The following is a 56,046-nucleotide window of genomic DNA, read 5'->3' on the forward strand; positions in this document are numbered from 1 at the left end:
CACCGGCGGCGGAACGCCCTTCAGACCATGGGGCTGAAAAGGGCACGGGGCGGCGGGCGGTGGACCAGCGTCACGGCGCAGGGCTGAGGACCGCCACCAGGAAGTCGGCGCCCGGGGTGGCGGGCCGCAGGTCCCACGTGTCCAGCAGCAACGACGGGGTGAGGCCGGCCGCGGCCGCGTCGGTGAGGAAGTCTGCGAACTCGTAGCCGCGGCCCGCCCCGAAACCGATCACCGCCCGGCCGCCCTCGGCCAGGTGAGCCCGGAACCGCCGCAGGATCTCGCCGCGGGTCGACGGCCCGGCGAACGCCATCACGTTGCCGGCGCAGACGATCACGTCGAACCGGCCGGGCAGGTCGAGCTCACTCAGATCACCCACCTGCCACGCCGCCCCCGGGTGCTGGGACCGGGCCTCGGTGATCAGCTCGGGATCGAGGTCGACACCGGTGACCTGATGCCCGGCCGCGGCGAGGTGCCCGCCGACCCGCCCGGTGCCGCAGCCGGCGTCGAGGATCCGGGCGCCACGCGGCGCCATGGCGTCGATCAGCCGGGCCTCGCCGGCCAGGTCGTCGCCGCGGGCGGCCATCTGGCGGAACCGATCGATATACCACCGGGAGTGCCCCGGGTCGGCGGCGATCTTCTGCAGCCAGAGGTTGTCGGTGGTGCTCATGGTGCGGTTGTCACCTTTCCGCCGGTCAGGCGCTGAAGTCGACCTTGTCGGTTTCGACAGTCCCGGCGGTGCGCCCGGGAGCGCTGTGGAACTGCCAGTAGAGGTTGGTGTGGGCGATGACCTGCTCGGGGGCCGGCGCCCCGTAGGCCGAGAGGTCCTCGGTGGTGTGCGCGTCGGAGACCAGCGTGACGTCATAACCCCGGACGAACCCGCCGTGCAGGGTCGAGCGGATGCACGCGTCGCTCTGGGCGCCGGTGACGACCAGGCGGCCGACACCACGGTCGGCGAGCACCGACTCCAGGTCGGTGGCCTCGAACGAGTCGCCGTAGTGCTTGTGCACCACCGGCTCGCCGTCGCGCTGGGTGAGCTCGGGAACCCACTGCCAGGGGTCGCTGTCACGGGGCAGGTCGTCGGCGGAGTGCTGCACCCAGATGACCGGCACCTCCTCGGAACGGGCCTTGTCGACGAGCGTGTTGATGTTGGCGATCACGTCGTCACGGCGGGGCGTGCCGCCGACCACACCGACCTGGACGTCGATGACGAGCAGGGCGGTGTGGGGTCGATCGGTCAAAGTCGTCATGGTCCCCACCCTAGGACGAGGGTGTGACAACTTTCCGGACAGCCGCCGGAGCCGGCTGCGGCACGGGGGCGGGCGTGCGGCGGCCGCGGTAGACGACGTAGGGGCGCGACAGGTAGGCGAGCGGGGCGGACCAGACGTGCACGAGCCTGGTGAACGGCCACAGGGCCAGGAACAGGAACCCGCCGATCGCGTGCAGCTGGAACACCAGCGGGGCGTCGCTCATCAGGGCCGGGTCGGGCTGGAACCAGAAGATGCCACGGAACCAGACGGCGATCGTCTCCCGGTAGTCGTACCCGTCGCCGAGCAGGTTGATCAGCACGGTGCCGCTCATGCCGAGCACGACCATGGCGGCCAGCGCGGCGTACAGAATCCTGTCCGTGGTCGTGGTGACCCGCCGGATCCGGCCGTTGACGAGACGGCGGGCGATCAGCAGCGCCAGACCGGTGACCAGCATGATCCCGGTGATGGTGCCGCCGGTGACCGACACCAGGTGGTACGTGTGCTCGGAGATGCCGACGGCCGCCGTCCAGGAGGCGGGGACGAGCAGGCCCATCGCGTGCCCGCCGATCACCCCGAAGGCGCCGAGGTGGAACAGCGGCGAGCCGAGCCGCAGCAGCCGGTTCTCCAGGAGCTGACTGGTGTGGGTGGTCCAGCCGAACTGGTCGTGCCGCCACCGCCACACGTGCCCGGCCACGAAGACGGCCAGGCAGGCGTAGGGCAGCACGATCCAGACCAGGGTGCTCATCGGTACACCTCCAAACGGGGCCCGAGGCCCACCTCGTCGAGACCGGCGGTCTCGACCGGCGGCCCGTCGAAGGCCAGGGACGTCAGCGCGGCGAGATCTTCGCCGGTCAGTTGCGGCAGCTGGGCGCAGACGACATCCAGGATCAGCGCGTACGGCGTACGAGCCTCGTGCAAGGCCGAACGCAGCAGCTCGATCCCCTGCCGGTGCTGGCGCAACGGGGCCTCGCCGTCGCCGGGCCCGGCCGTGGCGGCGAACTCCAGCACGATCGGCAGCAGGTCGGGCAGTTCCCCGTCGGCCAGGCGCAGCCCGTGCGCCCGGTACCGCTGTTTGAGCATGAGCAGCGCCATCCCGCGCTTGCGGGTGTCGCCGTGCAGGTAGTAGGTGAGGTACAGCCCGGACCGGCGGCGCAGGTCGAACGTCTCGACGTAGTGCCGCTGCACCTCGGTAGGGGTGCCGGTGAGCAGCCACTCGACGAACCGCTCGAACTCGCCGACACCGGCCGCGGCGGCGCGCAGTTCGTCGCCGGCCGCCAGCAGCTCCTCGTCGGGATAGGTGAGCAGCAGCGACGCCAGCTGGAACAGGTCCGAGCGGTCCATCAGCGGTTCCTCCTGCTCGCGATGGTGACCGGGACGCGGCCGCTGCCACCCATCCCCGGGCCGCCCGCACCGTCGAGGGAGCAGCCGCCGAGTTCCTCGAGGGCGGCGGCCTGCCCGCGGTGCGCGGCCGGGATGACGTAACGCTCGTCGTACTTCGCGATGGCGAGCAGCCGGTACATGGCCTCGACCTGCTCGCCGGTCATGCCGATGCCGTCGAGCAGCTCCTGCGCGACGGTGCCGTCGAGGGTGCGGGCCCGCATGTAGGCGCGCATCGCGGCCAGTTTCATCAGCACCCCACCGGCGACCGCGGTGTCGCCCGCGGTGAACAGCGACGCCAGGTATTCGACGGGAATCCGCAGGTCGTCGATGGTGTGGAAGATGTCGTCGGCGTTCGTGTCGTCGCGGCCCGCGGCGCCCGCGGCGTCCAGGACCGGCGACAGCGGCGGCACGTACCAGACCATCGGCAGGGTCCGGTACTCCGGGTGCAGCGGCAGCGCGATCCGGTACTCGCTGATGAGCCGCCACACCGGCGACGCCTGCGCGGCCTCGATCCACTCGTCGGGGTGGCCGGCTTCGCGGGCGGCCCGCTGCACCTCCGGGTCGTGCGGGTCGAGGAAGACGGCACGCTGGGCGTCCAGGAGCTCCGCCTCGGGCACCGATGCCGCGGCGAGCACCGCGTCCTCGTCGTACCAGAGAATGCCCAGATAGCGGAGGCGGCCGACGCAGGTCTCGGAGCAGATGGTCGGCTGACCGGCCTCGATCCGGGGGAAGCAGAGGGTGCACTTCTCGGCCTTGCCGGTGGCGTGGTTGACGTAGACCTTCTTGTACGGGCACGCCGAAACGCACATCCGCCAGCCACGGCAGCGGTCCTGGTCGACCAGGACGATGCCGTCCTCTTCGCGCTTGTACATGGCGCCGGACGGGCAGGCCGAGACGCACGCCGGGTTGAGGCAGTGCTCGCAGATCCGCGGCAGGTGGAACATGAAGGTCTTCTCGAACTCGAACTTGACCTTCTCGACCATGTTCTTGAGGTTCGGGTCCTGGTCGAAAGTGTCGCCGCCGAGCGAGTCCTCCCAGTTGGCGCCCCAGGTGATCGACATGGGCTCGCCGGTCAGCTTCGAGTACGGCTGCTTGACCGGGGTGTCCTTGAGCCCGGCCGGGGCGTTGACCAGGATGTCCTTGTCGAAGGTGGCCGGCTCGTAGTAGTCGTCGATGGTCGGCAGGTCAGGGTTCGCGAAGATCCGGGAGAGCCGCTTCAGTCTTCCGCCGGATCGGAGCACGAGGCGGCCGGACCCGTCGAGTCTCCAGCCGCCCTTCCAGCGTTCCTGGTCCTCGTAGTGCTTCGGGTAGCCGATGCCGGGCTTCGTCTCGACGTTGTTGAACCAGACGTACTCGGTGCCCTCACGGTTGGTCCAGGTCTGCTTGCAGGTGACCGAGCAGGTGTGGCAGCCGATGCACTTGTCCAGGTTCATCACCATGGCGACCTGCGCTCGAATGCGCATCAGTACTCCACCTCCTGCGTACGGCGGCGGATCACGGTGATCTCGTCGCGCTGGCTGCCGATCGGGCCGTAGTAGTTGAAGGCGTAGGTGAGCTGGGCGTGCCCGCCGGCCAGGTGGGTCGGCTTGATCAGCAGCCGGGTCATCGAGTTGTGGTAGCCGCCCCGCTTACCGGACTTCTCGGCCTCGGGGACGTTCACCGTGCGTTCCGGCGAGTGGTACTGGAAGACGGTGCCCTCGGGCATCCGGTGGCTCACCACGGCACGGGCCACGACGACGCCGTTGCGGTTGTGGGCCTCGATCCACTCGTTGTCGCGGACCCCGATCTTCTGGGCGTCCTGGACGCTCATCCAGATCACCGGCCCGCCCCGGGACAGGGCCAGCATCAGCTCGTTGTCGTGGTACATCGAATGGATCGACCACTTGGCGTGCGGGGTCAGGAACCGTACCGTCACTCCGCCGTCGACCGCGTCGCCCGGCTTGCCGAAGTGGCGGGCCATGTTGAGCGGCGGCCGGAAGGCCGGCAGCTGCTCGCCGAGCTCGGCCACCCAGTCGTGTTCGACGAAGAAGTGCTGACGGCCGGTGATGGTGTGCCACGGCTTGAGGCGCTCGACGTTGATCGTGAACGGGGAGTAGCGGCGGCCGCCCTTCTCCGAGCCGGACCACTCCGGGCTGGTGAAGACCGGCACCGGCTTCTCCTGCGTCTCGGCGTAGGAGATCCGGTCGTTCTGGTGGCCCTCGATGTAGTCGGTGAACTTCTGGCCGGTGCGCTGCTCCAGCTGGACGAATCCGGCGTGCGCCAGCCGCCCGTTCGTGGTTCCGGAGAAGGCGAGGATGGCTTCGCACATCCGGTCGGCGGTGGCCAGGGACGGACGCCCGTCGATGACGCCGTTCTGGTGCTTCAGGTAGGCGATCTCGTCGCTGACGTCGACGGTGATGGCCTTGGTGGTCGTGCCGAGCTCGTCCATCAGCGGGCCGACCGTGCGCATCTTCCGGCCGATCAGGGTGTAGTCGCGTTCGATCTCGATCAGCTTCGGCATGGTCCGGCCGGGCACCGGGTCGCATTCGCCGAACTTCCAGTCGCGGACCCGGCCGCTGGGCATGGCCAGTTCGTCCGGGGTGTCGTGCTGGAGCGGCGCGGCCAGCACGTCGGTGCGGGTGCCGAGGTGGGTTGCGGCGAGCTCGCTGACCTTGTCGGCCAGGGCCAGGAACGTGTCGTAGTCGGTGTGCGCGTCGCCGGGCGGCGGGACCGCGGGGCTGAACGCGTGCACGAACGGGTGCATGTCGGTGGTCGAGATGTCGTGCTTCTCGTACCAGGTGGCGGCCGGCAGGACCAGGTCGGAGTGCAGCCCGGTGTTGGTCATCCGGAAGTCCATCGTGGTCAGCAGGTCGAGCTTGCCGGCCGGGGCGTCGTCGCGCCACGTGATGTCGCGGGGGCGCTGGCCCGGCTCGCATTCGCCGGCCGTCTTTGACGAGTCGACGCCCAGCAGATGATGCATGAAGTACTCGTTGCCTTTTCCGGACGAGCCGAGCAGGTTGGCGCGCCACAGAGTCAGGCAACGCGGAAAGTTCGCCGGGTCGTCCGGGTCCTCGGCGACCGGTTTCAGGTTTCCGGCCCGGAGTTCGCGGATGATGTATTCCTGGGTTCCGATCCCCTCCGCCTTCGCGGAGTCCGAAATGTCCAGGGGGCTGCGGTTGAAGAAGGGGTGGCCCGGGCTCCAGCCCATCCGCTGCGCGGCCGCGACCGTGTCGGCGAACGCCATCCCGGCGAACCGGCCCTTACCCAGCGGGGACGCCAGTTCATCGGCCGGGACCCGCTCGTAACGCCACTGGTCGGTGTGCAGGTACCAGAACGGCGTCGACGCCTGGTGCCGCATCGGCCGCTGCCAGTCGAAGGCGAAGCTCATGTGCTGCTGGCCGGTGATCGGGCGGGCCTTCTCCTGGCCGACGTAGTGCGCCCAGCCGCCGCCGTTGACGCCCTGGCAGCCGGTCAGCGTGACCAGGGAGATGAACGCGCGATAGGTCATGTCGGAGTGGAACCACTGGTTCGCGCCGGCGCCGAGCACGATCATCGAGCGGCCGTTGCTGCGCTCGGCGTTGCGGGCGAACTCACGGCCGATCCGGGCCGCCAGTTTCGCGTCGACGCCGGTGATGCGCTCCTGCCAGGCCGGGGTGTTCGGCGAGTCGGCGTCGTCGTAGCCGGCCGGCCACTCGCCGGGGAGGTCGCCGCGCTTCACCCCGTACGTCGCCATGATCAGGTCGAAGACCGTGGTGACCAGGTGTTCGCCGACCCGGCGGACGGGGACTCCGCGGCGGATCACGGCGCCGCCCTCGGTGTCGCCGATGTCGAAGCGGGCCAGCTCGATCTCGACGCCCTCGCCTCCTTCGATTCCGAGCGCCGGGACGATGTCACCCAGGTCGAGGTTCCACTTGCCGGGCTCGCCGTACCGGTGACCCAGCGAACCGTTCGGAACTCTCACATTGCCGGCCTGATCGATCAGGACCGTCTTGTGCTCGCCGTCCGCTTCGCCGAGATCCGCGGCGGTGAGGAAACGGTCGGCTTTGCCGTCCACGATCGTCACCAGGAACGGCAGGTCGGTATATTTACGGACATAATCAAGGAAGTACGGGACCTCGCGATCGCGGAAGAACTCGGTCAGGATCACGTGGCCCATCGCCATCGCGAGCGCGCCGTCCGTCCCCGGATGCGGGGCCAGCCAGTCGTCGGCGAACTTCACGTTGTCCGCGTAGTCCGGGCTCACCGCGACGACCTTGGTGCCCCGGTACCGCGCCTCGGCCAGGAAGTGCGCGTCAGGCGTACGCGTGACCGGGATGTTCGAACCCCACATCATCAGGTAGGTCGAGTTCCACCAGTCGCCCGCCTCGGGCACGTCGGTCTGGTCGCCCCAGATCTGCGGGGACGCGATCGGCAGGTCCGCATACCAGTCGTAGAAGCTCAGCAGGGTGCCGCCGAGCAGCGCGTGATAGCGGGTGCCCGCCGCGAACGACGCCATCGACATCGCCGGGATCGGCGAGAAACCGACAACCCGATCCGGGCCGTACGTCTTCACCGTGTAGACGTGCGCGGCCGCCATCAGCTCGATCGCCTCGTCCCAGGACGCCCGCACGAACCCGCCCCGTCCGCGCTGCGCCTTGTAGGCCTGCGCTTTCAGCGGCGTCTCGACGATCTCCGCCCACGCGGCCACCGGGTCGCCGAGACGCTGCCGCGCCTCACGGAACATCTCGGCAAGAACACCACGCAGGTACGGGTGACGCACACGCGAGGGCGAATACTCGTACCAGGAGAAGCTCGCTCCACGCGGGCAGCCCCGGGGCTCGTAGTCGGGTGAGTCGGGCCCGGTCGTCGGATAGTCGGTGGCCTGGTGTTCCCAGGTGATCAGCCCGTCCTTGACGAACACGTTCCACGAGCAGGAGCCGGTGCAGTTGACGCCGTGGGTGGACCGGACGACCTTGTCGTAGCGCCAGCGGTCCCGGTAGAACGCCTCCCATTGGCTGTCGTCGAGCCGGTGCAGCGTACGTCCATGGTCGCCGACGGTCGCACGGGTGAGGAAGCGGCGTGCGGCCAGCAGAGGGGCGGTTCCGGGGTCCAGTGACACGGTGGTTTCCTTAGCCGGCTCGACCGTCGGCCGAGCGGCTGCCCGGCACACTTCAAGGCTGGCCGATCCGCTGCCGACCCGCCTGAGCCCGCAGTCCCCCGCTACCCGGGACCAAAGTCCCGCCCTCTGGCCGCCGCCCACCGGGTCCTGCATATTTGCGGGATGAGCAGCAGTCCGGCACTCGCCGAGGTGGCCCGGCTCGCCGGGGTGTCCGTCGCGACCGCGTCCCGTGTGCTCTCCGGGCGAGGGCCGTCCTCCACCGCCAGCCGGGAGGCCGTCCGCCGGGCCGCCGACACCCTCGGCTACGTGCCGCATCCGGTGGCCAGGCGACTGGCCCGCGGCGCCGGAACCCGCCTGCTGTTCGCGGTCCGCGACCGCAGCCCCGGCATCCTGTCCGACCCGTTCGTCACCAGGGCGACCGCCGCGATGGCCGCCGCCACCGAACCGGCCGGTCTCGGCGTCGCCCTGCGCCACCTGCCCCTGAAGGCGGCCGCCGAACTGGACCGGATCGCCGCCGACCGCAGCGTCGCCGCCGTGGTGATGGCCGGCCACGACTCACTCGACGCCGTGCCGGCCCGGTTGCACGGCCGGTTCGCCGCGATCGGCGCCGACGGTCTGGACGTGGACAGCACCGCCGGCATCGGCGCTCTGCTCCACCACCTGCACGCCACCGGCCGCAGGAGGATCGCCCTGATCGGCGGCCCGCCGTGGCTCGCCGCCGCCCGCGCGCCGCTGCACGCCTACCGCACCCTGATGGACGACGCCGGCCTGCCGATCCGGGTCGTCCCCGGCGATTTCACGGCCGCCCGGGGCCGTACCGCCACCCGGACCGTCCTGCGCCGCTGGCCGGACACCGACGCCATCGCGACGGTCAGCGACGCCACCGCCCTCGGCGTTCTCCAGACCCTCACCGGAGCCGGAATCCGCGTCCCGCACGACATCGCCGTCACCGGTTTCGACGACATCCCGGTCGCCGCCTGGACCCACCCCGCCCTCTCCACGGCCACCCACCCGGTAGAGCTGATCGCCGCGGCGGCCGCGGCCGCCGCCCTGGGCGCCGCCCCCGAATCCCAGAGGTTCCCGAGCCACCCGGTCCTGCGAGCCACCACCTGACCGGCCCGCCCAGACCGCCAGCCGTCGCTCACCGCGCTTTCCCGACCCCCAAACCGCCGTCAGCGACGGCCGGCGACCTCAGCCGTCGCCCAGCATGGCTGCCCGGCCACCGAAACAGCCGTCAGCGACGGCTGAGGGCCTCAGCCGTCGCTCAGCGCGCTTTCCCGGCCACCGAAACAGCCGTCAGCGACGGCTGGCGGTCGTTACGGCTGGTACAGGTGGAACAGTTCGGCTCCGATGCGGGACAGTTCGGCGCGTACCTCGGGCGGGTCCAGCACCTCGACGGCCGCGCCCCAGCCGGCGAGCGTGCGGGCGATGTCGCGGGGCTCCGGAGCGCCCACCCGGACCCGGGCCCGCCCGTCGGGAAGCGTCTCCACCACCTCGCAGTGCCGCCCGAAGTGATCCCGGAGCACCCACACGAACCGTTCCGCGATCAGCAGCGTCGCCCAGGTGCGGGCCCGCATCCCCTCGACCTCGCCGACGGTCTGTCCCCAGGCCTCGTCCAGGTCGAAGCCGGCCGGCCGGTCGAACGTCTCCCCGGTCGCCGTGACCGCGGACATCCGGTCGACCCGGAAGGTCCGCCGCCCCTTCACCGTCCCCGCGACCAGGTAGTACGTCCCACTCTTCTCGACCACACCCCACGGATCGGCGATCCTTTCGCTGCCCTTGCGGTCCGGACCCCGGTAGGCGAAACGGATCCGCTGGCGGCGCACCACCGCATCCTTGAGCAGCGCCACCGCCCGGGGTTGCTGCTTCGGGCGCTCGCCCCAGGCGGCCGGGTCGATCCTGGTCGCACCGGCGGCGGCCGCGGCCTCGATACGGAACGGCGCGGGCAGCGCCCCGAGCAGTTTGCGCAGCGCCGCCTTCGCCTCGCCGGACACCGCAGTCGGTCCGGCGATCAGGAACAACGCCCGCGCTTCGGCGGCCGAAAGGCCACTGAGGTCGGTACGGGCACCGCCGACCAGCGACCAGCCGCCGTGCCGCCCGGGCTGCGGATACACCGGAACTCCCGCTGCGGACAGGGCTTCCAGGTCACGGCGGGCGGTGGCCACCGACACCTCGAGTTCGGCGGCGACCTCGGCAGCGGTCACCCGCCCACGGGTCTGCATGAACAGAAGAGTGGCGACGAGCCGGTCCGCGCGCATGCCGAAAGGTTCGCAGAGAAAGTGCTCAGAAGGTGAGCACTTATCCCGGAAACATGGTGCTCGACAGCGACCCGAGAGGACACCGACATGCTCCGCGGACTCACCACCATCACGTTCTTCGCCGACGACATGGCCTCGGCCCGGGCCTGGTACACCGAGGTCTTCGGCTCCGAGCCCTACTTCGTGCGGGACGCCGGCCCGGAAGCCGCCTACCTCGAATGGCGCATCGGCGACTACCAGCACGAGTTTGGGCTGCTCAACGCGAGGTTCGCCGCGCACCGGCCGGCTGGGCGCCCGTCCGGCGCGATCGTCTACTGGGCGGTCGACGACGTCGAGGCCAGCTACCGGCGGCTGCTGGACCTCGGCGCGGCCGAACACGACAAGCCCACCGAACGCGGCCCCGGGTTCATCACGGCCTCGGTGACCGACCCGTTCGGCAACATCCTGGGCGTCATGTACAACCAGCACTACCTCGACGTCCTCACCGCATGAGCCCGGCGGCGCCGGGTCGGCGGTGACCGGGCAGCCCCGTCGCCGAGGGAGCTACGGGACGAATGGTTGCGGTTGGTGGCGGCCTGGCCGTACCGAATAAGGGTTTTCAAGATCCGGGGTTGCGGTGGAAGCGCTTCCACCGCATACCGTGCGGGCGTGCCCGACATTCGCCTGTACCGGCCCGCCGACCGCGCCGCCATCTACGACATCTGCGTCCGCACCGCGGACGCCGGCGACGACGCGCGCGGGCACTATTCCAGCGACGACCTGATGGGCGACCTGTTCGCCGGGCCTTACGCCCATCTGGACCCGCATCTGGCATTCGTGGTCGACGACGGCGGCGAGGCCGTCGGCTACGTCGTGGGCACGGCCGACACCCCCGATTTCGTACGCCGATACCGCGCCGAGTGGATCCCGCTGGTCGGTGACCGCTACCCGGTGCCGCCGGAGCCGCCGCGCACCGCTGAGCAGGACATGGTCGCGCTGCACTTCAACCCCGAGCGCATGCTGGTCGACGGTCTGGACGGCTATCCCGCCCACCTGCACATCGACCTGCTGCCCGCCTACCAGGGCCGCGGTTTCGGCCGTCGCCTGATCGACCGTTTCCTGAGCACGGTCGACGCGCCCGGCGTCCACCTGGGCATGCTCACCGCGAACGTGAAGGCCAGAGGCTTCTACGACCGGCTCGGTTTCACCGTCCTCCCGGTCCCGGATCCCGGCCCGCTCACCTACCTGGGCACGAAGACGTCGCTTCAGCCCTGATCAGTCGCTGGCCAGGTACCCGGCGTATGTGCTCGCGAGCGCCTTCTGGAACGCGTCCACGTCTCCGCTCTCGACGAGTTTCGCCAGCGCGGTGTCGAACTCGGCACCGCGCGCACTGCCGACAGTCGTGCCGTGGGTCGCCGAACCGACCACCACCGTGTCCGGGTTGCGCCATGCCTCGAGCGCGATGGCCGGATAGCCGCTGAACTTGGTCTCTTCGGCGTCGATGCGGGCGGGCAGTGAGTGTTTCTCGACGCTGAACTCCTCCTGCCCGTCCTTGGAGGCGCAGACCTTCAACCACGCGTCGGCGGCGGCCCGGTGGGGGGCGCCCTTGGGCACGGTGAAGCCGTCGCCGAGGAAGTTGAAGACGCCGTCGGTTCCGGGCGAGGTCGTCGCGTCGTATTCGGTCTTGAAGGTCAGGCCCCTCGTCCGGCTCAGGTAGGCGTCCGCCCAGTCGCCCATGACGTTGTATGCGGCCTGGCCGTCGATCACCTTGTCGAGCGCCGACTGCCAGTCCCCGCCGAACGTCTTGATGTCCGACATCGCCAGCACGTCGGTGAACATCGTGACCGCGGCATGGACGTCCGGCCCGAGCCAGCTGGTCTTCCCCTTCCACAGGCCCGAGTACTTCTCCGCGCCCAGCTCACCCAGGAGAACGTTCTCCAGCAGGTGCTTCTGGGTCCAGCCGGGCCCGATCGACAGCGGGACGACGTTCTTCGACTTCAACGTCGCGGCGACCTTCAGGAACTCCGACCACGTCGCCGGTGGCTTGGTGATGCCGGCTGCCTGCACCGTCTTGGCGTTGAACCAGAGGACGTTGGAGCGATGGATGCCGACCGGGACCGAATAGATCTTCCCGCCGAAGGTCACGGCGTCCAGAACCGGCTTGGAGAACTTGTCACGCCAGCCGTTCTGATCGAACAGTGCGGTCAGGTCCTCGACCTTGCCGGCTTTGACGTCGTCCTCCTGCTCCAGCCCGAGGTGCACCTGGAAGGCGTCCGGCGGGTCGTTGGCCGCCAGACGACTGGCGAGCACCGTACGGGCATTGCTTCCGGCACCGCCGGCAACGGCGGCATTGACGAACTCGATGTCCGGATTGTCTTTCTTGAAACGATTGATGAGCGCCGCGTAGCCCTCGGCCTCCCCTGGACCTTCCCACCAGGAGAAGACCTCGACCTTGGCCGCATCCTCGGCAGGCTCGCCGGCGTCGCCGCCGTCGCCGTCGGATGAGCAGGCCGTGAGAGCGGCGCAGAGAACCCCCGCCACGATGATCGGAAAGCTGCGACGGCGCACGGTGCACCACCCTCCATGCCAATGGCCGAACCAGCGATGGGACGCCGAATATCACACAGCGTAGTCAAGAGGACACGAAGAAAGCTGAGTTTCTCTCATCCGGCCGCCACTGCTCCCGATGGGAAGAGAGTCCGCGACCGGTGATCCGTTCATGGAGGAGTTGCGTGCCCGAGCAGCCACCTGCAGGTACCAGGCGACGCATGAACGACATACTCCAGCCCTTTGATGCGATTCGGCGAATCCGGCGCCCCAAGGTCGCCAGCCGGATCAGCATCAAGATCATGAGTGTGTCCTTGGTGGTTGCGTCGATCTTCGCCGCGGTCGGTGTCATCGGTCTGATCCGGATCAAGGATCTGGCCGCTCAACAGGATTACCAGTACCGCACGAACGTGCTCGCGCTGTCGCACATGACCGATGCACGTTCCGCGGTCGGCTCACAGCTCGAGGCCGTCGTCTCGCACATCCTGTCTGAGCCCGGGTTCTACCGGAACCAGTACGAAGAAATGATCAAGGAGACCGATCAACGGCTCGACACCGATCTCATCCGGCTGCACCAGCTGAACCTGGCACGCTCGGAGGCCCGCTCCCTCGAGGCGTTCGGGTCCCTGCTGACGCTGTGGCGGAACGCCCGCGACACCGCACTCGAGGCGAACCGCAAGGGCGACAGGCAGAAAGCGACCACTCTTCTGCTGGTGCAGTCGGAGGCGGTCGCCCGTTCGGTGAAAACCCGGGCCGATGCGGTGCTCACCCAGATCGTCGAGTCCGTGGCCGACGGAAGCCGCGATGCGCTGACCCGCAGCCGCGACACCGAGCGGCTGATGCTGATGTCGCTGGTCGGTGGTGGAATCGTCGCGATCCTCCTGTCGGTCCTGGCCGCCCGGACGCTGTCCAAGCCGCTACGGGAGGCCGTCGGCGTGCTCAGCGCAGTCGGCCGCGGCGATTTCAGCCGACGGCTCAACGTCCAGAGCAACGACGAGGTCGGGCAGATGGCCCTCGCCTTGAACACCACCCTGGTGGCTCTGCGTGACGCGTTCGCCAGCCTCAAACACCAGGCCTATCACGACAATCTCACCGGACTGGCGAACCGGGCGTTACTACGCGACCGGTTGACCGAAGCCTTCACCCGGACCGGCCCGGACAATCAACTGGCCCTCCTGCTGGTCGACCTGGACGGCTTCAAGCAGGTCAACGACGTGCACGGGCACGGCGTCGGCGACTCGCTGCTGGTGTCCGTGGGCGACCGGCTGCGCGACGGCCTGCAAGGCCCGGACGATGTGGCGGCCCGCCTGGGAGGTGACGAGTTCGCCGTACTGCTCGAGGGATTCGACAGGCCCGCTGAGGCGTACGCGGTAGCGGAACGATTGCTGGCGAATCTCGGCGAACCGATCGCACTTCCCGGCCTGGAACTGAGCCCGCGTGGCAGCATCGGCATCGTGTTGTGGAACGGCCACACCGACATCGACGCCTTCTTCAGGGACGCCGACATGGCGATGTACGCGGCGAAAGGACAGGGCAAGAACAACGTCGTACGGTTCGAGCAGCTACCGGTGCCCTCATGAGGATCCTGGCCGCCGCGGCCGCCGCCTTGACCGCCCTGACCCTCGGCGCCGGATGCTCCGGCACCCAGCAGGCTGCCGATCCGGGATGTGAGAAGTACGCCGAGTACGCCGGCAACGTCGGCAGCACGGTGTCCGTCTTCTCGACGATCCGGGGCCTGCAGTCCGAGCAGACCCAGCAGTCGTGGACGCAGTTCGAGGACTGTACCGGGATCGACATCCAGTACACCGGGTCCGCGTACTTCGAAAGCGAGCTCCGGCGGCGGGTCCAGAACGGCGCCGCCCCGGACCTGGCGCTGTTCCCACAGCCCGGGCTCCTCGCCGACCTGGTCCGCTCCGGAAAGATGCGGCCCGCTCCGGCCACCGTGCAGGCGAATGTCACGAAGTGGTTCTCCCCCGACTGGAGCAGGTACGGCACCGTCGATGGTGTGCTGTATGCGGCGCCGTTCACCGCGAGCGTGAAATCGTACGTCTGGTACTCGCCGAAGATGTTCGGCGTCCGCGGCTTGCAGGTGCCGACCACCTGGGCCGAGATGATCACGGTCAGCGACGCATTCGCCGCCGAAGGCGTCAAACCGTGGTGCCTCGGAATCGAGTCGGGCTCGGCCACCGGCTGGCCGGTCACCGACTGGGTCGAAGACGTGATGCTGCGCGAATTCGGCGCTGACGTCTACGACCAATGGGTCGGGCACCAGATCCCGTTCAACGATCCACGGGTGGTCACGGCGCTGGACAAGGTCGGGCAGATAGTACGCAACCCCGAGTACGTCTACGGCGACCCCGCGGCTGTCGTCGCCACCTCGTTCAAGGAGGCCGGCTTGCCGATCATGGAAGGCAAGTGCGCGATGCTCCGCCATGGGTCGTCCTACGCCGACATGTGGCCGAAGAACGCCAAGGTCGCGCCGGACGGTGACGTCTTCGCCTTCCAGGTGCCCCCGATCGATCCCGCCAAAGGCCGCCAGCTCCTGGTCGCCGGCGAGTTCGTCGGAGCGTTCAACGACCGCCCGGAGGTGCAGGCCGTCGCCGCGTACCTGTCCACCGCCGACTGGGCCAACAGCCGCGGCCACGTCGGCGGCGCGGTCAGCGCCAACAGCGGCTTCGACCTGGCGAACGCTGGGACTGCCATCGAGAAGCTCTCCGCCGAACTCCTGACCGACCGTTCGATCACTGCGCGGTTCGACGGCTCCGACATGATGCCGGCCAAGGTGGGAACCGGAACGTTCTGGACCGGCATGACCGACTGGATCAACGGCGCGAGCACGACCGACACGCTGAACCGTATCGAGAGCACCTGGCCTCGCTGAGCATCTCCGGGGCCACGGCCCTGCCCGGCCCTGCCCGGCCCTGCCCGGCCCTGCCCGGCCCCGCCCGGCCCAGGCGGCGGGGCACCAAGGCCCGGTCCGGGTGGCGGGCGCCGATTGCCCGGCGTCTCCAGGGTCGCCGTCAGCGGCCCGGTCCGCGCGGTAGGGCGCCGATTGCTCGCAGGAAGGTGGCCGTGATCGTCTCGATGGTCGGGAGTGCCCGGGCGGTTCCGGGGATCCGGGCGACGGTGGTGGTGTCGCGGATCGCGCTGAGGGCGACCAGCAGCGCCTCCCGGAATCCCGGCCGCTTCGCATAGCCCGGAAGCGCCTGCTCGGCCACCGCGACGACCCGGTCGGTGACGGCGACCAGCGTGACGGCGGTCTTCTCCGCCGTGTCCGGGTGGGTGCGGCCGAGCACGAGCAGTTCCGCGACGACCGCGAGCACCGGCGAACTGAAACTCTCCCAGACCCGGTGCAACAGCAGTTCGGCCCGGCGGCGTTCAGTGGCTCCTTCGACAGGGCGGGACGCCTCGTCGAGCAGCCGCCCGGCGAGCCGGTTGATGGCCGCGTCGATGAGTGCGGCCTTGGTCGGGAAGTAGTGCTGCTGCAAGCCCTGGCTGACCCCGGCGCGCTGGGCCACCGCCCGTGTCGTGGTCGCCACGAACCCGCTGGTGGCAAGGCTTTCCAGAGTCGCGTCGAGCAGTGATTCGACCGCCTGCTCACGCCGTGCTGCTCGAACCCCGCCGCTTGTCACCTCCGAATCCTAACTTTGCAGGTAAGTCACCTTCTCAAGTCACCTGACTTGGTTTAGCGTGGCAGCCGGGCGACACGGCAGCCGGCCGGTCGGCCGGCGATGCCGCACACAGGAGGAGCCGATGTCCGGAGCCGGGCTTGCCCGCCTGAGCACGATCTACCGCCAGGGTGTTCTGGGCCGACGGCCCGTCGTCCCGGCCGATTTCGCCGAGCTGGAACGCCGTGCGCGCCGGGCCAGCAGCTCACGGGCCTGGGCCTACGTGGCAGGGGGCGCCGGTGAGGGGCGGACCATGCGCCGCAACCGGGAAGCCTTCGACCGCTGGGCGATCGTGCCCCGGATGGCCTCGGGCGCCGTGGACCGGGATCTCTCGGTGAACCTGCTGGGCGCCCGCCACTCGACTCCGGTGCTGCTCGCGCCGGTCGGGGCGGGCGCGCTGATGGCCGACGACAGCGACCTGAAGATCGCCCGCGCCGCCGCGGCGACCGGCACCGCCTATGTCTTCTCCAATCAGGGCTGCAATCCGATGGAGGACTGCGCGGCGGCGATGGGCGACGCGGCGCGATGGTTCCAGCTCTACTGGAGCAAGGACGAGCAGCTGGTCGACAGCCTGATCGCCCGGGCCGAAGCGATCGGGGCGGGCGCGCTGGTCGTCACCCTGGACACGACGGTCCTCGGGTGGCGGCCGCAGGACCTCAACCTGGGTTCGTTGCCGTTCAGCCGGGGCCAGGGCATCGCGCAGTACACCTCGGATCCCCGGTTCCGCGAGATCGCCACCGAACGGGCCGGACAGCCCTCGCCGAAACCTGAGGTCACGCTCGGGGCGATCCGCACGCTGCTGGCGATGACCCGCAACCATCCGGGCCGGTTCTGGGCGAACCTGCGCTCGCCGTTGCCGAAGGCGTCGGTGGAGACGTTCCTCGACATCTACTCGAACCCTGGTCTGAGCTGGGATCATCTCGCCACGCTCCGGGACCGGACCCGGCTGCCGATCGTCCTCAAAGGCATCCTGCACCCGGACGACGCCCGCCGCGCGTTCGACCTCGGCGCCGACGCGATCGTGGTGTCGAACCACGGTGGCCGCCAGATAGACAACGCCACCGCCTCCCTCGACGCTCTCGTGGCCATCCGTTCCGAACTCGGCCCGGAACCGGCAGTGCTGCTGGACAGCGGCATCCGCACCGGCGCCGATGTCTTCACCGCGCTCGCGCTGGGCGCGAACGCCGTGCTCCTGGGCCGCCCGTACATGTACGGTCTGGCCATCGCCGGCCAGACCGGCGTCGAGGACGTGATCCGCAACGTGATCGCCGAGCTGGACCTGACGATGGCCCTGGCCGGTACCCCCGACATCGCCTCGATCACCCGCAGCTTCCTGACACCCGCCTGACCCACCCCGATCAGCCACCCGCAGCCGGCCGGCATCGGTCAGGCAGCATCGGCTGGTCCCTCGCCGCTGAGAGCCTCGGGCCGACCACGGCCAGGCGGCGCCGGCTGGCCGCTCCCCGGTTGAGAGCCTCGGGCCGACCTCTGGCCGGCCGCTCGCCGCCGAGAGCCTCGGGCCTACGCGGTCAGGCGGCGCCGGCTGGTCGCTCGCCACTCAGGGCGTCGGGCCGTCGCGCTACCCGGATACTGCCGGCGCTCAGCGTGACGAAAAACGCCAGCGCCACCGGGATCCACAGCGCCGTGGGCAGCCCGACGGCTGTGGCGGCCGCGCCGATCGCAATCGGGCCGAGCAGGAAACCGACGTAGCCGATGCTCACGACCGTCGACAGGGCCTGCCCGGCACGGCTCGGGTCCACGCCCGCCGCGGCGGAGAAGAACTGCGGCGCGACGCACGACACCCCGAGGCCCAGCAGGCCGAACCCGGCCACTCCGGCCAGCGGATGACCGATCAGCAGACCCAAACCGAGCCCCGCCGCGGCGATCAGGCCGCTGGCCCGGATCAGGGTCACCGAACCGAACCGGCCGGCGACCCGGTCACCCACGAGACGCCCGGCCGTCATCATGATCGCGAAGGCCGCGTAGCCATATGCCGCGAAGCCCTCCGACGTGCCCAGGTCGTCACGGAGGTAGACCGCGCTCCAGTCGGCGGCGGCGCCCTCGCCGACCAGGGTGCAGAGGACGACGACCCCGAAGAGGACCAGCAACGACCGGCGGCCGGCCGCGCCCCGATCGTCGGAATCGGTCAGGTGCACGGCGGCTGGGGACGACGGCAGCACCCACCGTGACGCCAGAGCGGCCAGCGCCACCGCGACAAGCCCCACGCTGATCAGGGTCGTCGCGACGCTGAGCCCGGCGTGCGCGAACAGGCTGCCGGTGATCGCGCCGAGGAACCCGCCGATGCTGTAGAGCGCGTGGAACGACGCCATGATCGGCCGGCCGTGTGCCCTCTCGACCTCGGCGGCGTTGGCGTTCATCGCGATGTTCAACGTGCCGTGCACGGCCCCGAAGACGAACAGCGCCACGCCGAGCGTCACCAGCCCGCCGGCGAGCGCTGGTGGGATCAGCAGCGCACCCTCCAGCAGGGCGGCCGGGACGAGCACTCGTGAGCTGCCGAAACGGTCGGTCAGGCGGCCGATCAGGGCCATCCCGGTGATGCAGCCGGCGGCGAAGGCCAGCAGCGCGATGCTGAGCCGCCCATCGCTCAGGCCGAGCGTCGCCTTGACCGCTGGGATCCGGGCCGTCCACACCCCGAGAGCAGCCCCGAACATCAGGAAGATCAGGGAGGTGGCGATCCGGCCACGGTGCGCGGGGTCCATGCCGGGCACATTAGACGGACCCTCTGACAAAATCAGGGCATGGCGATCGTACGAACGATGATTGCCCTGATCTTGATGGCCGGAACCGCCGGCTGCGGTGACGATCCCGGCAACCTGGATCCGCCGCCTTCGGTGCCGCCGACAGGCGTTTCGACGGCCGGGCCGGTCGTCGGATGCGCGGACGCGGTCGACCGGGAGGACGATCCCGGCGACTCGTATCGGGAGGTCGCCGGCGTGGTGGCGGTTCCGGCGAGTGATCGGGTGCTGGAACCGGTCCCCCAGCACCCGGGTGACGGCCCGACGCGGCTGTTCGCCAAGTGGGGGCTGCTGGTCCGGACCGGCGCGGCCGTCGATCTGAGCCTGCTGCCCGGATGGGCCGATCGGGCCCGGCTGAGGTGGGGCGACACCGATGTCGAACCGGCCACCGCGGTACGGGTTCGCCTGCCCGGACGGCGCGGCGTGGTCGGTCTTCGCCGGCGGCATCTGGGTCGCCGAGGCCGATTGCGTCCCCATCCGGATCACCGCGCCCACCGGCGAGGACGCCCTGGTGGAACTGTCCATAGGCGCGCCGTGCGGCCGCCCCGGCGGCTGAGACCCGAGCAAACAACACCGCGCAGTCGCCCCGGCGGCCGAGGTCCGGTGGGCGAGGCGCGCGGCCGTCCCGGCGGCTGAGGTCCGGTGGGCGAGGCGTGCGGCCGTCCCGGCGGCTGGGGACGTCCGGCCCTGCCTGATGGGGAGTTCACCGCAGGAGACTCGGCGGCATGACGCAGACCATTCTCGGGCTGGTCGGCCTGGCCCTGCTCGCCGCCGCCCCGATCATGATCTTCCAGGGACTCGCCGGGCGCCGCGGTGTCACCCACGAACTCGAACAGCAACGGATCTCGTTCCCGCCGTCGGGCCTGCCGGCGACACTCGGCGCGTATGCCGGCCGGCCGGTCCGCACCGGCGCCGAGGCCCGCGCCTACTCCGACCTGATCGCCGAGCACGTGGCCGCGGCCACCGGCGGGCGCACGTATGCGGAGATAGCCGCCGAGTGCCAGAACTCCAAGAACGATGAAAAGCTGGGCAAGCTCCGCGAGACCGCGTTCATGGGCGAGACGCTGCGGGGCGCGCTGCTCGGCGCCTACCAGGCATGGCAGGTGACCCTGCTGGTCATCGGCCTGGGCCTGCTCTGCGGCGCGATCGGAGTGGGCTTCATCGCGCTGGCCGTGACCTGACGCCTTCTTGTACGATCGTACTTGTACATCCGTACAAGTTAAGATCGAAGGCCCACCGTGCACTACCTGTTCCTGTTCATCGCGATCGCCGCCGAACTCGTCGCCACCGCCCTCATGAAAAGCACCGACGGCTTCACCCGCCTCTGGCCCACCCTCGCCGTCCTCGCCGGATACGTAGCGTCGTTCGTCCTCCTCGCACAGGCCGTCAAGAGCATCGAAGTGGGTGTCGCCTACGCGATCTGGTCGGGAGTCGGCACCGCCGCGATCGTCGCGATCGGCGCGGTCTTCCTCGGCGAACCACTCACGACAGTTAAGGTGGCGGGCATTGCCCTCATCATCGGCGGAGTCGTGATGCTCAATCTCAACACCAGCGGCGCCCATTGACCGCTCGCCGCCCCCAGCGCGCCCGTGACCCGGAGGCCCGCAAGGCAGCCCTGGCCGCAGCCGCCATGGAGGTCGTAGCCGAGAACGGCGTGGGCCGCACCACCCATCGCGCGGTGGCGGCCCGCGCCGGCCTGCCCCTGGGTGCGACGACCTACTACTACCCCACACTCGACGACCTCATCGCGGCTGGCCTGCGGCACGCGCTGGACACGCTGAAGACCGAGCTGCAAGCCTGGGACGAGCGCCTGCGCGAAGCCCCCGACATGCCCGAAGCCCTGACCCAACTGGTGCAGGAGTACCTGGCCGACCGCCGCCAGGTCCGTATCGAGTACGAGCTGTTCGTGACGGCGGCCCGCAGCGAAGCCCTGCGCCCGCTGGCCGAGGCGTGGCTGAACGACATCCCGGAGACCCTGATCGCCACCGTCGGGATCTCCACCGCCCGGGACATCTGCGCCCTGCTGGACGGATTCATCCTTCAGGCCCTGGTGAGCGACACGGAACTGGACGCCGAACGATTGACTGCCGCGATCCGCAAACTGAGTTCATGAGCGGGTCACGGCTCGATCAGGCCGGCACGGATCGCATACCGGGTCAATTCGAGACGGTCGCGGAGGCCCAGTTTCTGTAGCAGGTTGGACCGGTGGCGCTCGACCGTCTTGACGCTGATCACCAGCAGGTCGGCGATCTCTTTGGACGAGTGGCCCTCGGCGACCAGTTTCAGCACCTCCTCCTCCCGGTCGGTGATGGTGCGGCCGGAGGCCGGGTCCTCGCCGTCAGCCACCCGCTCCAGATAGTTACGGATCAGGGCGTTGACAGCCCCCGGATACAGGAACGGCTCGCCCCGGACAGCGGCCCGGCAGGCCTCGACCAGGTCCCGGTCAGCGACCGACTTGAGCACGTAGCCGGACGCTCCGGCCTTGAGCGCCTCGAAGAAGTACTGCTCGTTGTCGTACATGGTCAGGATCAGGATGCGCATGTCGGGCAGGAGCCGGGACAGCTCACGGGCCGCCTGGAGGCCGGTGAGCCGCGGCATGGCAATGTCGAGGATCGCCAGGTCAGGCCGTTCCGCGCGGGCCTGAACAACCGCCTCGGCACCGTCGGAGGCCTCGGCCACCACGGTCAGGTCCGGTTCGCTGTCGAGGATCAGCCGCACCCCGCGCCGCACCAGAGCATGATCATCGGCGAGCAGGATGCGGGCGGGCCCGCGGTCAGTCATAGTGTTCCTCTCCGCCGAGCGGCACTCGCAGCACGACTTCGGTACCCCGGCCCGGGGCTGGGCCGACGGTGAGATCAGCGCCGATCAGCAGCGCGCGCTCGCGCATGCCCCGCAGCCCGGCGCCCTCCGGCGCCCCGGCCACGCCTCGGCCGTCGTCCCGGATACGCAACTCGACCATCCCGAGCGACGATCCCGGTGCCGGTCCCGGTCCAGCCGGGCCGGGCGCCACTGGGGACGGGCGGCCGGTGAAGGACGAGCCCGGCAGGTAGGAGAGGCTCAGCAACACCTGCCGCGCCCCGGAGTGGCGGGCCGTGTTGGTCAGTGACTCCTGCGCGACCCGGTAGAGCACCAGCTCCGTCTCCTTCCCCAGGCCCGGCAGATCGCCGTCGATGGTGCGGCGGACGGTGACCCCCGGTGTCGAGAACTCGCCGGCCAGCGATTTGAGCGCGCTGGCCAGGCCCAGCTCCTCGAGAACACCTGGTCGTAGCCGGCGGGCGATGCGGCGGATCTCGTCGAGCCCGTTACGGACCGTCTCCTGCACCTGCCGGACCTCGCCGGACACCGGCTCGGGCGCGTGGTCGGCGACCCGTTTCAGCTCCAGCAGCACCGCGGTGAGGGTCTGCCCCACCTCGTCGTGCAACTCCTGGGCGAGCCGCTGGCGCTCGGCCTCCTGCGCCGACAGGGCACGGGCCGCACTGGCCGCGCGCTCCGCCTCCAGCCGGTCGAGCATGGTGTTGAAGCTGCGGATCAGGTCGGCGATGCCGCTGCGGCCGGTGACGGCGAGCCGATGGCCGGGGCGCAGCAGGTCGACCGTGCTCATGGTGCGGGCGAGCCGCTCCAGCGGCGCCAGCCCGAACCGCAGCAGGCCCGCGTTGGCGACCAGCATCACCACCAGGACTGCGCTGAGGATCATCGCCTCGGTCAGCAACACCGGCGTGGAGACGGTGAACGGGCCGACCATGAGCAGCGCGAACGCCGCCGCAACAACCGCCGCGTTGAGCAGGAAGATCCGCCAGAACAGGGACAACCGCTGTGTCCTCCTCGCCGGTGTTTCCTCCACCTTCGCACCCATCCGCCGGTCACCCGGCCAAGTCACGTGTCCGATCCACCCGCCCCGCGCCGAGAAGCCGAACGGGATGACCGGCCCAGCGTGCCCAATCCGCGTGCCGACCGTCCATACGGGCGGCCACCCATTCAGTGTTCGGGTAACCGAACGCGAAATGGGTGGCAGCCCGCACCCCGAATGGAGAGCTGGCCGGATGGTCGCCGGCGGCTTCGCTGGCTTGGATGGAGGTCGTGCAGGAACGAGCAGGAGGTGCCGCGATGACGCTGGAACGGATCGGTCTGCCCGGAGTCGGCGTGTCCCATCTGCTGACCACCCGGGACGGGGATCGGCTGGCCATCGTGGTGCGCCCGGACGGGTGCCGTGACCTGGCGATCTACGACCCGGCCGAGCCGGATCGGGTGGCCGGCGCGGTGCTGTTGTGCGCCGCGGAGGCGCATCTGGTGGCCGATGTCCTGCACACCACCGTCGTCCTCGATCATGTCGGCGGGCCGGCGTTGCCCTACGACATGGCCCCCACCGGCGGGGCGCTGGCGGTCCGGATCCGGGTGCCGGCCGGTTCGGCATATACGGACCGGCCACTCGCCACGCCACACGGCGCCGACGTCGTCGCCGTGATCCGCGGGGCCCGGGTGCTCCCCCACCCGGACCCCGCGCTGAAACTGCAGGCCGACGACGTGCTGCTCGCCGTCGGCAGCTCGCCGGCGTTGGCCCGCCTGCACGACCTGCTGGCCGAGCCGTGCTGATCCTGCTGGCCGCGCACCTGGTCGCCGCTCTGCTCGCACCGGCGCTGGTCCGTTTCCTGGGGCCGCGCGCGTTCTACCTGCTGGCGACGGCGCCTCTGGCCGTCTTCGGCTGGGCGGTGGTGAATCGTGCCGGTGAGTGGATCCACCCATGGGTGCCCGGCCTCGGGCTGAGCCTGGCGTTCCGGGTCGACACCCTGTCCTGGCTGCTGGTGCTGCTGGTCGGCGGGGTCGGTGCTCTCGTGCTGGTCTACTGCGCTCGCTATTTCACGGCGGGCACGCCGGGGCTCGGCCGGTTCGCGGCGGTGTTCACCGGATTCGCCGGGGCGATGCTGGGCCTGGTGGTCAGCGACGACCTGCTGCTCATGTATGTGTTCTGGGAGCTGACGACCGTCTTCTCGTATCTGTTGATCGGGCACACCGGGACGGCCCGGCCCAACCGGCGGGCCGCGCTCCAGGCCCTGATCGTCACGACCGCGGGTGGCTTGGCGATGCTGGTCGGCATCGTGATCCTGGGCCAGCACGCCGGTGGCTACCGCTGGTCGCAGATCGCGTCCGCGCTGCCGAGCGGCCCGCTGCTGGTGGTCGCGGTGGTGCTGATCCTGTGCGGCGCGCTGTCCAAGTCGGCGATCTTCCCGGTCAGCTTCTGGCTGCCCGCGGCGATGGCCGCGCCGACACCGGTCAGCGCCTATCTGCACGCGGCGGCGATGGTGAAGGCCGGGGTGTTCCTGGTCGCCGGGTTCGCGCCGATGATCGCCACCGCAGGCGGGCCGGCGGCGTCCGTCTGGCAGTTCATCGCCGTGGGTCTGGGCCTGGTCACGATGCTCGTGGGTGGCTGGGCGGCCCTCTTCCAAGACGATCTCAAACTTCTTCTGGCGTACGGCACGGTCAGCCAGCTGGGTCTGCTGACGGCGGTCCTCGGTTTCGGCACGGCGGGCGCAGCGCTGGCCGGGGTGGTGATGCTGCTGGCGCACGCCCTGTTCAAGTCGTCGCTGTTCCTGGTCGTCGGGGTCATCGACAAGACGACGGGCACCCGTGACCTGCGCCGCCTTCAGGGCCTGGGCCGTCGGGCGCCGGTGCTGGCAGGCGTCGCGGTGACGGCCGTCGCGTCGATGGCGGGCCTGCCTCCGGCGATCGGATTCGTCGGGAAGGAGGCCGTGTTCGCCGCGCTGCTCGACGGCGGGACAGCCGGTCTGCTGACCCTGGGCGGCGTGGTGGCCGGCTCCGTCCTGACAGTGGCCTACACGACCCGGTTCCTGTGGGGCGCCTTCGCCACGAAACACGGACCCGGCACGACCGAGACCACGGAGCGGGCAGGCGACAGGACGAGCCGGCAGGAGGAGCGGGCGGATGGCGGGACAAGCCGGCCTACGGACCGGGCGGATGCCAGGACAATCCGACATGAGGAGCCGGCGGGTGACGCACCGGCGCCGACCGTGTCCGCGCCCGCCGGGTTGTTGCTGCTCGCACCCACCGTGCTCGCCTTCGCCGGGCTGCTGGCGGGGTGTCTGGCCGGTGTGGTCGAGGGGGCGCTCTCGCCGTACCACCGAGGGTTTGAAGAAGCCGGGAGTGTCGCCCACCTCGCGCTGTGGCACGGGCCCGGTGTGCCGCTCGCCCTGTCCGTTCTCGTCGTCGCCGGCGGGCTGGCGCTGTTCCGGCTGATGCCGGCCGGACGGGCCGGGCCACGAGCCGGCGGCGGGGTCTATGAGCGGGTGATGACCGGAATGGATCGGCTCGCCGTCGAGGTCACCGGGGCGACGCAACGTGGTTCGCTGCCGTTCTACCTGGCCGTGATCCTGATCGTGCTGATCGCGACCGCCGGGCCGGCGATGGTGGTCGGCTGGCCCGAGCAGACCGCGTTCCGGGTGTGGGACACGCCGCTGCATCTGGTGCCGGTGGCGGTGTCGGTCGTCGCCGCGGTGTTCGCGGTGCCGGCCCGGCGACGGCTGACCGCGGTGATCCTCGTCGGTGTGACCGGATACGCCAACGCGGGAGTCTTCCTGTTGCACGGCGCGCCCGACCTGGCGCTCACCCAGTTCCTGGTGGAGACGGTCACGCTGGTCATGGTGGTGCTGGTGCTGCGCCGGTTGCCGAGTCACTTCTCGCAGCGGCCGGGGTCGTGGCGGCGCCGGATCCGGGTCGGCATCGGTGTCGCGGTGGGCACGGTGATGGCCGGCGCCGGTTATCTCGCCGTGTCGGCACGGCAGGCGGCGCCGGTGTCGGAGGCCTATCCGGAACTGGTCGTGCCCTACGGCGGCGGCCACAACATCGTCAACGTGATCCTGGTCGACATCCGGGCGTGGGACACGATGGGCGAGGTCGCGGTGCTGGTCGCGGTGGCGACCGGAGTGGCCAGCCTGATCTTCCGGCGCGCGCAGCGGCTGAACCGGCGCGGGCCGGTGGAGACACCGTCCGAGCCACCGCGAGACGAGCCGGTGTGGCTGATGGCCGGGCACACCGTGGAGGCCGGGCGGCGGTCGACGATGCTCGAAGTGGTCACCCGGCTGTTGTTCCACATCATCGTGCTCCTGTCGGTGTATCTGCTGTTCACCGGGCACGACACGCCTGGCGGCGGATTCACCGGAGGACTCGTCGCGGGCCTGGCGCTGATCGTGCGGTATCTGGCCGGCGGGCGTTACGAGCTGGCCGCCGCCGCACCTGTCGACGCCGGGGCGGTCCTCGGCGCCGGGCTGCTGGTCGCGGTCGGCAGCGGCGCCGCGGCGCTGGTCGCCGGTGGCCAGGTGCTACAGAGCGCGGTCCTCGACCTGCACCTGCCACTGCTCGGCGACCTGCACCTGGTCACGTCGACGGTGTTCGACATCGGTGTCTATCTGATCGTCGTCGGGCTGGTGCTGGACGTGCTGCGGAGCCTCGGCGCGGAGGTGGACCGGCACGCGATGGCCACCCGGGAGGACACCGGACCACGGACCGAACACGAGAGACGGCCTCAGGAGGAGCTGGTATGAGACCGAGCATCGTGCTGCTGATCGCGGTGGGTGTGCTGTTCGCCGCCGGGACGATCCTGCTGCTGGAACGCACCCTGACCCGGGTGCTGCTGGGCGTCATGCTGCTCGGCAACGGCGCCAACCTGCTCGTGCTCGCGGCCGCGCAGCCCGGTTCGCCGCCGATCGTCGGGACCGCAGACCCGGCGGAGATGACCGATCCGCTGCCCCAGGCGATGATCCTCACCGCCATCGTGATCACGCTCGGGATGACCGCGTTCCTGCTGGCCCTGGCCTACCGCAGCTGGCGGTTGAGCGGGCACGACGAGGTGCAGGACGACGCCGAGGACCGCCGGGTTCGCGAGCTCGCCGAACGCGACGAGGGATCGGACGCCGAAGACCTCGACGCCGACGAGACCGAGACCGTGGAGGTGCGTGCGTGACCTGGCTCGTGCCCCTTCCCGTGATCATGCCGCTGCTCGGGGCGGCGACGACGCTGCTGATGTTCCGGCGGCCCCGGGTGCAGCGGGCGATCAGCGTAAGCGTGCTGACCGCCACCCTGGTGGTGTCGGCCGTCCTGCTGGTGCTCTCCGCCGACGGGCCTCTGGTCGTGGCGGTCGGCGGCTGGCCCGTGCCGCTGGGCATCGTGCTCGTCGCCGACCAGCTCGCCACCCTGATGCTCGTCGTGTCCGCCGCGGTGACGCTGTGCGTGCTGCTCTACTCCATCGGGCAGGGCGGCGCCGACGGCGACGAGGAACATCCGCTGTCGGTCTACCACCCGACCTATCTGATCCTCACCGCCGGCGTCACCAACGCGTTCCTCTCCGGCGACCTGTTCAACCTGTATGTCGGGTTCGAGATCCTGCTGGCCGCCAGCTATGTGCTGATCACGCTGGGCGGCACGGAGAACCGGATCCGGGCCGGGACGACATACGTCGTGGTGAGCCTGCTGTCGTCGGTCATCTTCCTGGCCGGGATCGGGCTGATCTACGCGGCCACCGGCACGCTCAACATGGCGCAGCTCGTCGGCCGGCTCGACGCCCTGCCCGACGGCGTGCGCATGGTGCTCCAGGGCATGCTGCTGCTCGCCTTCGGCATCAAGGCAGCGATCTTCCCGCTGTCGGCGTGGCTGCCGGACAGCTACCCGACCGCTCCGGCACCGGTCACGGCGGTGTTCGCGGGGCTGCTCACCAAGGTCGGGGTGTACGCGATCATCCGTACCGAGACGTTGCTCTTCCCCGGCGGGCGGGTCGCCGACCTGCTGATGGTGGCGGCGCTGTCCACCATGGTCGTCGGCATCCTCGGCGCGGTCGCCCAGTCCGATCTGAAACGGCTGCTGTCGTTCACGCTGGTCAGCCACATCGGCTATCTGCTGTTCGGGGTGGGTCTGGCGTCGCGGGCCGGGATCGCCGCGGCCGTCTTCTACACCCTCCACCACATCATCGTGCAGACGACGTTGTTCCTGGTGGCGGGGCTGATCGAGCGGCGCGGCGGCAGCACCGCGCTGGACCGGCTGGGCGGGCTGGCACGAACCGCGCCGGTGCTGGCGATCCTGTTCTTCCTGCCCGCGCTCAACCTGGCCGGGATACCACCGTTCTCCGGGTTCCTCGGCAAACTCGGGCTCATCCAGGCCGGTGTGGACGACGGGGCCGTGCTGTCCTGGCTGCTCGTCGGCGGGTCCGCGCTGACCAGCCTGCTCACTCTGTACGCCCTGGCCCGGGTGTGGAACCTGGCGTTCTGGCGTTCCCCGGTCTCCCCGGACGCGACGCCGCTGCGGTCGCCGCGCCTGATGGTCACGCCGACCGCGGCGCTGGTCGCTGCCGGGGTGCTGCTCACCCTGGCTGCCGGGCCGTTGTATGCGCTCACCGACACGGTCGCCGGGGATCTGCTCGAGCGGACCCCGTATGTCGAGGCGGTGCTGCCGTGATGGGCCGCGCCCGGGACCGGGTCCTCGCGGTCGCCGCCCTCACCGTGGTGTGGATGCTGTTGTGGGGCGTGCTGTCCTGGCTCACGCTCCTCGGCGGGCTGCTGGTGTCGGTGCTGGTGCTGGCCGTGTTCCCGCTGCCACCGGTGACCTTCGCCGGCCGGCTTCGGGCGGGCGGGCTGGCCCGGTTCGCGATGCGGTTCCTGATCGATCTGGTGGTGGCCAGTTCCCAGCTCGCGTGGACGGCGCTCGCCGGGCGGCGGGTGCCGCGCAGCGCGGTCCTCGCGGTCCGGCTGGCCGTGCGGTCGGATCTGCATCTGACCCTGTGTGCGGAGGCGGTGTCCCTGGTTCCGGGGAGCCTGATCGTCGACCTGGACCGGGCCGCGGGAATCCTCTACATCCACGTGTTCGACGTGTCCGGGCCGGAGGACATCGCCCGATTCCGGCGGGACGTGCGCGAACTCGAGGAACGCATCGTCCGGGCGGTCGGCTCGGACGCCGAGATCAGGCTGCTCACCGCCGATTCCGAAGCTGTCGGATCGAACGAAGCCGGATCGAACAAAGCCGGATCGAACAGAGCCGGATCGAACGAAGCCGGATCGAACGAAGCCGGATCGAAGGAAGCCGGATCGAACGAGGGAGGAGAGTGATGACAGTCGTCGCCGCCATCGCCGCCGTGTTCCTGGCCGCCGCGGCCGGGATGGCCCTGGTGCGGATCATTCGGGGGCCGTCGACTCTCGACCGGATCGTGGGCACCGACGTGCTGCTCGCCATCACCGTGTGCGCGATCGCCACCGAGGCCGCCTACAGCCGCGACGCCACCGGCCTGCCGATCCTGCTCGGGCTGTCGCTGCTCGGCGCGGCCGGGTCGGTCGCGGTGGCCCGGTTCGCCGATCCGGTCGCACGGGCGGAAGTCGCCCGGTCCCCCGCGGCGCCGGGTGCTCCCGATCGGCCGGGCATCCCGCGTTCGGCCGGGGATCAGGAGCCGGCACCGGAGGTTCGCGGATGACTGTCACGGCTGTGCTCGATGCGGTTGCCGGGGCGTGCCTGCTCGGTGGGGCGTTGCTGAGCCTGGCCGCGGGTGTCGGGCTGCTGCGTTTTCCCGATCTGCTGTCCCGGATGCATGCGGCGACCAAGCCACAGGTCCTCGGGCTGCTGTTGATCCTGGCCGGCACGGCCATCCGGCTGGGCACGGCCGTCGACATCACGACGCTGGTTCTGGTCGGCGTGTTCCAGCTGGTCACCGCACCCGTGGCGGCGCACATGGTGGGCCGGGCGGCCTACCGGGCCCGGCTGTTCCGGCGCGACCTGCTGCTCGCCGACGAACTCACGATGGAGGTGGTGCGGGATGAGGGCCGGAGATAGCCGCTGGTATCGGGGTGTTCGGTTGGGCGTACCCCATGGGTTGTGTCATGCGGGCGCCGCACTCCGCCGGTGGCAGCGGCTTCGCCATGAAGTAGCCCTGGCCGTACCGGTAACCCATGTCCCGCAGGCGCGACAGCTGCGCCTCGCTCTCGATGCCCTCAGCCACCGCCTTGAGCTGCAAATACTCCACGAGTTGAGCGACCGCGGCGGCGACCGCGAGACGTCCCCGGTCAGCCCCGTCGGCGATGCCGTCGACGAACGATTTGTCCAGCTTCAGCACGTCGACCGGGAAAGCGCGGAGGAGACTGAGGGAGGATTGCCCGGTTCCGAAGTCGTCGAGGGCCAGCCGTACCCCCATCTCGTGCAGGGCTTCCAGCGCCTCGGTGACCTGCGGCCCGTCGGCAACCGACGACTCGGTCACCTCGATGATCAGGTTGCGTGGTTGGAGCCCGGTGTCGCTGAGGACGGCGGCGACCTCGTCGACGAAGCCGCTCTCCCGGAGCTGACGGACCGCCACGTTGACGTTGACCGCCTCGACCGCGTCCGGGCCGAGGGTCGCACGCCATTCGGCGAGCTGCCCGCATGCCTCCCGGAGCACCCAGGCGCCGAGGGGAACGATGAGGCCGGAGCGTTCGGCGACCGGGATGAAGTCGGCGGGCGAGACGAATCCGCGGTCCGGATGCTGCCATCGGACCAGCGCCTCGCAGCCGTGCATCCGACCGGTGACCAGGTCGTAAACGGGCTGGTAGAGCAGCCGCAACTGGCCGCCGAGGATGGCGTCGTGGAGTTCACCGGCGAGCCGGGCGTGGGCGGTCATGTCGTGGCGCATGCGCGGTTCGAACCGCACCCAGGAAGCCTTGCCGGACTCCTTGGCCGCGTAGAGCGCGATGTCCGCGTTGCGCAGCACCTCGTCGGCGGTCTCACCGCTCTCGGCGACCGCGATGCCGACGCTGGCATGCAGGAGGAACTGCTGTTCACCCGCGTGCACCGGCCGCCCGATGGTGGCTTGCAGCCGGGTGGCTGCGGCCTCGGCGGCGGCGGGCCGGCCGGTGGGCAGCAGGACGGCGAACTCGTCGCCGCCGAGCCGGGCCAGGCACTCGTCTGGGCCGGCGCTGTCGTGCAGGCGCTCGGCGACCTGGCGCAGCAACTGGTCGGCGGCGGCCGGGCCGAGCGTGTCGTTGACCATCTTGAAGTCGTCGATGTCGATGAAGATGGCGGTGGAGGGCTGGCCGGCTTCCAGGCGTTCGGTGAGTTCGACGAGGAAACCGGTGCGGTTGGCGAGGCCGGTGAGGTTGTCGGTGAGGGCGAGACGTTCGAGTTCGTGCTGTTGACGGCGGATGCCGCGGAGCGCCCGGTTGTTCTCGCGGAGACTGAGCAACTGCCGGAACACGATGATCGAGGCGATCAGGACGGCGCCGACGATCACGGCCTGGCCGCGGAGGTCGAGATCGCGGGCGGACACGATGATGACCAGGACCGCGGTGACCGCGACCGACAGGAATTGCAGTGGGTCGGCGAAGGACCAGCGCAGATGTCGCGGCGGCACGTTGACGACCCGGCTCTGCCGGAACGCGGCCAGGGTCATGCCGAGACCCACGAGCGGGTATCCGAGGTAGGACACCACCACCACGCTGAGGTCGTTGCCGGCCAGGAACGCGAGAACGGTGGCCAGACCGACCACCGGTTCGAAGGCCAGGATGCCGAGCGCGAGCGGGTCGACGCGCCCGGCCGGGCTCATCGCTGCCCGGCTGAAGATCACCAGGCCGAGCAGGCAGCAGATGCCCACCACACCGACGGCGGCCCGGGTGGTGAGCGGGGTGCTGCCGGGGACGGTTCGCAGCACGACATAGCCGAAGAAGACGGTGCCGGCGACGATCACCGCGGCCCCGTCGAGCAGCAGCCGGGCCCAGTCGAGCCGGGTTCGGGAGGTGATCGGCACGTGCCGGAACGCGATCATCGCGAGGACCAGGCTCACCACGTTCGACGCGGCCTCGTAGGGCGGCATGTCGGGGTCGCCGCGGAGCGCCGCGACAGCCGCGCCCAGGGTGCTGACCAGCAGGGCGGCCGCGGATCCGGCCCACAACCGCCAGAACGCGGACACCGGCTGGTCGACCGCCAGGCGGCTGACCCGGTAGCAGGCGATGGTGCCGCACAGCGCGATCACCGTGCCGCCCGCGTTGCCGAGGAGCACATATCGCGGATAGCCCCAGGTCAGCCAGGCGAGCACGGCCGCCAGGGCGGCAAGACCCATGATCAGGGGTACGGCCAGCGCCCGGTCCCGTCGCTGCGGACCCGGGGTGTCGTCGGATCCACGCATTGTCGGCCTCTCGCCCGTCGGCACCTTCCGGGACCCAGATCGGCCGGAACCGGGCCAGACTGAGCGCCTGCCGCCGGACCAGGCCTGATCGCGGAGCGGATGCCGAACGGCGCCCGGGTCGGCGAGCGGCTGTCAACAGGGCGTCCATCGAGTGCCGCAAGCATCGGCGGCGATGGGATACGGACGGTCAGGTGGGGCCCGGCACCGGCGTTGCCGGAAGTGGCACGACCCTGCCGTGAGCCGGGCCGTCGCCCACCTGGTGATCTCGGCCGGTGCGATCGCGTTCGGGCTGGTCGCGGTGGCCGGCTGGTGGCATCCGGTGTACTGCCTGGCCTGCTGGATCATCCTGGCCGCGGCAGTCGAGGTGGGCGCGGCGCAGACGGTCGGCTGGGCGGCGCTGCCGTTCGTGATCGTCGCGGGTGTCGGCACGGCCGCCTACGGCGCGCGGATGGCGACGATCCTGATCGGGACGGCCGGCGTCATCCACGGCGTGGTCGCCGCGGTCGCGGCCCGTTCCCGCCAGCCCAAGGCCGACCCGGAATGCCACCACCGAGCCACCGCCGGCCCGACATACCCCCAAACACCCCAAACCGAACCGGGTTGCCGCCACCAGACCGGCGACCTCGCAACACGTCCCCAAACACCCCGAACCGAACCGGAATGCCACCAACAGACCGGTGACCTCGCAACGCGTTCCCAGCGGGCTCAACCCGGACCGGATCGCTGTCAGCGGGACAGTGCGGCAACCGCGTCATCGGCCAGCGCCCGCACGGACGTCTCGGCCTGTTCGACGTCGGCCGCCTGCACGACAACCCGGCTGAGGACGTCGCCCCTGGCCAGCAGCAGAGTGCACCGCCCGGCACTGTGCTCGGACTCCTCGCAGTAGAGCAGTTGCCGGTCGGCACCCGAGAGAGTGGGAAGACCGACCCGATGCGACCCGGAATACCCGATGCCGCCGTCGTCGTAGTGGGCGCAGCCGAACCGCCCGTCGACCTGCCCGATGGCCTCGCCCGCGGTGATCCGCCCGTACGCCCCGGTGAACTGACGCACCTCACCGCCGGTGTCGACGTCGAAATCCGCCTCCCGCCAGATCCGTTCCTGGCCGAAAGCGGCGACCAGCGCCCCGAACCCGGGCCCGTTGCCGCAGAGATGGGCGGCGACGTCCTCGCTGGTGGCGGCCTCGATCGCAAGCGGTGTCAGCCCGGCGATCGCCTCCCGGTCGAGCATCGCCCGGTCGCCGCGGGCGGGCGCGTCGGACCGCATCGAGTCGGCCGTCTGCCGGAGTGGCGTCTCGGCGGCCGCCGCACAGTCGGAGTGGCTGCGGATCTCCTCCGGCCCGGCCAGGTCGCCCATGCCGTCGAGCGGCCGGGTCAGGAACCGCACCCGCCGCGGATCGGTGCCGGCCGGGTACGCGGGCACCGCGGCCAACTGGAGGGACATCGACTTCTGGTACCCGGCGCCGTACCCATCGGTGTATCCGGCACTCACCCGGAAGTCGGCGGGCAGCGCCGGACGCATCGGATTGCTGCCGGCCGGCACGGCCACGCGCTGGAACGGGCTGTCGTCACCGAGCACGACGAATTCGAGTGGCGAGGCCGCCGGATCCGCCGGGCGGGACGCCGACCACCAGGCGTGGGCGGCGCCGGACCGGGCCTCGGCGAGCGACGGGCCGCCGACCTCCACTCCGGACAGCTTGTCGCCGGGGCAGACCGGCGCGAACAGGTGGTAGTCGTCGCCGATCCGGGCGACACCGACCCGGTACTCCAGCGGTTCGGCGGAATCACCCGGACACCCGGCGAGCAGGAGCCCGGCGAGCACCGTGACGAGTAACGACAACGCCTTACGCACGGCACCCCCGCATCGATCGTACGATCGATCGTGCTCCATGCCCCGGGCCGTGACCAGGATGTTCAGCCTGTCGTGACCAAGGTGTTGCCTACGGGGTTGATCTTCCGAAAGTTGATCAACTAGCTTCTGGCGGTGATCACCAAGCGAATCCTCAGCGCCGCGCTTGCCGGCGTTTTTGCCTTCTCCGTCGCCGCCTGCTCGGAGGAGGCCCCCACCACCTCCGCCCAGCCGACCGCCACCACCGCCGCGGCGCCCGCCGCCACCACCGAGGCGACCACCCCGCCGGCCGCCGCCGCGCTCTCCGACAAGGAGATCTGCGAGGCCGCCAACAAGGCGAGCGACTCGATGAAGAAGGCCATGGAGACCATCTACAAGACCACCGGCGACCTCAAGCCGGCCGACCAGCAGACGATCCTGGCCGACATGGCGAAGCAGCTCGACAAGGCGACCGAGGGCGGCACCAGCGAGGTGGCGAAGGCCGTGAAGGTCATCTCCTCGCAGGCGACCGAGGCCGCCGCGGCCAAGGACCCGACCGCCGCGCTCGACAACGCCGACTCCGCGAAGGCCGGCAAGGACCTCAACGCCGCCTGCAAGAAGGCCGGCGTCACCACCAACTACTGACGCAACGACCGGCCCGGCGCGCGATACGCGCCGGGCCGGTCGCACCCGATCACGGCGTGGAGAACAGCGGGGTGCTGAGGTAACGCTCGCCGGTGTCCGGCAGCACCACCACGATGGTCTTGCCGACGTTCTCGGCCCGCCACGCCAGCTCCCGTGCGGCATGCAGCGCGGCGCCGCTGGACACTCCGGCGAGAATCCCTTCGGTACGGGCCAGCTGCCGCCCCGCCTCCCGCGCCTGCTCCACGGTCACCCGGAAGACCTCGTCGTAGATGGTCGGGTCGAGCACCTCGGGCACGAACCCGGCGCCGATGCCCTGGATGCCGTGCATCCCCGACACCCCGCCGGACAGCACCGGTGACTCGTCCGGCTCGACCGCGTAGACACGCAGGTCGGGCTGCTTCTCCTTGAGGATCTGCCCGACGCCGGTGATCGTGCCGCCGGTGCCGACCCCGCCGACGAACAGGTCCACCTGGCCGTCGGTGTCGTTCCAGATCTCCAGCGCGGTGGTGCGCCGGTGCACATCCGGGTTCGCCGGGTTGTCGAACTGCATGGGCAGCCAGGCGCGCTGCTCCTCGGCGATCTCCAGAGCCTTGGCCACGGCGCCCTTCATGCCCTCGGCCGCGGGGGTCAGGACCAGTTGCGCCCCGTACGCCAGAAGAAGCGCCCGCCGCTCGGCGCTCATGCTGTCCGGCATGGTCAGCGTGAGGCGGTAGCCTCGCGCGGCCGCCACCAGAGCCAGGCCGATGCCGGTGTTGCCGCTGGTCGCCTCGACGATCGCCGAACCGGGGCGCAGTTCCTCGGTGGCCTCAGCCGCCTCGATCATGGCGAGGGCGATCCGGTCCTTGACGCTGCCGCCGGGGTTGGCCGATTCGAGTTTGGCGATCAGTCTGGCCGGCAGACCGGGCTCGAACCGGGTCAGCCGCACCATCGGAGTCCGGCCGATCAGCTCGGTGACGTCGTTGTAGATCATTTCCCCACTCCTGCGTTGGTGCCGGCGGTCGGTGTTGATGGAACAGTCTCGGCGGCCGGGGCGCGCACCCGGGCCCCGGCCGGAATATCGGCGACGACCAGCGCGAGAGCGCCGATCTCGGCGTCGTCGCCGATGCTGACCGGGCCGAGGACGGTGGCGCCCACCCCTAGGGTGACCCGATCTCCCACCTCCGGGTGACGGCGGCTGCCCTTGGCGTCCCGCTGCCAGCCCCGCCCGCCGAGGGTGACCTGGTGGTACATGGTGACGTCGTCGCCGATCCGGGCGGTCTCGCCGATCACCACCCCGGCCCCGTGGTCGATGAACAGCCGGCGGCCGATCACCGCGCCCGGGTGGATCTCGATGCCGGTGAGGAACCGCATCAGCTGGGACACGAATCGGGGCAGGAACGGAAGGTGGGCCCGGTGCAGCAGGTGGGCGGCCCGGTGGCCCCAGAGCGCCCAGAGACCGGGATAGAGCAGCACTTCGGCCACCTTGATCCCGTACAGGGCGGGGTCACGCCGGCAGTAGGCGCGGATGTCTTCCAGCACGGAACTTTCCTCGGGATGAGCGGGGCGGAGAGCTGGCCTCACGGTGGCACACGCCGGGCTCCGCATGATCGGCGGCGGGGCGTCAGTCGCGCTGGCTGGGACAGCGCTCGTCGAACACCCGCCGCACATGCGAGCCCGCCATCGGCACGGCGAACCGGTAACCGGCCATCCGTCGCTGGGCATCCCGCTCGCTCATGACGGCAAGGCTAGCTGATCATCGCGGGTCTGTTCAGGGGCCGAAGGGCCCTGCCGAACGCCCTCTTGGGACCATAACTTCGGGTACATGAAGGTGACCACGACGGCGCGGGCCCGCCGCCGCCAGTACGTCCCGCCGCAGCACGGCGCGTGGGCGATGCTGCTGCTCCCCTACCTGGCCGGGGTGCTGGTGTCCGGGTTCGCCTGGCCGGACCTGCCGCTGCTGGGCGCGTGGATCGCCGGCTACCTGCTGTCGTACTACGTGCTCCAGACGATCAAGACGCGGCGACTGAGCCGGTTCCGCCCGCAGATCACCCTCTACGCGCCGGTCACGGTGGTGCTGGCCGTGCCGGTGGTGGTGGCCCGGCCGGCGCTGCTGTGGTTCGCGCCCGCCTACGCCGTCCTGCTCGCGGTCAACGCCTGGTTCGCGTGGCGGCGGCAGGAACGCGCCCTGGTCAACGATCTCGCGTCGGTGGTGCAGAGCTGCCTCATGGTGCCCGTCGTCGCGGTGGTCGCCGGGTCCACACCTGACTGGCGGCCGTTCGCCGTGGTGCTGCTCTATTTCACCGGCACGGTGCTGTTCGTCAAGACGATGATCCGGGAGCGCGGCTCTGTCCCGTACCGCTGGGCCTCGATCGGGTATCACCTGGTGGCACTCGCCGCGGCGACGGTGATCGACGCCTTCGCCGCGGTGGTCTTCGCCGGTCTGCTGGGGCGGGCCTGGCTGCTGCCCGGGCGGCCGCTGACGCCGAAGCAGGTCGGTTTCGTGGAGATCGGCGCGAGCGTGCTGGTGCTGGTGGCGGCGGTGCTAGCCGATTAGTGCACGGACACCGTTCATATACAGCTGGCGGTCGACGTTGCCGAGCAGGATCCGTTGCAGGATGTAGCCCTGGACCAGGCCGAAGAAGGCCGCGCCGATGCCCTGCGGGTCGGCGTCCGGCGGGATCTGGCCGGTCTCCTGAGCACGCTCGGCGGTGCGCACCGCCCGGTCGCGGACGCGGCCGTAGATCTCGGCGACCAGCGCGCCGACCTCGGGATCGTGCACCGCCTCGCCCCACACCTGCACGGCGATGCGGATCGTGCCGTCCTCGACCGCGGCGGCGTCGATCAACTCGAGCAGCCGGTCGAGGATCTCCGGGATGGTCGGCATCGGGTCGAGCACGAGCAGCCCGTCGAGGACCCCGGTGACCGCGGTGATCTTCTCCCCGGCGATGGCCGTGATCAGCTCGTTCTTGCTCTTGAAATACCTGTAGAACGCGCCGACCGAAAGGCCCGCCTCCTTGATGACGTCCTGCATGGACGTCTGATGGAACCCGTTGCGCACGAAACACCGCGCCGCGGCGTCGAGGATCTGCTGGCGGCGGGCGGCGAGGTGGGCTTCGGAGACGCGAGGCACCTTGAAACCTTAATCATTGGGTACGGCCTACTCGAAGCACCGTGGCCACAGCGCGACGCGGGCGGCCCGTCCGGCCCGCCAAGGCGCCTCACGGGCTGAGGCGGCGCCTCACCGAGGATTGCCCCCAACTAGAACACGTTCTAGTCTCGTTGGCATGGACTCTGCCGTTCTGACCGCCCGTGACCTGGCCCGCCGATCCCAGGCCGCGGCCGGGGTGAAGGACCGCGAGACGTGGCTCGGCCTGTTCGCCGACGACGCCGTGGTGGAGGACCCGATCGGCCCGTCGCCGCTCTGCCCGGACGGGACCGGGCATCGCGGCGCCGAGGCCATCGCGGGTTTCTACGACACCGTGATCGGCCAGGTGGAGCGGATGCGTTTCGAGATCGAGCGCTCCTACCTGTGCGGCGACGAGGTGGCCGACGTCGGGACGATCCACATCACCATGGCCGGCGGCCACACCGTCCAGGTGCACGGCGTCTTCACCTACCGCAGCGACGGCGCCGGCCGGCTCGCCGCCCTGCGCGCCTACTGGGAGTTCGACAGCGTCATGGCGTGATTGCGGTCGATCGCTAGGGTCGCCGTCGTGGATCGACATGCGCCGCCGTCCCGGCTCCCCCATGCCCTCCTGTTCATCGTCATCAGCGTGGTCGGGATCTGTGGGGTGCCGTCCGCGGTGTTCTTCTCGACGATGGCCGTCATGGCGGACTCCCCGATGCCGATCCAGATCTACGTGTTCGGGGTGCCGGCGCTGATCGCGTACCCGATCGCGATCTGGTTGTGCGTCCGCGCCGGCCGGGCCCGCAGCACCGGCCGGGCCTGGCTGGCCGCCGCCCTCGGCGTGGTCCTCGTGATCGCCAGCTCGGCTCTTCCGGTGACGATCGTCGGATCGGCGCTCGTCGAGGGCCTGTCCTGACAGCTCAGAGGGCCACCAGAAGCGCGCTGACGATCAGGCTGCCGAGGATGTTGTAGCCGCCGGAGATCGCCGCGTAGAGCAGCGGGCGCGGGAAGTTCGGGTTGATCGCGATGTTCACCGTGTTCGCGGTCAGGTAGCCGGCGCCGACGAGTCCGCCGAGCAGCAGCCCGTCGCCGTACGTCTCGATCTTCAGGGCGGCCATCAGGATCGCCGTGGTGATCGTGATGACCAGGCAGGTCAGCGGTGGGCCGGCGAAGAACAGCGGGGTCGGGTCCGGCTTGGCCTTCGGGTCGCGGCCGAGGGAACGGTTGTACGCGGCGGGGAACAGCCCGGCGAACCAGGCGCCGCCGAGCAGGGTGAACGCGAGGAATCCGACCAGGATCCCGATCCAGTCAAGGTCGCCCAGGACGTCGAACATGCTGCTGTCTCCACTACTTCTCGAAGGGGTCGAGCAGAAGATTCGCAGCAGTAGGTGCCAGGAAGTGTCACCTACTACGGGCAGACTTCCGGACATGCCGAAGACCTCCGCCCGCCTGCTGGCCCTGCTGTCGTTGTTGCAGGCTCGCCGTGACTGGCCGGGCACCCTGCTGGCCGACCGTCTCGGGATCAGCCTGCGCACCGTTCGCCGCGACGTCGACCGGCTGCGGGAGCTGGGCTATCCGATCGCCGCGATGAAGGGCCCGGACGGCGGCTACCGGCTGGGCGCGGGCGCCGACCTGCCGCCGCTGCTCTTCGACGACGAGCAGGCCGTCGCCCTGGCCATCGCGCTCCAGATCGCGGCGACCACCCCGGGCAGCACGACGGGCGAGGCCGCCGCGCGGGCGTTGCACACGGTGCGGCAGGTGATGCCGTCCCGGTTACGGCATCAGATCGATGCGGTACGGGTGACCGCCGCCGACCGTCCAGCCGAGCAGCCGGCGCCGGACGTGCTGATGGCGATCAGTGCCGCGGTCCACGCCCGGGCCGTGTTCCGCTTCGACTACGGCGACCACGTCCGCCGCACCGAGCCGCATCACCTGGTGACCCGGGCCGGCCGCTGGTACCTGATCGCCTGGGACAGCGACCGTGACGACTGGCGGACGTTCCGCGCCGACCGGATCACCCCGCGTTCCCCGAACGGGCCACGGTTCACCCCGCGCGAGCTGCCCGGCGGCGACGTCGCCGGATACCTGACAGGCGTCTTCCGGGGCGCGGTCGACGCCTCGGGCGACTGGCCCTGCCGGGGCACGGTGATCCTGCACCGGCCGGCCGCGTCGGTGGCGCCCTTCGCCGGTGACGCCGTCGTCGAGGAACTGGACGGCGAACGCTGCCGCCTGACCCTGGGCTCCTGGTCGTGGACCGGCCTGGCCGCCGCTGTGGCCAGGTTCGACGCCGACTTCGAGGTGGTCGCCCCGGCCGAGCTGACCGAGGCGGTGCTCCGGCTCGGTGACCGGCTACGACGAGGCGGCGGCCAGCCCGCGGATGCGCAGCTCGCTGATCCGGTCGGCCGGGACCGGCCGTGAGTAGAGATAGCCCTGCCCGTACTCGTACCCGAGCCCGCGCAGCAGATCACGCTGCTCCGCGGTCTCGATCCCCTCGGCCACCGACCCGAACTCCAGTGCCGCCGCCATCTGACTGACCGCGGTGGCGACCGCCGCCTGCCGGCTGACCGTGGTGATCGACTCGACGAACGACCGGTCCAGTTTCAGCGAGTTCACCGGGCAGGTGAGCAGCAGACCCAGCGACGATGCAGCGGTGCCGAAGTCGTCCAGCGCCAGCTTCACCCCGAGCGCCCGCAGCGCGAGCATCGTGGCGTGTGACTGCTCGTCGTCCAGCACGGCGGTCTCGGTGACCTCGATGACCAGGCTGCCGGCCGGCAGACCGGTCTCGGCCAGGACCGCGGCGACGTCGGCGACCAGGCCGGGGTCGCGCAGCTGCGGCCCGGCCACGTTGACGCCGACCTGGAGCGGGACCTCTCCCGGGAACGTGGCCAGCCACGCGGCGCCCTGCCGGCACGCCTGCCGCAGCACCCACCGGCCGATCGCCACGATCTGCCCGGTGCGTTCGGCGATCGGGATGAACTCGACCGGCGGCACCAGGCCCCGGACCGGATGGTTCCAGCGGATCAGGGACTCGACACCCGTCAGCCGGCCGTCGCACAGCCGCACGATCGGCTGGTAGAGCAGGGTGAACTCGTCGCGTTCGACGGCTTGATCGAGCTCGCGGATCAGGACCGCCTCGGCGCTGATCCGGGCGCCCATCTCGTCGGTGTAGGCGATCCACTGGCCCTTGCCACGGCGTTTCGCCTCGTACATGGCGATGTCGGCGTTGGCCAGCAGGGTCGACGGGTCCTCGCCGGGGCGGGCGGCGGTCAGGCCGATGCTGGCCCGGGTGGTCAGGGTGTGCTGGAGCAGCACGATCGGCTCGGCGAGCAGCCGCAGGATCTCGGCGGCGACCATCCGGGCGCCCTCCGGTCCGGCGCCCGGCAGCAGCAGCGCGAACTCGTCGCCGCCCAGCCGGCACACCATCCCGTCGTCGCCGGCCGCGTCACGCAGCCGGGACGCGACGACCTTCAGCAGCGAGTCACCCGCCGCGTGGCCCATCGTGTCGTTGACCGTCTTGAAGTCGTCCAGGTCGATCAGCAGCAGGGACGAGTCGACGGTGAGCAGTCGGGCGGTCTCGGCGCTGAAGTGGGTGCGGTTCGCCAGGCCGGTCAGCCCGTCGAAGAGGGCCTGGTCACGCAACTCGCCGAGGGCCACGTCGAGACGGCTGATCAGCTTCATGTTGTCGTGGAAGGCGACCAGCTGACGGCCGGCGACCAGGAAGGTGATCACCACGACGCCGATGGTCGCGCCGACCAGCTGCGACGACGCGGCGTTCGGGAGCATCTGGAAGAACACCACGAAGGTGACCGCGATCATCCCGTACGGCAGGAGGCTGTAGGGGCGGCGCTTGGCGGTGTACCGCGGGTCCCCGACGCGCAGCACGATGACCTGGATCCACGGGCCGATCGCGATCAGGAGGCTCGGCAGCAGGCGGATCGCGTACACGTACGCATGATCAAGGCTTTGGAAGTCGCCTGGCAGCAACGTGCTGATGCCCTGGACCATCGCCGCGCAGACCATCGGCCAGGCCGCGATCCGCGCCATCGGCGGATGGCGGATGAGCGCGACCTTGGTCGCGGAGAACGTCGCGACCAGCACCAGCGCCGCCGTGACGCTCGCGTTGACCCGGTCGGTCCCGCCGTCGAGCGGGTTGAACGCGAAACACCAGGCGACCACGCCCCCGCCGACCAGCACGGTGGCCGCGTCGAGCCAGAAGACGAACCGTTCGCGGGCGGTCCGCAGACCCTGCGGGAAGATCAGGCAGGCGACCACGTTGCTGCACATGCCGATGGCGAAGAACACCGTCTGCACGATTCCTCCGGTGAGCGACGGCTCACCGGGCAAGATCAAAACCTGGAGGGCATGGTACGTGTCACCGACCGTGAACGCCGCGCCGGCGAAACCGATCATCGACCAGAAGCGGCGGTAGCGCTCGTGGGCGAGCCGCCGCAGTCGCCATCCGCCGAGCGCGAGAGCCACGTCGAGGGGCACCTGCACCAGCCAGAAGACCTGGACCTGACGCATCGGCTGCCCGCTGAGCAGGAAGAACAGCAGGCAACCGAGAAGAGTGAACCCGATCAGCCCGCGCAGCACCGGATCGTGGCGCAGATGGTCGACCGGCCGCGCAGCCGGTTGCGTGTCGGTCAACGATCATCCTTTCCCTGGCGCTCCACCGCTGTATCGGACGGGCGTGCCGGGATCGGAGAGATCCGCAGGTAAACAGCTGATTACCGGCCCCGGCCCGGTCGCTCGCCGGCCGTTCGCCGGAAGCGGGCCGTCACAGTTTCGACAGGCCCGGGCCGAATCATGAACGCAGGGTGACGTCGGGCGCATCCAACGAATGTCCACATTGGCTGCACCCGACGGACCCTCGCCTCTCAGAGGCGTACCTCAGGGACGCATCTCACGGGCGTCTTTTCACGGCCGCACCTCACCGCGGCATCTCACCGGCGCGTCGCAGGGCCGCATCTCAGAGGCGCATCCTCACGGGCGCATCTCACGGGCGCACCTCACGGGCGCATCTCACGGGCGCACCTCACGGGCGCACCTCATAGGCGCATCTCACGGGCGCATCTCGTAGGCGCCGACCAGGGCGAGGACCTGCTGCCAGACCGCGTCGTCGCGGGCGGCGTCGGCGACCGGGCGGCGGATCGTGGCGAGCGCCCATGCCGCCTGCTCCGGTGTGGTGGCGCTCTTGCCGTGCAGCTCGGTCAGGTAGCCGGAGAAGTCACGCACCAGAATCGCGAAGATCTCGTCGAGCAGCGCCTCGTCGACGCCGCCCTTCTCCAGGATCAGCTGTCCGTAGACGATCAGCGCGAACAGGTGCCCGACCGACAGCAGGAAGTCGAGGTCCTTCTGCTGTTCCTCGGTCGGGGCGTGCTTGCGCAGCAGGTCACAGAACGCGTCGGCCTGCTCCCGGAACCGGGCGACGTTCGGCAGAGCGGCGTGTGTGTCGTACGCGGTCCGCCAATCATGGAACCGGATGGCCCCGAGACCGCGCGCCGGCCCCTGCCGGAACAGGAACTCGTCGTCGGCCGGGTCCTGCCGGGCCGGCACCGGCGCGTACTCCGTCGTGGGGTTGAACAGGTAGTTCGGCATGAACTTGAGGATCAGCGCCAGGTTGACGTGCACCGTGCCCTCGAGCTTGGGCAGGCCACGGATGTCCATCGCCGCCTTGTCGAAGTAGGTGTCCGCCTCGAAGCCCTTGGCCGCGATCACGTCCCACATCAGGTCGACGACCTTCTCGCCCTCGGTGGTGACCTTCATCTTCGTCATCGGGTTGAACAGCAGATAGCGGCGATCGTCGGGCCCGGCACTGCGGAAGTAGTCGACGGCCCGGTCACTGAACAGCTTCATGGCGACGAGCCGCGCGTACGCGTCGGTCAGCTCCCGCCGGACATGCGGGAACGCGGTGACCGGCTTGCCATACAGAATGCGCTGGTGGGCGTGGGTGACGGCCTCGTACATGGCGTGCTCGCAGATGCCGATCGCGGCCGTGCACAGGTTGAACTTGCCCACGTTGACTGTATTGAGTGCAGCATCGAATGCACTCTTGCCGGTGTGCAGTACATCTACTGCATTGACTGGATAGTCAATCAACTCGAACGTGCTGACGTACATCTGTTTGTTCACGACGTTCTTGATCAGGCGGTAGTTCTCGTGCCGGCTGTCGGCGGCGAAGAACACATAGCCGTCCGGGCCCTCGACGTCGCTGCGGCGGCCGAACACCGAGACCAGCCCGGCCACGTTGCCGTTGCCGATGTAGTACTTGGTGCCGCTGGCGGTGAACCCGCCGTCGCCGGTCGGCGTGAGGATCATGTCGGTGGCGTAGATGTCGGCGCCGTGGCTGCGCTCGGACAGCGCGAACGCCATCACGTGACCCTCGTCGAGCAGGTCCGCGGCCCTCCTCTTGACCAGCGAGTTGGCGCTCTGCCACACCGGGCCGAGACCGAGAACGGTCACCTGCCACGTGTACCAGTAGTCAAGCCCGTAGAAGCCGAGGATCTCGCTGAGCGCGGCGTTGCGGGCGGTGTCCCAGCGCTTGTCGCCGCCACCGTCGGCAGCCGGCGTCAGGAACGTGGCGAACAGACCCTCCTTCGCTGAGAACGCCAGGAAGTCGTCGTACCAGGCCCGGTCGATGTAGCTTTTGACCAGCGCGTTCTTGCCCCGCTCCTCGAAGAAGCCGACGAGCGCCCGCAGCAGCCGGCGGCTCTCCGGGTCGAGGTGCGCGGGGTCGTAGGTGTTCGGATTGAAGAGCACGGAGCGTTCCTCTCAGAGTGCGCGGAGCGTGTCGAGGACGTCGTCGAGCCAGTCGAGCAGCATCCGCTCGTAGGCGATGCCGCCACGCAGCACCACATGCTGAAGGCGCTCGCCGACGTCCAGCCGTTCAAGATCAGGAAAATCTCTTTTCTCACCATTCAGGTACGTGTGGAGCAGCGACTCGTGTTCGGCCCGGTAGCGCTCGACCTCACCGATCAGCGCGGCGCGCCCGGCGTCGTCGGTGAAGGCGGCGCCGCGGATCTTCACGGCCAGCTCGTGCCGCACCGCCTCCGGCTGGACCGGCGCACGCAGCCACTCGACGAGCGCCGCCTGCCCGTCGCCGGCCACCGAGAAACTCCGTTTGTCCGGCCGGCCGTCCTGGCCGATCTCCTCGGCAACCAGCCAGCCGTCCGCCTCCATCCGCTTGAGGACGCGGTAGATCTGCTGGTGGGTGGCCGTCCAGAACCGGCCGATCGAACGCTCGAACCGCCGGGCCAGCTCATATCCCGACCCGGGCTGCTCCAGCAGCGAGACCAGGATCGCGTGCTCCAGCGCCATGACCGCATCATCCTATGCACTTCGTTGCTGTGCAACTAGTTGCATAATGGCTAGGATCTTCTTCGATGTCCTCTTCGAGTTCCGGACCGGTGCTGCGCCGGGCCCGTGGCGCCGCGCTCGCCGGCGGGCTCGTCCTGCTGCTCGGCTCGGCCGGGTTCTTCCTGCTGCGCTACCGCGTCTACGCGATCCCGACCGCCTCGATGTCCCCGCTGATCACACCCGGCGACCGGGTCGTGGTGGACACCTGGTCCCAGGATGCCGCCCGCGGCGACGTCGTGCTGCTCGACGGCGAAAATCTGCTGGTCAAACGAGTCGCCGCGGTCAGCGGGGAAACCATCACCTGCTGCGACAAGGCGTCCCGGATCACCACGGCGCCGGCATCGGCCGACACCGGACCGCCGGCGACCGGTGCGGAGTCAACGGTGGTCGGCACCGGGACGGCCCCGTTCACGGTCCGCGTGGGCGACGGCCGCCTGTTCGTCCTCGGCGACAACCCGGCCGTCTCCCTCGACTCCCGGGCCGCGGCAGGCACCCCGTCGGAGACCGACGGCAACGGAACCGTGCCGGCTTCCTCGGTGCGAGGCCGGGTGATGGCCGTGAACCTCGACCCGCTCCCCGACCGGGCAGCCACCACCCTGACCCGAACCGCCGCGGCTCTCATCGCCTCCGCAGTCCTGCTGGCCCTCGCCGCCCTGCTGACCCGCCGCCGCCCGCACTGAAGCCCGCCAGCCGTCGCTCACACGCCCTTCGGCACCCGCATTCCCGCGCTGAGCTACGGCTGGCCGTCGCTCAGGCGCCTTTCGGCGCCCGCGCTGCCCACTGAAGCCCGCCAGCCGTCGCTCACACGCCTTTCGGCACCCGCATTCCCGTGCTGAGCGACGGCTGGTGTCTGCGTCAGCCGAGCAGCATGGCGGGAATCAGCCACTCCCCCAGTGCCCCGTTCAGCACGAATACGAGCACCGAAGCGCCGAAGGTGGTTGCGATTCCGATCGCGAAGCCGGCGTACCACCGTCGCCGCCGGTCGCCGCCCTCGGAGAAGTCAGTGGCGGCGGTTCGCCACGGGCGTTCCCGGGCGAGCCAGAACACGAATCCGAATCCGAGCGGCACGCCGAGGACCACCCAGAACCAGAACCACCGAGTACCGATCACCGGTGCCGGCCCGAAACGCAGAATCGCGATGAACGCCAGGATCAGCACGCCGCTCATCGACGTCAACGGAGCCAGCGCGCCGGTCGGGACGCCGCGCCCTGCCTCGGATGCGAGCAGTTCGCGTCTCAGCATCTCGGCGTCCGTGCCGGAGTCCTCCCCGGCGACGTCGTCGGTGATCGTGTAGTGGACGCGGCCGCCCGGCGTCGTCCAGACCAGAAGCGGCCCGTCGCTGCTCCAGGACCGCAGCGAGGAGTGATGATTCCAGGAGAAGCCGGTGCCGCCGTTCCAGGTGTCGCCGTACTGGTACGACTGGATTCGCCCGGCCGCCAGATCGGCTCTCGCCTGCGCCGGGTCGGCCTCACGTGGCGCCGTCCACCAACTCGCGACGGCCCACACCACCCACAATGCGGCCAGCGACGCCTGCACGACCCGCCGCCACGAGATCGGCCGCCGCACCTCAGTCCCCGGCACAGTCGCCCGGCAACATCGTGGTCGTCGTGGTGTCGCCGGCGAAGGTGATCGGCCGTTCCAGGACCAGCTCCCTGCTTGCCGGGACACCCCAGGTACTCACGGTGAGCGGGATCGCCTCCACACTCATGAAGGCGCCGTCGGCCAATGGCGGCTGGCATCGCATGTCCAGCGACCAGACGAGCCTCGCCTCGTCACCCGGCTCCACCGTCACCTGTCGCACCGGCGTCGGATCCGGACCATCTACCGGGAGCCCCGGTATGAACGTGACCTGCTGCCGTGAAAGCCAGACACCGGCGTCGGAGCGGTCCGCCCCGGTCACCGTGAACGGCAGACGGCCGTCGTTGCGGATGCTGAAAGTCGCGGTCACGGTAGCGGCAGGTTTGCCCCGCACAATCATGCGGGTGTCCTCGACACCGTCATTCGCCCAGCTCATCCCAGTCCCGGGGGCGACCAGGCTGCCCTCGCCGAGTCGTGGCCGCCCCCACCAGGCGCCGGCGGAGACGGCGAGCACGACGAGCACTGCGCACCCCACGACGATTCTTCGTCGTGGGGTGCGTGCGGCCCCCGCCGGCGCGTCATCCGCTTCCATGCCGTCCTCGCTTCTGCCCCGTGCCGGCCGGCTGTGGCGCCGACCGCTGGTTGATCGTAAATCCGCACGCCAAACCGACGATCAAGCTGTGAGATTCCGCATCAGAGGACCACCGGCCGTACCTCAGCGCGGTTATGGGTGTGGGATTCCAGGGCTCAGCGACGGCTGGCGGTCCTGGTCTCTGGCCTCTAGCTGTGGCTGTGGGAACCCACCACCTCAGCCGACAGGTCGCTTCCGCGGACCGTGCCGGCCCGGATGAACACCTGGCCCGCCTTCACACCGTTGCCGGAGAAGGCGGGGAGCCAGATGTTCAGCGGCAGCCAGGTGGGGATCAGGTCGGCGGTTATCTCGACCGGGAGCAGTGGCACGTCCAGGTACGGAACCGTGATCAGGCCGCCCAGGTGGGTGGCGTAGATGTCCACGTCGTCGATGTCCAGGTCGATGCCGAGCCGCAGGTCGGGGCCGGGGTCTCCGGTCAGGATCCGGTAGTTGTCGGCCTTCAGGTTGTCGGCGTGGAAGACGAGCGCCTTCACGGCGCCGCTGTCGGTGGGCAGTTCCACGGTTCCGCGGAAGGTGAATCCGGTGGCCATGAGTTTGTCCGCGCTGACCTCGGGGACGTTCTCGCCGTACTTGATCGCGGTGATCCGTCCCGGGTTCGTCATTCGCGGGGCCGCGGTCATCGTGGGGCTCGCCGATACCGAGGCGGACGCCGACGCGGAGATGGAAGCGGACGCCGATGCCGGAGCGCTCGGGCCCGGGTCGCCGGTGGTGTTGCCACCGGCCGGAGCCGAAGTCGGAGGCGGGGGCGGCGTCGGGCTGGCGGAGGCCGGCGGACTGGCCGAGGGGTTCGTGGACGGGTTCGGGCAGGCCAGCCAGAGCCATTCCGGAATCCACCACGGCCGGGTCGCGCCGGGCACCGGAACACACGTCGACACCGCTGCGGGCGCGGCTTCGGCCGGGGGCGGGCGGTGGGCGGCGACCGCGGTCACCAGTCCGGCAGCGACCGCCACCGGCACGGTGACCAGCAGACTCCGCCATCTCACCCGCCGGTGTGCGCCACCCTGCGCCGGGGCATCGGGTGGCGCGGACGCTCGAAGCCCGGCCGGCCCGGCATCGAGAAACGGCAGCGGCCGGGTCTCCCGATGGTCCGGCGCTCCTCCATCGCCGCGATCGTCCGGCGTTCTGACGCCGCCGGGACCGCTCGGCGCCCCGACGTCGCCGCCGTCGTCCGGCGCCCGGACGTCGCCGCCGTCGTCCGACGCTCGAACGTCGCCGAGGTCGTCCGGTGTGGTGACGTCGTGGTGGTCGGTCGGTGGGATCAGGTCCGTGTCGGCGCCGGGGTCGGGCGGGGCGGGCGGGGGCGGGACGGTTCGCCAGCCGAAGGCCATCGCTGCGCCCACCAGGGCCAGCAGCGCGCCGATGCCGCCGCCGCCCAGGTTCGAGGTGACCACCGAGACCAGGGCGCAGATCGAGGCGACCACCGCGACGAACGCACGCTGGGCCGGCGCGAACCAGAAGAACAGGCCGGCCGTGATCAGGATCAAGCCGATCGCCACCCCGGACACCGCCGCCATCCCCACGTGGATCATGACGGGCAGCGGGGCCATCGGCAGCATCAGGATGATCAGGCCGCCCAGAACGACGGCCACCCCACCCCAGAACGGGCGGGTCCGGCGCCAATGCCGGAAACCCGCCCGGCCCGGAACCCGCTCGTCCAGCCCGGCGCTCAGCTCACGCAGCCGGCTCAGAAGCATTCGTGCACACCGGCGGTGACGCTTACCTCCAGGTCGCCGGCGAGTTGCAGGGTTCCGCCGTTGGCCGACCAGGCGGTGCTCTCCACGTCGGCCGTCCGGATCGTCCCGGCCTGCACCCCGAACCGGCCGGGCGGGCCACTGACACCCTTGACCCGGTCCAGCGTGGACGCGTCCCGCCCGGCCTCCACATCGGTGATCACGCCATCGCCACCGAACAGCGCGTCCGCGTCGGCGACCACGTTGGTCCCGGTGATCGGTTCGGTGCGGCCACCCAGCACCTTCAGAGAGATCTTTCCGACCATGGGTACGGCCACGACCGCCGACGTGCACACGTCGCGCAGCGTGGCCTGCCCGACTCCGGCGAGCATCACCGGGTGGTGGGTGCCGTCGACGCTCTGCGCCGTGTCCAGGTACGCGGCGATGTCCGTACCCTCGACGCTTGCGGCTTTGACTTTGAATTGTTGCCCGGAGACGCCGAACGAGGCGGCGAGGGCTCCCTCGGCGATGCCGACGGTGACGCCGCCGAGCACGGCCAGCGAGGGGAGCAGGAGCCAGCAGGCCCGGCCCCAGGAGGTACGACCTTCGTCTGCTCTCATCGGTGTCCGCTATCTCCCGTCGGCGGTGAGGGGGTTGCGCCGCCGGGACAGTCGCCGGCGCAGATCGTTGAGGTAGTAGTCCTTCACCAGGTCACGCACCTTGCCGGGCAGGCGCGGATAGACGGCCTTCGTGACGCCGAAGAAGCCGTCGAACATCCGCTGCTGCCGCGGCGACCAGGTGTAGCCGAACTGCGCCCGGATCGGCGGCGGCAGCAGACCGACGGTGACCAGCCGGTTCAGTGGCTTGGCGGGGCGCATCACGAGCGGGATGTTCTTCGGCCGCATCAGTGCGGCCGCGATCTCCCGGCCCTGGTCGCTGACCCGCAACGTGTTGATCGTGCGGTCCCAGTAGGCGTCGAAGGTGGCGCGGTCGGCCGGCCACGCATCCTCCGGGCAGCCGATCGAGGTGGCGAGAACGCTGTACTGCCGGAAGCACTCGTCCAGCTCGGCCGGTGACAGCGGGCCGAAGACCCGCTGGTAGATCAGGACCGCGGTGTCGTAGAGGGTGGCGTTGACCCAGACCTGGAGATCGGGGTCGTCGGCGTAGTAGCCCGGCCCGGTCACCTTGCGGTGCATCGCGACGACGGCCCGGCTGATCGCCCGGCCCTCCTCGACGGTGCCGAAGAGCACGCCGAACACGTAGCTCATCGTGGTGCGCAGCCGGTCGAGGGGACGTTCGGCGAAGTTGCTGTGGTCGTAGACGCCCTGAGCGACGCCCGGGTGTGCGATCTGGAGCAGAGTGGCCCGGCCGCCCCCGGCGAGCAGGAGCCCTTCGCGGGCCACGCGCCGGATGACCGCGCTGTCGTCGAAGAGACCTTCATCCATTCCAAGAATGTAAACCACGATTAACTTCTTGTGAAAGGATTACAGCTCATGCCGTGATGTTCACAGTCTGACATGAGTCTTCCGATTAACTTAGAGGCCGCCTGTCCATTCCGACACTCCCACGCCCATCGACATGAGGCGATACTGCATCTCGTGACCAGAAGCGGACGGAGCGCGTCGGCATGGTCGACGCTCCGCGCCGCCGGCCACGCCTGGATGTTGAGTGTCATCGCGCTCGGCTCCTACCACCAGACCCGGGGCCAGCCCGGCCGTGACGACCTGGTGTGGAAGTGCACCGAGTACCCCCGGTGCGAGGCCAAGCCCTACTCGGTGGCCTACGCCAGAAAGCGCGGTCTCCAGATGTGCCGGAACAGCCACCCGCACAGTGGCGTCATCAACCTCAGAGATTGGCGACGGACCGGATGACCGTAGGAGGGCTCGGCGCGGAGAGCGTCAAAGGCATGGGCGCGGGCGCCTACCTCGTCACGGTCCTGCCCAGCGCAGCCTCGGTCGCCATGATCTTCGTGCTCTTCAACGCGAACATCTATCCCTGGACCACACCGCCGCCAGGTGTGTCACGAGGGTACGAATCACTGGTCACCGCCGTGGAGAGACTGGGCCCGGTGGGCAGCGCCGTCATGGTCGCGTTGATCTTCCTGCTTGCCGTGCTGGTCCGGCCTCTGCACGTCGCCGGCGTCCAGCTCCTGGAGGGATACTGGAGCAGCCGGCCGGCGCTCGGACTGCTGGAGGCAGTGGCCAAGGAACGACACCTGCGACGCCACAGCCGGGCTCGGGCCCGCGCGGCGCGGCGCGGGAGAACGCTACGACCTCGACACCGTCACCACGTTCCCGCGACTCTATCCCTTCCTCCACCCTCGCCTGCATGCCGAACTCGTGACCCAGTTCAATCTCCTCGACACCGCGGCGGCCTTCACCGTCGTCTTCTGGGCCCTCGCCGTCCTGTCGGCGCCGGTGATCTTCACGGGTGGCTGGTGGGCGCTGTTGCCGGTGGGGCTCCTCATCGGCGGCCTCTTCAGTTACGCCGGAGCCCTGGTCACCGCCCGCCAGCACGGCACCCTGCTTGCCACCGCCTATGACCTGCACCGATTCGACATGCTCAGAAACCTTCACGTGGCGCTGCCGAAGACTCCGGAACAGGAACGCACGACGAACCAGCGGGTGAGCCGCTTCCTTCGGTACGGCCGGCCGTATCTGACCGGGCTCGATTACGACGAGAACGGCAAGATCGCCATCAAGTACGAGCATCCCGAACCGGACACCACGTCGCCCTCGCCGGCCTCAGAGCCGACCAGCAGCAACTGAGCATCACCCCTTGCGTGCCTCCAGTTCGACCAGGCCGACGAGTCCCATCACATGGACCACGACGTCCGGGCCGGCCGCACCCGGGGCCAGGTCGTTCCCGGCCTCGGCGCTGGACATGACAGGCACCGGATGATCGATCCGCCCGTCGAAACTGATGCCCCACGTGTGCTGCACCCGTCCGGCCGCCACTCGCCTTCCGTCGGGCAGTCGCAGGACCACTCGACCCGCATAACAGTTCACCGCGATCTCCACGATGCCGTCGGTCACCACCGCCGGGGTGAGGTCCAGCATCGCCGTCGCGCCGACAGCCGTCACCGTCACGTGCTGCGGCGCAGTCACCCCATGGGGCAGTTCGAGATCACCCGAGACGAGGGCCGCGGTCAGCCGCTGCACCGGATCCGTCCAGTCCCGGCCCCGCCGAGAGCCGGACAGGATCACCGCCGCGCCCAGCCCGGCCATGATCACACCGGCCGCCACCTGGACGTTACGAACGGTCAGCAGCCCGAACCGGGACGCCAGGAACGGCACCGCCAACGCCGCCAGCAGCAGAGGCGCACGCAATGTCCCCTTCGGCGCGGCGAGCGTCAGAAAGACGAGCAACGCGACGGCCAGAATGACGACGTCGATGTTCTCGGCGACGGTCAGCGCCCCGCTACGGAGACCTTCCGGGCCCACTGTCGCAACCGCCACGCCGACGCCCACCAAGCAGATCGCCCCGCCGGCTCGCCACGGCCCCATCCACTGCTCCGATCACGTCATCGATTGGCGATGGCCAATCTGCCACCAACGACGCCACGACCGGTACCCGGCACGCCGATCATCCGCCCCCTCCGGTGATCTGGTCGAGCGGGATGGCGACGGTCTCGATCCAGGACGGTGGCGGCTCGGCGCCCTCGCCGACCAGACCGGCGATCACCCGCACATTGCCGGGCCGGCCGTCCGGCCACGGAGTGTAACCGTCGGTCAGGACGATGACGATGTGCGGCCGTTCCTGGGCACGCAGCGCCTGATCGATGCCGACCCGCATGTCGGTGCCGCCGCCACCGGCCAGCACCACATCACCGACCGTGTTGACCCGGCGAACCTCGTGCACATCGGCGTCACAGGCCAGAACCGTCACCCGGTTACGCCCGATACCGACGGCGCGCAGCACCCCGGCGACCTCGCCGAGAACCGCCCGCAACTCGTCGCCACCCATCGAACCGGACGTGTCGACCACCACGGCCACCCGTGGCATCGGGCGGCGCAGGCTCGGGAAGACCACCCGTGACACGGCCGCCCCGCGCCGGGACGGACGCTGATAGGTGTAGTCGACCGCCCCGGACGCCCAGGACGCGGCCTCCCGGACCGCGCCGGTCAGCGCCCGCCGCCAGTCCACCGTCGGTTCCAGGATGTCGTCGGCCCAGCGGCGCCAGCCGGCCGGAATCCGCCCCCGCGCCTTCGCGTGGGCCCGCATCTCGTTGGCGGCCTGCCGCCGGATCGCAGCCGCCTCGACCGCGCTGACCCGGGCCGCGTCGGACAACTCCCACGGCATCCGCCGGCCGTGCGCCCCCGACCCGCACTCCGGATGGTGCGGAGTCGGTGGGATGGCGGGCAGATACTGCTCGAACATCTGCCCGTCCGGCAGGCCGAACGTCGCCGGGCGCAACGCGTTCGACGGCAGCGACGAGATGTCGTCGTTGATCTCGCAGTCCTGCGCGATGTTGACCCGGTGGTGGTCATGCCGCAGCTCGGGCGTCAACAGAGCGGCCCGCCCGTGATGGTCACGCAGCAGGTGGGCGACCTCGTGCACCCAGACCGCGGCCAGCTCGTGCACCGGGGTCTCCTCGACGAACACCGGATTCACATAACAACGCCAGTGCCGGTCCACCCCCATCGTCGGCACCTCCCGGCTCGGCACCACCGTGAGGCTGTAGAGAGCGGACGCCAGATAGGGCTGGGACCCGGCCGCTTTCAACCGGGCGGCGAGCAGCTTCGTCCGGTCCAGCGAAGCCGCAGCAGACTCGGGCGTGCCATCTGGCGGGTCAGGAGCCACCGGTCAGCAATCCGGAAGCGGTGAGCACGCCGAGGAACGCGTCGATCGAGGCCGGCACCGGCCAGGCCGGCTCCCGCATGCGGGCCAGGTCGAACGCGGCGCGGGCGGCCACATCGGGAACCCCGGCGTCGACCGCCTTGGCCAGCACCGTCCAGCCCGCCTCCCAGCGCTCCCGGGTGACCCTCGCCTCGATGGCGGCGACCACCGCGGTGAGAAACGCCAACTGCCGGTCACCGCGCTCGGGGAGGGCGAACGCCTCCGGATTGGCGAGGACCCGCTCCGGGTCGGGCAGGTCGAGCTCCTCCAGGTAGGTGGTCAGCTCCAGGCCGGCACCGTCACCGACCGCGCCGATGACGGCGGTGGCCAGGGCCTCCCGGCTGGTGCCGGCACAGAAGTGGAAGACGAGCAGGCGCAACACCATGTCCCAGGTACGCGGCGAAGGCCAGGCACCACCCCGGGCCTCGGCGTCGGCTGGCAGGTGGTGGGTGAGACCGGGCCGGGCGGTGAGGAAACCGGCGATCGCCCCACGGGCGCGAGCCAGGGCGCTGTCGGCCCGGTCGGCGGCGACCACCGGCACGTCGATGCGGGGCCACACCCCGGCCAGGCCGCGGGCGACGACCCGAGGGTCATGGGCCCAGTGCAGGTGGACGAAGCGGTTGGCCAGTGGCGGGCTCAGATGCCAGCCGTCGGCCGCCGACGACGGCGGGTTGGCGGCCGCGACGATCCGCACCTCGTCGGGCAGGGTCAGGCTGCCGACCCGGCGCTCCAGGACGACCCGGAGCAGCGCCGCCTGCACAGCCGGTGGCGCGGACGACAACTCGTCGAAGAACAGCAGGCCACGGCCACGGCGGGCGAGCCGGACGGCCCAGTCGGGCGGGGCCATCGGGACGCCCTGGACCGCCGGGTCGTCGCCGACGATCGGCAGGCCGGCGAAATCGGACGGCTCGTGCACGCTGGCGATCACCGTCTCCAACGGCACGTCGAGGCCCTCGGCGAGCTGACCGAGCGTCGCCGACTTGCCGATGCCGGGCTCGCCCCACAGCAGCACCGGCAGGTTGGCCGCGACGCACAGGGCGAGGGCCGCGGCCCGGTGGTCGGTGACCGGCTCGGTCCGGGTGGAACGGATGCGGCGCAGCAGGGCGTCGGCGGCATCGAGGCCGGCAGTCATGCGCTCTCCCGGGGGCAGGGGGTCAACGCCGCGGAGCATACGCGAGCCCACCGACATTTCCGGCCACGATTTCACGCCACCGGTGGCGGACGAGCCAGCACCGGGAGGGCGCCGCCGTTCGCGATCCGGACCCTACGGCCGCCCACCGGCATTTTCGGTCAGGGCGACCGTTTGCGCAGGTAGGCGATGGCGGACTCGAAGTCGGGATCGAGATCTTCGAGATAGTCGAGGTAGTCCTCGCAGTGGTCGAGCACCGACATGTCGTACTGGTTGGGCAGGTGCGGGTCGGCGCCCGCGTCGATCAGGGCGATGATCAGATCGGCCGGCCAGCGGTGGATCACAGCCAGGTAGAGCGGGGTGCTGCCCTCCTTGTCCCGGGCGTTGACGTCGAGGCCCTCGGCGATCAGGCGGGGCAGCAGGCGCACGTGGTCGAAGGCTCGCGCCCGGTGCATCAGCGTGCGTCCGCGGCTGTCGCGCAGGTGCGGGTTCATGCCGGCGTCGAGGAGTTCGAAGACGGTCCGGGTGCCGCCGTGGATCATGAGCTGCCACAGGTCCTCGCGGTGGGCCCGGAGCCGGCGCGGGAGCCGGCCGGGTGCGCCGTGCCAGGTCTGCTCGGCCGCGAAACAGCCGCTGACCGTGCCGCCGAAGGCGCTCATCGCACGTTCGCGCTGACGTTCGGCGTCGGTGTGCCCGTGCAGGTCGAGCCGGCCCAGCCGGACGCCGACCTCGTGCCAATGCCCACGACACCTGACCCGGACGTGCCCCACCGCAGCCGGTGCAGGACCGGCGGCAGCCATCGGACCGGAATCGGCGGCGGCCGTCGGACCCGAGCTCGCGGCGGGTGCCGGGACGGGACCGGCAGGCGGAACCGGAGCGGTCGCCGGTGCGAGACCGGCAGAGACGGGCGCCTGAGATGCGAGACCCGCAGCAGGCTCCGTGGGCAGCCCGGAGGCGCCGGGAAAGAGGGCCTCCCGGACCATCGGGTGCAACCCGGCCGGCGTGATCCGGGCGCCCCGGACGAGGTCGAGGTCGACCTGATAGCGGGCCAGTTCCGGATCGAGCCGGGGCAGCTTCCGCTCGGCCGCGGAGTAGCGGCCGGCGACCGACTGCCACGTCACCAGCACGTAGTCGCCGTCCACGTCGAACTGGAGGAACTGGCTGTAGGCGGTCCAGAGCACCGAGGTGGTCAGGCCGAAT

At 70.3% G+C, this 56,046-nt stretch carries 55 protein-coding genes and 1 pseudogene (2 of these 56 only partly in view); 26 read left to right on the forward strand and 30 right to left on the reverse strand.

Translation table 11 applies throughout. The annotated features are described in order from the left end of the window. Positions 1-37: the 3' end of a DUF6232 family protein gene (locus AB0E94_RS24975; RefSeq protein WP_360330045.1), read on the forward strand. The gene continues 302 nt to the left of window position 1, outside the view; only the last 37 of its 339 coding nucleotides appear in the window; the start codon falls outside the window, past its left edge; the stop codon is at positions 35-37. 33 nt (positions 38-70) lie between these two features. Here the strand turns inward: AB0E94_RS24975 and AB0E94_RS24980 are convergent, their stop codons facing one another. The 6 genes and pseudogenes from AB0E94_RS24980 to AB0E94_RS25005 form a co-directional block, all read right to left on the reverse strand. Next, the gene (locus tag AB0E94_RS24980; protein ID WP_360330048.1) at positions 71-667 is read right to left on the reverse strand and encodes a class I SAM-dependent methyltransferase; all 597 of its coding nucleotides are present in this window, start codon (positions 665-667) and stop codon (positions 71-73) included. A 25-nt stretch (positions 668-692) separates the two neighbouring features. Next, on the reverse strand, positions 693-1,247 hold the full coding sequence (locus AB0E94_RS24985; RefSeq protein WP_360330051.1) for an isochorismatase family protein: 555 nt from the start codon (positions 1,245-1,247) through the stop codon (positions 693-695). Positions 1,248-1,257: 10 nt separating this feature from the next. Beyond that, complete coding sequence (gene narI / locus AB0E94_RS24990; RefSeq protein ID WP_360330053.1) at positions 1,258-1,992, reverse strand: respiratory nitrate reductase subunit gamma; 735 nt, start codon at positions 1,990-1,992, stop codon at positions 1,258-1,260. Beyond that, on the reverse strand, positions 1,989-2,588 hold the full coding sequence (gene narJ / locus AB0E94_RS24995) for a nitrate reductase molybdenum cofactor assembly chaperone (RefSeq protein ID WP_360330056.1): 600 nt from the start codon (positions 2,586-2,588) through the stop codon (positions 1,989-1,991). Before narJ ends, narI begins: the two co-directional genes overlap by 4 nt. Before the next feature lie 38 nt (positions 2,589-2,626). Beyond that, a pseudogene (narH, locus tag AB0E94_RS25000) lies at positions 2,627-4,090 on the reverse strand (nitrate reductase subunit beta); the annotation flags it as partial. Next, positions 4,090-7,677: a nitrate reductase subunit alpha gene (locus AB0E94_RS25005; RefSeq protein ID WP_360330277.1), complete on the reverse strand. Its 3,588-nt coding sequence runs from the start codon at positions 7,675-7,677 to the stop codon at positions 4,090-4,092. The gene AB0E94_RS25005 and the pseudogene narH, both read right to left, overlap by 1 nt. A gap of 189 nt (positions 7,678-7,866) precedes the next feature. Here AB0E94_RS25005 and AB0E94_RS25010 point away from each other — a divergent pair, with 189 nt between their 5' ends. Then, positions 7,867-8,817 (forward strand): LacI family DNA-binding transcriptional regulator, encoded by a 951-nt coding sequence (locus AB0E94_RS25010; RefSeq protein ID WP_360330059.1) that lies wholly within the window; start codon positions 7,867-7,869, stop codon positions 8,815-8,817. 203 nt (positions 8,818-9,020) lie between these two features. Here AB0E94_RS25010 and AB0E94_RS25015 read toward each other — a convergent pair whose 3' ends face one another. Beyond that, a complete protein-coding gene (locus AB0E94_RS25015; protein WP_360330062.1) occupies positions 9,021-9,962 on the reverse strand; it encodes a WYL domain-containing protein in 942 nt (313 codons plus the stop codon). A gap of 87 nt (positions 9,963-10,049) precedes the next feature. Between AB0E94_RS25015 and AB0E94_RS25020 the strand changes: the two genes are divergently transcribed. Further along, positions 10,050-10,454 carry a VOC family protein gene (locus AB0E94_RS25020; protein ID WP_360330065.1) on the forward strand — a complete coding sequence of 135 codons (405 nt, stop codon included), beginning with the start codon at positions 10,050-10,052 and terminating at the stop codon, positions 10,452-10,454. A 156-nt stretch (positions 10,455-10,610) separates the two neighbouring features. Next, on the forward strand, positions 10,611-11,216 hold the full coding sequence (locus AB0E94_RS25025) for a GNAT family N-acetyltransferase (protein WP_360330068.1): 606 nt from the start codon (positions 10,611-10,613) through the stop codon (positions 11,214-11,216). Here the strand turns inward: AB0E94_RS25025 and AB0E94_RS25030 are convergent, their stop codons facing one another. Further along, positions 11,217-12,509, reverse strand: coding sequence for an extracellular solute-binding protein (locus AB0E94_RS25030; RefSeq protein WP_360330071.1), 1,293 nt, complete (start codon positions 12,507-12,509; stop codon positions 11,217-11,219). 200 nt (positions 12,510-12,709) lie between these two features. On the opposite strand from AB0E94_RS25030, the gene AB0E94_RS25035 reads away from it, so the two are divergent. Continuing rightward, complete coding sequence (locus tag AB0E94_RS25035; RefSeq protein ID WP_360330074.1) at positions 12,710-14,068, forward strand: diguanylate cyclase; 1,359 nt, start codon at positions 12,710-12,712, stop codon at positions 14,066-14,068. After that, positions 14,065-15,369: an extracellular solute-binding protein gene (locus AB0E94_RS25040; RefSeq protein ID WP_360330077.1), complete on the forward strand. Its 1,305-nt coding sequence runs from the start codon at positions 14,065-14,067 to the stop codon at positions 15,367-15,369. Before AB0E94_RS25035 ends, AB0E94_RS25040 begins: the two co-directional genes overlap by 4 nt. A gap of 139 nt (positions 15,370-15,508) precedes the next feature. On the opposite strand, the gene AB0E94_RS25045 is transcribed toward AB0E94_RS25040, so the two are convergent. Further along, positions 15,509-16,120 carry a TetR/AcrR family transcriptional regulator gene (locus AB0E94_RS25045; RefSeq protein ID WP_360330080.1) on the reverse strand — a complete coding sequence of 204 codons (612 nt, stop codon included), beginning with the start codon at positions 16,118-16,120 and terminating at the stop codon, positions 15,509-15,511. A 121-nt stretch (positions 16,121-16,241) separates the two neighbouring features. On the opposite strand from AB0E94_RS25045, the gene AB0E94_RS25050 reads away from it, so the two are divergent. Next, complete coding sequence (locus AB0E94_RS25050; protein ID WP_360330083.1) at positions 16,242-17,504, forward strand: alpha-hydroxy-acid oxidizing protein; 1,263 nt, start codon at positions 16,242-16,244, stop codon at positions 17,502-17,504. 181 nt (positions 17,505-17,685) lie between these two features. Here the strand turns inward: AB0E94_RS25050 and AB0E94_RS25055 are convergent, their stop codons facing one another. After that, positions 17,686-18,876: an MFS transporter gene (locus AB0E94_RS25055; protein WP_360330085.1), complete on the reverse strand. Its 1,191-nt coding sequence runs from the start codon at positions 18,874-18,876 to the stop codon at positions 17,686-17,688. A 409-nt stretch (positions 18,877-19,285) separates the two neighbouring features. Between AB0E94_RS25055 and AB0E94_RS25060 the strand changes: the two genes are divergently transcribed. The 4 genes from AB0E94_RS25060 (at position 19,286) to AB0E94_RS25075 (ending at position 21,025) form a co-directional block, all read left to right on the forward strand. Next, positions 19,286-19,468 carry a hypothetical protein gene (locus AB0E94_RS25060; RefSeq protein WP_360330087.1) on the forward strand — a complete coding sequence of 61 codons (183 nt, stop codon included), beginning with the start codon at positions 19,286-19,288 and terminating at the stop codon, positions 19,466-19,468. A 169-nt stretch (positions 19,469-19,637) separates the two neighbouring features. Further along, the gene (locus AB0E94_RS25065) at positions 19,638-20,093 is read left to right on the forward strand and encodes a hypothetical protein (RefSeq protein WP_360330090.1); all 456 of its coding nucleotides are present in this window, start codon (positions 19,638-19,640) and stop codon (positions 20,091-20,093) included. Positions 20,094-20,150: 57 nt separating this feature from the next. Then, positions 20,151-20,477 (forward strand): multidrug efflux SMR transporter, encoded by a 327-nt coding sequence (locus tag AB0E94_RS25070; RefSeq protein ID WP_360330094.1) that lies wholly within the window; start codon positions 20,151-20,153, stop codon positions 20,475-20,477. Beyond that, entirely contained in the window at positions 20,474-21,025 is a 552-nt protein-coding gene (locus AB0E94_RS25075) for a TetR family transcriptional regulator (protein WP_360330096.1), read from the forward strand. Before AB0E94_RS25070 ends, AB0E94_RS25075 begins: the two co-directional genes overlap by 4 nt. A 5-nt stretch (positions 21,026-21,030) precedes the next feature. Here AB0E94_RS25075 and AB0E94_RS25080 read toward each other — a convergent pair whose 3' ends face one another. Both AB0E94_RS25080 and AB0E94_RS25085 read right to left on the reverse strand, forming a co-directional pair. Then, positions 21,031-21,693: a response regulator transcription factor gene (locus AB0E94_RS25080; RefSeq protein ID WP_360330099.1), complete on the reverse strand. Its 663-nt coding sequence runs from the start codon at positions 21,691-21,693 to the stop codon at positions 21,031-21,033. Then, entirely contained in the window at positions 21,686-22,720 is a 1,035-nt protein-coding gene (locus AB0E94_RS25085) for a HAMP domain-containing sensor histidine kinase (RefSeq protein WP_360330102.1), read from the reverse strand. The genes AB0E94_RS25080 and AB0E94_RS25085 overlap by 8 nt, the downstream gene beginning before the upstream one ends. 296 nt (positions 22,721-23,016) lie before the next feature. Between AB0E94_RS25085 and AB0E94_RS25090 the strand changes: the two genes are divergently transcribed. Genes AB0E94_RS25090 through mnhG form a run of 7 tightly spaced genes read left to right on the forward strand, consistent with a single transcriptional unit; the run spans position 23,017 to position 29,730 of the window. Then, a complete protein-coding gene (locus AB0E94_RS25090; RefSeq protein ID WP_360330105.1) occupies positions 23,017-23,502 on the forward strand; it encodes a TrkA C-terminal domain-containing protein in 486 nt (161 codons plus the stop codon). Continuing rightward, complete coding sequence (locus AB0E94_RS25095; protein WP_360330108.1) at positions 23,496-26,465, forward strand: Na+/H+ antiporter subunit A; 2,970 nt, start codon at positions 23,496-23,498, stop codon at positions 26,463-26,465. The genes AB0E94_RS25090 and AB0E94_RS25095 overlap by 7 nt, the downstream gene beginning before the upstream one ends. Continuing rightward, positions 26,462-26,884, forward strand: coding sequence for a Na(+)/H(+) antiporter subunit C (locus AB0E94_RS25100; protein WP_360330111.1), 423 nt, complete (start codon positions 26,462-26,464; stop codon positions 26,882-26,884). Before AB0E94_RS25095 ends, AB0E94_RS25100 begins: the two co-directional genes overlap by 4 nt. After that, positions 26,881-28,368 carry a Na+/H+ antiporter subunit D gene (locus tag AB0E94_RS25105; protein WP_360330114.1) on the forward strand — a complete coding sequence of 496 codons (1,488 nt, stop codon included), beginning with the start codon at positions 26,881-26,883 and terminating at the stop codon, positions 28,366-28,368. Before AB0E94_RS25100 ends, AB0E94_RS25105 begins: the two co-directional genes overlap by 4 nt. Further along, positions 28,368-29,015: a Na+/H+ antiporter subunit E gene (locus AB0E94_RS25110; RefSeq protein WP_360330117.1), complete on the forward strand. Its 648-nt coding sequence runs from the start codon at positions 28,368-28,370 to the stop codon at positions 29,013-29,015. The genes AB0E94_RS25105 and AB0E94_RS25110 overlap by 1 nt, the downstream gene beginning before the upstream one ends. Continuing rightward, positions 29,015-29,374, forward strand: coding sequence for a monovalent cation/H+ antiporter complex subunit F (locus tag AB0E94_RS25115; protein ID WP_360330119.1), 360 nt, complete (start codon positions 29,015-29,017; stop codon positions 29,372-29,374). Before AB0E94_RS25110 ends, AB0E94_RS25115 begins: the two co-directional genes overlap by 1 nt. Then, the gene (gene mnhG / locus AB0E94_RS25120) at positions 29,371-29,730 is read left to right on the forward strand and encodes a monovalent cation/H(+) antiporter subunit G (protein WP_360330122.1); all 360 of its coding nucleotides are present in this window, start codon (positions 29,371-29,373) and stop codon (positions 29,728-29,730) included. The genes AB0E94_RS25115 and mnhG overlap by 4 nt, the downstream gene beginning before the upstream one ends. On the opposite strand, the gene AB0E94_RS25125 is transcribed toward mnhG, so the two are convergent. Both AB0E94_RS25125 and AB0E94_RS25130 read right to left on the reverse strand, forming a co-directional pair. Continuing rightward, complete coding sequence (locus AB0E94_RS25125) at positions 29,693-32,047, reverse strand: EAL domain-containing protein (protein ID WP_360330125.1); 2,355 nt, start codon at positions 32,045-32,047, stop codon at positions 29,693-29,695. The genes mnhG and AB0E94_RS25125 overlap by 38 nt on opposite strands. Positions 32,048-32,773: 726 nt before the next feature. After that, positions 32,774-33,895, reverse strand: a complete 1,122-nt coding sequence (locus AB0E94_RS25130; RefSeq protein ID WP_360330128.1) for a hypothetical protein — start codon at positions 33,893-33,895, stop codon at positions 32,774-32,776. A gap of 132 nt (positions 33,896-34,027) precedes the next feature. Between AB0E94_RS25130 and AB0E94_RS25135 the strand changes: the two genes are divergently transcribed. Beyond that, positions 34,028-34,516 (forward strand): hypothetical protein, encoded by a 489-nt coding sequence (locus tag AB0E94_RS25135; RefSeq protein WP_360330131.1) that lies wholly within the window; start codon positions 34,028-34,030, stop codon positions 34,514-34,516. Between the two features lie 49 nt (positions 34,517-34,565). Here AB0E94_RS25135 and cysK read toward each other — a convergent pair whose 3' ends face one another. After that, complete coding sequence (cysK, locus tag AB0E94_RS25140; protein ID WP_360330133.1) at positions 34,566-35,486, reverse strand: cysteine synthase A; 921 nt, start codon at positions 35,484-35,486, stop codon at positions 34,566-34,568. Next, entirely contained in the window at positions 35,483-36,034 is a 552-nt protein-coding gene (gene epsC, locus AB0E94_RS25145) for a serine O-acetyltransferase EpsC (RefSeq protein WP_360330136.1), read from the reverse strand. Before epsC ends, cysK begins: the two co-directional genes overlap by 4 nt. Before the next feature lie 283 nt (positions 36,035-36,317). On the opposite strand from epsC, the gene AB0E94_RS25150 reads away from it, so the two are divergent. Next, positions 36,318-37,049 (forward strand): YwiC-like family protein, encoded by a 732-nt coding sequence (locus AB0E94_RS25150; protein WP_360330139.1) that lies wholly within the window; start codon positions 36,318-36,320, stop codon positions 37,047-37,049. Here the strand turns inward: AB0E94_RS25150 and AB0E94_RS25155 are convergent. Further along, on the reverse strand, positions 37,038-37,625 hold the full coding sequence (locus tag AB0E94_RS25155) for a TetR/AcrR family transcriptional regulator (protein WP_360330142.1): 588 nt from the start codon (positions 37,623-37,625) through the stop codon (positions 37,038-37,040). The two genes, AB0E94_RS25150 and AB0E94_RS25155, sit on opposite strands and share 12 nt — an antisense overlap. A 154-nt stretch (positions 37,626-37,779) precedes the next feature. Here AB0E94_RS25155 and AB0E94_RS25160 point away from each other — a divergent pair, with 154 nt between their 5' ends. Both AB0E94_RS25160 and AB0E94_RS25165 read left to right on the forward strand, forming a co-directional pair. Further along, positions 37,780-38,181 (forward strand): nuclear transport factor 2 family protein, encoded by a 402-nt coding sequence (locus AB0E94_RS25160; RefSeq protein WP_360330144.1) that lies wholly within the window; start codon positions 37,780-37,782, stop codon positions 38,179-38,181. A gap of 27 nt (positions 38,182-38,208) precedes the next feature. Further along, complete coding sequence (locus AB0E94_RS25165; protein ID WP_360330147.1) at positions 38,209-38,538, forward strand: hypothetical protein; 330 nt, start codon at positions 38,209-38,211, stop codon at positions 38,536-38,538. A gap of 4 nt (positions 38,539-38,542) precedes the next feature. On the opposite strand, the gene AB0E94_RS25170 is transcribed toward AB0E94_RS25165, so the two are convergent. Beyond that, positions 38,543-38,956 carry a DUF1761 domain-containing protein gene (locus tag AB0E94_RS25170; protein WP_360330150.1) on the reverse strand — a complete coding sequence of 138 codons (414 nt, stop codon included), beginning with the start codon at positions 38,954-38,956 and terminating at the stop codon, positions 38,543-38,545. 94 nt (positions 38,957-39,050) lie between these two features. Between AB0E94_RS25170 and AB0E94_RS25175 the strand changes: the two genes are divergently transcribed. Next, positions 39,051-40,040, forward strand: coding sequence for a WYL domain-containing protein (locus tag AB0E94_RS25175; RefSeq protein ID WP_360330153.1), 990 nt, complete (start codon positions 39,051-39,053; stop codon positions 40,038-40,040). Here the strand turns inward: AB0E94_RS25175 and AB0E94_RS25180 are convergent. The 3 genes from AB0E94_RS25180 to AB0E94_RS25190 all read right to left on the reverse strand — a co-directional run bounded on the left by AB0E94_RS25180 (position 39,972) and on the right by AB0E94_RS25190 (position 44,939). Continuing rightward, on the reverse strand, positions 39,972-42,269 hold the full coding sequence (locus AB0E94_RS25180) for a bifunctional diguanylate cyclase/phosphodiesterase (RefSeq protein WP_360330156.1): 2,298 nt from the start codon (positions 42,267-42,269) through the stop codon (positions 39,972-39,974). The two genes, AB0E94_RS25175 and AB0E94_RS25180, sit on opposite strands and share 69 nt — an antisense overlap. A gap of 414 nt (positions 42,270-42,683) precedes the next feature. Further along, on the reverse strand, positions 42,684-44,381 hold the full coding sequence (locus AB0E94_RS25185; RefSeq protein WP_360330159.1) for an acyl-CoA dehydrogenase family protein: 1,698 nt from the start codon (positions 44,379-44,381) through the stop codon (positions 42,684-42,686). 12 nt (positions 44,382-44,393) lie between these two features. Next, a complete protein-coding gene (locus AB0E94_RS25190; protein WP_360330161.1) occupies positions 44,394-44,939 on the reverse strand; it encodes a PadR family transcriptional regulator in 546 nt (181 codons plus the stop codon). A gap of 65 nt (positions 44,940-45,004) precedes the next feature. On the opposite strand from AB0E94_RS25190, the gene lepB reads away from it, so the two are divergent. Next, on the forward strand, positions 45,005-45,658 hold the full coding sequence (gene lepB, locus AB0E94_RS25195) for a signal peptidase I (protein WP_360330164.1): 654 nt from the start codon (positions 45,005-45,007) through the stop codon (positions 45,656-45,658). A 175-nt stretch (positions 45,659-45,833) separates the two neighbouring features. On the opposite strand, the gene AB0E94_RS25200 is transcribed toward lepB, so the two are convergent. The 5 genes from AB0E94_RS25200 to AB0E94_RS25220 all read right to left on the reverse strand — a co-directional run bounded on the left by AB0E94_RS25200 (position 45,834) and on the right by AB0E94_RS25220 (position 50,323). Further along, positions 45,834-46,544 (reverse strand): hypothetical protein, encoded by a 711-nt coding sequence (locus AB0E94_RS25200; protein WP_360330167.1) that lies wholly within the window; start codon positions 46,542-46,544, stop codon positions 45,834-45,836. Position 46,545: 1 nt separating this feature from the next. Further along, positions 46,546-47,091: a hypothetical protein gene (locus tag AB0E94_RS25205; protein WP_360330170.1), complete on the reverse strand. Its 546-nt coding sequence runs from the start codon at positions 47,089-47,091 to the stop codon at positions 46,546-46,548. Between the two features lie 245 nt (positions 47,092-47,336). After that, positions 47,337-48,902 (reverse strand): DUF6114 domain-containing protein, encoded by a 1,566-nt coding sequence (locus AB0E94_RS25210; RefSeq protein ID WP_360330173.1) that lies wholly within the window; start codon positions 48,900-48,902, stop codon positions 47,337-47,339. Continuing rightward, positions 48,893-49,498 (reverse strand): DUF6230 family protein, encoded by a 606-nt coding sequence (locus AB0E94_RS25215; RefSeq protein WP_360330176.1) that lies wholly within the window; start codon positions 49,496-49,498, stop codon positions 48,893-48,895. Before AB0E94_RS25215 ends, AB0E94_RS25210 begins: the two co-directional genes overlap by 10 nt. Positions 49,499-49,507: 9 nt before the next feature. Next, positions 49,508-50,323: an oxygenase MpaB family protein gene (locus AB0E94_RS25220; protein WP_360330178.1), complete on the reverse strand. Its 816-nt coding sequence runs from the start codon at positions 50,321-50,323 to the stop codon at positions 49,508-49,510. Between the two features lie 153 nt (positions 50,324-50,476). Between AB0E94_RS25220 and AB0E94_RS25225 the strand changes: the two genes are divergently transcribed. Next, entirely contained in the window at positions 50,477-50,749 is a 273-nt protein-coding gene (locus AB0E94_RS25225; RefSeq protein WP_360330180.1) for a hypothetical protein, read from the forward strand. Between the two features lie 468 nt (positions 50,750-51,217). Next, positions 51,218-51,646, forward strand: a complete 429-nt coding sequence (locus AB0E94_RS25230) for a hypothetical protein (protein ID WP_360330182.1) — start codon at positions 51,218-51,220, stop codon at positions 51,644-51,646. A gap of 3 nt (positions 51,647-51,649) precedes the next feature. Here AB0E94_RS25230 and AB0E94_RS25235 read toward each other — a convergent pair whose 3' ends face one another. The 4 genes from AB0E94_RS25235 to AB0E94_RS25250 form a co-directional block, all read right to left on the reverse strand. Next, positions 51,650-52,384 carry a hypothetical protein gene (locus AB0E94_RS25235; RefSeq protein WP_360330185.1) on the reverse strand — a complete coding sequence of 245 codons (735 nt, stop codon included), beginning with the start codon at positions 52,382-52,384 and terminating at the stop codon, positions 51,650-51,652. 79 nt (positions 52,385-52,463) lie between these two features. Further along, a complete protein-coding gene (locus AB0E94_RS25240; protein ID WP_360330187.1) occupies positions 52,464-53,681 on the reverse strand; it encodes a VWA-like domain-containing protein in 1,218 nt (405 codons plus the stop codon). After that, positions 53,671-54,849 (reverse strand): AAA family ATPase, encoded by a 1,179-nt coding sequence (locus AB0E94_RS25245; protein ID WP_360330190.1) that lies wholly within the window; start codon positions 54,847-54,849, stop codon positions 53,671-53,673. Before AB0E94_RS25245 ends, AB0E94_RS25240 begins: the two co-directional genes overlap by 11 nt. Before the next feature lie 158 nt (positions 54,850-55,007). Then, positions 55,008-56,046: the 3' portion of an ankyrin repeat domain-containing protein gene (locus AB0E94_RS25250; protein WP_360330193.1), read on the reverse strand. 707 nt of this gene lie beyond the right edge of the window; 1,039 of the gene's 1,746 nt are visible here — the last part of the coding sequence; the start codon falls outside the window, past its right edge; the stop codon is at positions 55,008-55,010.

It is taken from the genome of Actinoplanes sp. NPDC026670 (genome assembly GCF_040638175.1).
GTDB lineage: Bacteria > Actinomycetota > Actinomycetes > Mycobacteriales > Micromonosporaceae > Actinoplanes.

Bases quoted from the DNA above. Each gene is read 5' to 3' on its own strand.
- AB0E94_RS24980 (WP_360330048.1), bottom strand. From the start codon at position 667: ATGAGCACCACCGACAACCTCTGGCTGCAGAAGATCGCCGCCGACCCG.
- AB0E94_RS24985 (WP_360330051.1), bottom strand. From the start codon at position 1,247: ATGACGACTTTGACCGATCGACCCCACACCGCCCTGCTCGTCATCGAC.
- narI (WP_360330053.1), bottom strand. From the start codon at position 1,992: ATGAGCACCCTGGTCTGGATCGTGCTGCCCTACGCCTGCCTGGCCGTC.
- narJ (WP_360330056.1), bottom strand. From the start codon at position 2,588: ATGGACCGCTCGGACCTGTTCCAGCTGGCGTCGCTGCTGCTCACCTAT.
- AB0E94_RS25010 (WP_360330059.1), top strand. From the start codon at position 7,867: ATGAGCAGCAGTCCGGCACTCGCCGAGGTGGCCCGGCTCGCCGGGGTG.
- AB0E94_RS25015 (WP_360330062.1), bottom strand. From the start codon at position 9,962: ATGCGCGCGGACCGGCTCGTCGCCACTCTTCTGTTCATGCAGACCCGT.
- AB0E94_RS25020 (WP_360330065.1), top strand. From the start codon at position 10,050: ATGCTCCGCGGACTCACCACCATCACGTTCTTCGCCGACGACATGGCC.
- AB0E94_RS25035 (WP_360330074.1), top strand. From the start codon at position 12,710: ATGAACGACATACTCCAGCCCTTTGATGCGATTCGGCGAATCCGGCGC.
- AB0E94_RS25040 (WP_360330077.1), top strand. From the start codon at position 14,065: ATGAGGATCCTGGCCGCCGCGGCCGCCGCCTTGACCGCCCTGACCCTC.
- AB0E94_RS25050 (WP_360330083.1), top strand. From the start codon at position 16,242: ATGTCCGGAGCCGGGCTTGCCCGCCTGAGCACGATCTACCGCCAGGGT.
- AB0E94_RS25055 (WP_360330085.1), bottom strand. From the start codon at position 18,876: ATGGACCCCGCGCACCGTGGCCGGATCGCCACCTCCCTGATCTTCCTG.
- AB0E94_RS25060 (WP_360330087.1), top strand. From the start codon at position 19,286: ATGTCGAACCGGCCACCGCGGTACGGGTTCGCCTGCCCGGACGGCGCG.
- AB0E94_RS25065 (WP_360330090.1), top strand. From the start codon at position 19,638: ATGACGCAGACCATTCTCGGGCTGGTCGGCCTGGCCCTGCTCGCCGCC.
- AB0E94_RS25080 (WP_360330099.1), bottom strand. From the start codon at position 21,693: ATGACTGACCGCGGGCCCGCCCGCATCCTGCTCGCCGATGATCATGCT.
- AB0E94_RS25090 (WP_360330105.1), top strand. From the start codon at position 23,017: ATGACGCTGGAACGGATCGGTCTGCCCGGAGTCGGCGTGTCCCATCTG.
- AB0E94_RS25100 (WP_360330111.1), top strand. From the start codon at position 26,462: ATGAGACCGAGCATCGTGCTGCTGATCGCGGTGGGTGTGCTGTTCGCC.
- AB0E94_RS25110 (WP_360330117.1), top strand. From the start codon at position 28,368: ATGGGCCGCGCCCGGGACCGGGTCCTCGCGGTCGCCGCCCTCACCGTG.
- AB0E94_RS25115 (WP_360330119.1), top strand. From the start codon at position 29,015: ATGACAGTCGTCGCCGCCATCGCCGCCGTGTTCCTGGCCGCCGCGGCC.
- mnhG (WP_360330122.1), top strand. From the start codon at position 29,371: ATGACTGTCACGGCTGTGCTCGATGCGGTTGCCGGGGCGTGCCTGCTC.
- AB0E94_RS25125 (WP_360330125.1), bottom strand. From the start codon at position 32,047: ATGCGTGGATCCGACGACACCCCGGGTCCGCAGCGACGGGACCGGGCG.
- cysK (WP_360330133.1), bottom strand. From the start codon at position 35,486: ATGATCTACAACGACGTCACCGAGCTGATCGGCCGGACTCCGATGGTG.
- AB0E94_RS25150 (WP_360330139.1), top strand. From the start codon at position 36,318: ATGAAGGTGACCACGACGGCGCGGGCCCGCCGCCGCCAGTACGTCCCG.
- AB0E94_RS25160 (WP_360330144.1), top strand. From the start codon at position 37,780: ATGGACTCTGCCGTTCTGACCGCCCGTGACCTGGCCCGCCGATCCCAG.
- AB0E94_RS25170 (WP_360330150.1), bottom strand. From the start codon at position 38,956: ATGTTCGACGTCCTGGGCGACCTTGACTGGATCGGGATCCTGGTCGGA.
- AB0E94_RS25175 (WP_360330153.1), top strand. From the start codon at position 39,051: ATGCCGAAGACCTCCGCCCGCCTGCTGGCCCTGCTGTCGTTGTTGCAG.
- AB0E94_RS25190 (WP_360330161.1), bottom strand. From the start codon at position 44,939: ATGGCGCTGGAGCACGCGATCCTGGTCTCGCTGCTGGAGCAGCCCGGG.
- lepB (WP_360330164.1), top strand. From the start codon at position 45,005: ATGTCCTCTTCGAGTTCCGGACCGGTGCTGCGCCGGGCCCGTGGCGCC.
- AB0E94_RS25210 (WP_360330173.1), bottom strand. From the start codon at position 48,902: ATGCTTCTGAGCCGGCTGCGTGAGCTGAGCGCCGGGCTGGACGAGCGG.
- AB0E94_RS25215 (WP_360330176.1), bottom strand. From the start codon at position 49,498: ATGAGAGCAGACGAAGGTCGTACCTCCTGGGGCCGGGCCTGCTGGCTC.
- AB0E94_RS25220 (WP_360330178.1), bottom strand. From the start codon at position 50,323: ATGGATGAAGGTCTCTTCGACGACAGCGCGGTCATCCGGCGCGTGGCC.
- AB0E94_RS25235 (WP_360330185.1), bottom strand. From the start codon at position 52,384: ATGGGGCCGTGGCGAGCCGGCGGGGCGATCTGCTTGGTGGGCGTCGGC.
- AB0E94_RS25245 (WP_360330190.1), bottom strand. From the start codon at position 54,849: ATGACTGCCGGCCTCGATGCCGCCGACGCCCTGCTGCGCCGCATCCGT.